At 64.1% G+C, this 54,971-nt stretch carries 57 protein-coding genes and 2 pseudogenes (2 of these 59 only partly in view); 23 read left to right on the top strand and 36 right to left on the bottom strand.

Annotated features, from left to right (window positions below; genetic code table 11):
* From nhaR to ACP7BZ_RS08440, 3 genes are all read left to right on the top strand, one after another.
* Positions 1-720, top strand: partial view of a transcriptional activator NhaR gene (nhaR, locus tag ACP7BZ_RS08450; RefSeq protein ID WP_426112013.1) — the 3' portion only. It extends 189 nt beyond the left edge of the window; 720 of the gene's 909 nt are visible here — the last part of the coding sequence; the start codon falls outside the window, past its left edge; it ends in the stop codon at positions 718-720.
* Positions 721-799: 79 nt separating this feature from the next.
* Entirely contained in the window at positions 800-2,140 is a 1,341-nt protein-coding gene (locus ACP7BZ_RS08445; protein ID WP_426112011.1) for a hemolysin family protein, read from the top strand.
* Positions 2,141-2,223: 83 nt separating this feature from the next.
* Positions 2,224-2,547 (top strand): hypothetical protein, encoded by a 324-nt coding sequence (locus ACP7BZ_RS08440; protein WP_426112009.1) that lies wholly within the window; start codon positions 2,224-2,226, stop codon positions 2,545-2,547.
* 88 nt (positions 2,548-2,635) lie between these two features.
* Here ACP7BZ_RS08440 and ACP7BZ_RS08435 read toward each other — a convergent pair whose 3' ends face one another.
* The 12 genes from ACP7BZ_RS08435 to ACP7BZ_RS08380 all read right to left on the bottom strand — a co-directional run bounded on the left by ACP7BZ_RS08435 (position 2,636) and on the right by ACP7BZ_RS08380 (position 13,243).
* Entirely contained in the window at positions 2,636-3,436 is an 801-nt protein-coding gene (locus tag ACP7BZ_RS08435) for a c-type cytochrome (protein WP_426112007.1), read from the bottom strand.
* Positions 3,436-5,055: a cbb3-type cytochrome c oxidase subunit I gene (locus ACP7BZ_RS08430; protein ID WP_426112005.1), complete on the bottom strand. Its 1,620-nt coding sequence runs from the start codon at positions 5,053-5,055 to the stop codon at positions 3,436-3,438. Before ACP7BZ_RS08430 ends, ACP7BZ_RS08435 begins: the two co-directional genes overlap by 1 nt.
* On the bottom strand, positions 5,042-5,620 hold the full coding sequence (locus ACP7BZ_RS08425) for a cytochrome C oxidase subunit II (protein WP_426112003.1): 579 nt from the start codon (positions 5,618-5,620) through the stop codon (positions 5,042-5,044). The genes ACP7BZ_RS08430 and ACP7BZ_RS08425 overlap by 14 nt, the downstream gene beginning before the upstream one ends.
* The gene (locus ACP7BZ_RS08420) at positions 5,617-5,793 is read right to left on the bottom strand and encodes a hypothetical protein (RefSeq protein WP_426112001.1); all 177 of its coding nucleotides are present in this window, start codon (positions 5,791-5,793) and stop codon (positions 5,617-5,619) included. The genes ACP7BZ_RS08425 and ACP7BZ_RS08420 overlap by 4 nt, the downstream gene beginning before the upstream one ends.
* A 6-nt stretch (positions 5,794-5,799) precedes the next feature.
* Positions 5,800-7,089, bottom strand: coding sequence for a c-type cytochrome (locus ACP7BZ_RS08415; RefSeq protein ID WP_426111999.1), 1,290 nt, complete (start codon positions 7,087-7,089; stop codon positions 5,800-5,802).
* 5 nt (positions 7,090-7,094) lie between these two features.
* Entirely contained in the window at positions 7,095-7,889 is a 795-nt protein-coding gene (locus tag ACP7BZ_RS08410; protein WP_426111997.1) for a c-type cytochrome, read from the bottom strand.
* 288 nt (positions 7,890-8,177) lie between these two features.
* The gene (locus ACP7BZ_RS08405; RefSeq protein WP_426111995.1) at positions 8,178-9,284 is read right to left on the bottom strand and encodes an AI-2E family transporter; all 1,107 of its coding nucleotides are present in this window, start codon (positions 9,282-9,284) and stop codon (positions 8,178-8,180) included.
* On the bottom strand, positions 9,284-9,862 hold the full coding sequence (locus tag ACP7BZ_RS08400; RefSeq protein ID WP_426111993.1) for an SCO family protein: 579 nt from the start codon (positions 9,860-9,862) through the stop codon (positions 9,284-9,286). Before ACP7BZ_RS08400 ends, ACP7BZ_RS08405 begins: the two co-directional genes overlap by 1 nt.
* A gap of 12 nt (positions 9,863-9,874) precedes the next feature.
* Positions 9,875-10,786, bottom strand: a complete 912-nt coding sequence (cyoE, locus tag ACP7BZ_RS08395; RefSeq protein ID WP_426111991.1) for a heme o synthase — start codon at positions 10,784-10,786, stop codon at positions 9,875-9,877.
* Positions 10,783-11,886: a COX15/CtaA family protein gene (locus ACP7BZ_RS08390; RefSeq protein WP_426111989.1), complete on the bottom strand. Its 1,104-nt coding sequence runs from the start codon at positions 11,884-11,886 to the stop codon at positions 10,783-10,785. The genes cyoE and ACP7BZ_RS08390 overlap by 4 nt, the downstream gene beginning before the upstream one ends.
* A gap of 6 nt (positions 11,887-11,892) precedes the next feature.
* Positions 11,893-12,537: an SCO family protein gene (locus ACP7BZ_RS08385; protein WP_426111987.1), complete on the bottom strand. Its 645-nt coding sequence runs from the start codon at positions 12,535-12,537 to the stop codon at positions 11,893-11,895.
* Complete coding sequence (locus tag ACP7BZ_RS08380; protein ID WP_426111985.1) at positions 12,521-13,243, bottom strand: SURF1 family protein; 723 nt, start codon at positions 13,241-13,243, stop codon at positions 12,521-12,523. The genes ACP7BZ_RS08385 and ACP7BZ_RS08380 overlap by 17 nt, the downstream gene beginning before the upstream one ends.
* Positions 13,244-13,317: 74 nt before the next feature.
* Between ACP7BZ_RS08380 and ACP7BZ_RS08375 the strand changes: the two genes are divergently transcribed.
* Entirely contained in the window at positions 13,318-13,518 is a 201-nt protein-coding gene (locus tag ACP7BZ_RS08375; protein ID WP_426111983.1) for a twin transmembrane helix small protein, read from the top strand.
* A gap of 111 nt (positions 13,519-13,629) precedes the next feature.
* Here the strand turns inward: ACP7BZ_RS08375 and ACP7BZ_RS08370 are convergent, their stop codons facing one another.
* The 3 genes from ACP7BZ_RS08370 to ACP7BZ_RS08360 are packed head-to-tail and all read right to left on the bottom strand — an operon-like array spanning position 13,630 to position 15,322.
* Complete coding sequence (locus tag ACP7BZ_RS08370; RefSeq protein WP_426111981.1) at positions 13,630-14,490, bottom strand: cytochrome c oxidase subunit 3; 861 nt, start codon at positions 14,488-14,490, stop codon at positions 13,630-13,632.
* Positions 14,491-14,537: 47 nt separating this feature from the next.
* Positions 14,538-14,750: a DUF2970 domain-containing protein gene (locus tag ACP7BZ_RS08365; protein ID WP_426111979.1), complete on the bottom strand. Its 213-nt coding sequence runs from the start codon at positions 14,748-14,750 to the stop codon at positions 14,538-14,540.
* On the bottom strand, positions 14,747-15,322 hold the full coding sequence (locus tag ACP7BZ_RS08360; RefSeq protein ID WP_426111977.1) for a cytochrome c oxidase assembly protein: 576 nt from the start codon (positions 15,320-15,322) through the stop codon (positions 14,747-14,749). Before ACP7BZ_RS08360 ends, ACP7BZ_RS08365 begins: the two co-directional genes overlap by 4 nt.
* A 17-nt stretch (positions 15,323-15,339) precedes the next feature.
* Here ACP7BZ_RS08360 and ACP7BZ_RS08355 point away from each other — a divergent pair, with 17 nt between their 5' ends.
* Entirely contained in the window at positions 15,340-15,498 is a 159-nt protein-coding gene (locus ACP7BZ_RS08355) for a hypothetical protein (protein ID WP_426111975.1), read from the top strand.
* Here the strand turns inward: ACP7BZ_RS08355 and ctaD are convergent.
* The 3 genes from ctaD to ACP7BZ_RS08340 all read right to left on the bottom strand — a co-directional run bounded on the left by ctaD (position 15,491) and on the right by ACP7BZ_RS08340 (position 19,495).
* Positions 15,491-17,092 (bottom strand): cytochrome c oxidase subunit I, encoded by a 1,602-nt coding sequence (gene ctaD, locus ACP7BZ_RS08350; RefSeq protein ID WP_426111973.1) that lies wholly within the window; start codon positions 17,090-17,092, stop codon positions 15,491-15,493. The genes ACP7BZ_RS08355 and ctaD overlap by 8 nt on opposite strands.
* Positions 17,093-17,105: 13 nt before the next feature.
* Positions 17,106-18,302 carry a cytochrome c oxidase subunit II gene (coxB, locus tag ACP7BZ_RS08345; protein ID WP_426111971.1) on the bottom strand — a complete coding sequence of 399 codons (1,197 nt, stop codon included), beginning with the start codon at positions 18,300-18,302 and terminating at the stop codon, positions 17,106-17,108.
* Positions 18,303-18,604: 302 nt separating this feature from the next.
* Positions 18,605-19,495, bottom strand: a complete 891-nt coding sequence (locus ACP7BZ_RS08340) for a methyltransferase domain-containing protein (protein WP_426111969.1) — start codon at positions 19,493-19,495, stop codon at positions 18,605-18,607.
* Positions 19,496-19,623: 128 nt separating this feature from the next.
* Between ACP7BZ_RS08340 and ACP7BZ_RS08335 the strand changes: the two genes are divergently transcribed.
* Together ACP7BZ_RS08335 and trmL are read left to right on the top strand one after the other, a co-directional pair.
* Positions 19,624-20,325: a phosphoribosyltransferase family protein gene (locus tag ACP7BZ_RS08335; RefSeq protein WP_426111967.1), complete on the top strand. Its 702-nt coding sequence runs from the start codon at positions 19,624-19,626 to the stop codon at positions 20,323-20,325.
* A 44-nt stretch (positions 20,326-20,369) separates the two neighbouring features.
* Entirely contained in the window at positions 20,370-20,840 is a 471-nt protein-coding gene (gene trmL, locus ACP7BZ_RS08330) for a tRNA (uridine(34)/cytosine(34)/5-carboxymethylaminomethyluridine(34)-2'-O)-methyltransferase TrmL (protein WP_426111965.1), read from the top strand.
* 12 nt (positions 20,841-20,852) lie between these two features.
* On the opposite strand, the gene ACP7BZ_RS08325 is transcribed toward trmL, so the two are convergent.
* Together ACP7BZ_RS08325 and ACP7BZ_RS08320 are read right to left on the bottom strand one after the other, a co-directional pair.
* Positions 20,853-21,338, bottom strand: a complete 486-nt coding sequence (locus ACP7BZ_RS08325) for an adenylyltransferase/cytidyltransferase family protein (protein WP_426111963.1) — start codon at positions 21,336-21,338, stop codon at positions 20,853-20,855.
* Positions 21,339-21,398: 60 nt separating this feature from the next.
* Complete coding sequence (locus ACP7BZ_RS08320) at positions 21,399-22,571, bottom strand: PilT/PilU family type 4a pilus ATPase (RefSeq protein ID WP_426111961.1); 1,173 nt, start codon at positions 22,569-22,571, stop codon at positions 21,399-21,401.
* 168 nt (positions 22,572-22,739) lie between these two features.
* Between ACP7BZ_RS08320 and ACP7BZ_RS08315 the strand changes: the two are divergent.
* Together ACP7BZ_RS08315 and ACP7BZ_RS08310 are read left to right on the top strand one after the other, a co-directional pair.
* Positions 22,740-23,669 (top strand): annotated as a pseudogene (locus ACP7BZ_RS08315) (hydrogen peroxide-inducible genes activator); the annotation flags it as partial.
* 34 nt (positions 23,670-23,703) lie between these two features.
* Positions 23,704-23,893 (top strand): annotated as a pseudogene (locus tag ACP7BZ_RS08310) (transposase); the annotation flags it as partial.
* Positions 23,894-23,980: 87 nt separating this feature from the next.
* On the opposite strand, the gene ACP7BZ_RS08305 reads toward ACP7BZ_RS08310, so the two are convergent.
* Both ACP7BZ_RS08305 and ACP7BZ_RS08300 read right to left on the bottom strand, forming a co-directional pair.
* A complete protein-coding gene (locus tag ACP7BZ_RS08305) occupies positions 23,981-24,373 on the bottom strand; it encodes a cupin domain-containing protein (RefSeq protein ID WP_426111959.1) in 393 nt (130 codons plus the stop codon).
* A 151-nt stretch (positions 24,374-24,524) separates the two neighbouring features.
* On the bottom strand, positions 24,525-24,962 hold the full coding sequence (locus tag ACP7BZ_RS08300; protein WP_426111957.1) for a hypothetical protein: 438 nt from the start codon (positions 24,960-24,962) through the stop codon (positions 24,525-24,527).
* Positions 24,963-25,104: 142 nt separating this feature from the next.
* Here ACP7BZ_RS08300 and ubiA point away from each other — a divergent pair, with 142 nt between their 5' ends.
* Positions 25,105-25,959 carry a 4-hydroxybenzoate octaprenyltransferase gene (gene ubiA / locus ACP7BZ_RS08295; protein WP_426111955.1) on the top strand — a complete coding sequence of 285 codons (855 nt, stop codon included), beginning with the start codon at positions 25,105-25,107 and terminating at the stop codon, positions 25,957-25,959.
* 39 nt (positions 25,960-25,998) lie between these two features.
* Positions 25,999-26,319 (top strand): DUF883 family protein, encoded by a 321-nt coding sequence (locus ACP7BZ_RS08290; protein ID WP_426111953.1) that lies wholly within the window; start codon positions 25,999-26,001, stop codon positions 26,317-26,319.
* Between the two features lie 72 nt (positions 26,320-26,391).
* On the opposite strand, the gene proC is transcribed toward ACP7BZ_RS08290, so the two are convergent.
* Both proC and ACP7BZ_RS08280 read right to left on the bottom strand, forming a co-directional pair.
* Positions 26,392-27,237, bottom strand: a complete 846-nt coding sequence (gene proC / locus ACP7BZ_RS08285; protein ID WP_426111951.1) for a pyrroline-5-carboxylate reductase — start codon at positions 27,235-27,237, stop codon at positions 26,392-26,394.
* The gene (locus ACP7BZ_RS08280; RefSeq protein WP_426111949.1) at positions 27,227-27,928 is read right to left on the bottom strand and encodes a YggS family pyridoxal phosphate-dependent enzyme; all 702 of its coding nucleotides are present in this window, start codon (positions 27,926-27,928) and stop codon (positions 27,227-27,229) included. Before ACP7BZ_RS08280 ends, proC begins: the two co-directional genes overlap by 11 nt.
* Before the next feature lie 92 nt (positions 27,929-28,020).
* Between ACP7BZ_RS08280 and ACP7BZ_RS08275 the strand changes: the two genes are divergently transcribed.
* From ACP7BZ_RS08275 to ACP7BZ_RS08260, 4 genes are all read left to right on the top strand, one after another.
* Positions 28,021-29,064, top strand: a complete 1,044-nt coding sequence (locus ACP7BZ_RS08275) for a type IV pilus twitching motility protein PilT (RefSeq protein ID WP_426111947.1) — start codon at positions 28,021-28,023, stop codon at positions 29,062-29,064.
* A 27-nt stretch (positions 29,065-29,091) separates the two neighbouring features.
* Positions 29,092-30,228 (top strand): PilT/PilU family type 4a pilus ATPase, encoded by a 1,137-nt coding sequence (locus ACP7BZ_RS08270; protein WP_426111945.1) that lies wholly within the window; start codon positions 29,092-29,094, stop codon positions 30,226-30,228.
* Positions 30,228-30,710, top strand: coding sequence for a glutathione peroxidase (locus ACP7BZ_RS08265; RefSeq protein ID WP_426111943.1), 483 nt, complete (start codon positions 30,228-30,230; stop codon positions 30,708-30,710). Before ACP7BZ_RS08270 ends, ACP7BZ_RS08265 begins: the two co-directional genes overlap by 1 nt.
* A 117-nt stretch (positions 30,711-30,827) precedes the next feature.
* On the top strand, positions 30,828-32,771 hold the full coding sequence (locus ACP7BZ_RS08260) for a PAS domain-containing hybrid sensor histidine kinase/response regulator (protein ID WP_426111941.1): 1,944 nt from the start codon (positions 30,828-30,830) through the stop codon (positions 32,769-32,771).
* 7 nt (positions 32,772-32,778) lie between these two features.
* Here the strand turns inward: ACP7BZ_RS08260 and ACP7BZ_RS08255 are convergent, their stop codons facing one another.
* Genes ACP7BZ_RS08255 through ACP7BZ_RS08240 form a run of 4 tightly spaced genes read right to left on the bottom strand, consistent with a single transcriptional unit; the run spans position 32,779 to position 38,340 of the window.
* Positions 32,779-34,500 (bottom strand): response regulator, encoded by a 1,722-nt coding sequence (locus ACP7BZ_RS08255; RefSeq protein WP_426111939.1) that lies wholly within the window; start codon positions 34,498-34,500, stop codon positions 32,779-32,781.
* The gene (gene glcF, locus ACP7BZ_RS08250; RefSeq protein ID WP_426111937.1) at positions 34,497-35,729 is read right to left on the bottom strand and encodes a glycolate oxidase subunit GlcF; all 1,233 of its coding nucleotides are present in this window, start codon (positions 35,727-35,729) and stop codon (positions 34,497-34,499) included. The genes ACP7BZ_RS08255 and glcF overlap by 4 nt, the downstream gene beginning before the upstream one ends.
* A 3-nt stretch (positions 35,730-35,732) precedes the next feature.
* A complete protein-coding gene (glcE, locus tag ACP7BZ_RS08245; RefSeq protein ID WP_426111935.1) occupies positions 35,733-36,845 on the bottom strand; it encodes a glycolate oxidase subunit GlcE in 1,113 nt (370 codons plus the stop codon).
* A 13-nt stretch (positions 36,846-36,858) separates the two neighbouring features.
* Positions 36,859-38,340: an FAD-linked oxidase C-terminal domain-containing protein gene (locus ACP7BZ_RS08240; RefSeq protein WP_426111933.1), complete on the bottom strand. Its 1,482-nt coding sequence runs from the start codon at positions 38,338-38,340 to the stop codon at positions 36,859-36,861.
* 84 nt (positions 38,341-38,424) lie between these two features.
* Here ACP7BZ_RS08240 and ACP7BZ_RS08235 point away from each other — a divergent pair, with 84 nt between their 5' ends.
* Entirely contained in the window at positions 38,425-38,976 is a 552-nt protein-coding gene (locus ACP7BZ_RS08235) for a cob(I)yrinic acid a,c-diamide adenosyltransferase (RefSeq protein WP_426111931.1), read from the top strand.
* A gap of 30 nt (positions 38,977-39,006) precedes the next feature.
* Here ACP7BZ_RS08235 and dxs read toward each other — a convergent pair whose 3' ends face one another.
* Genes dxs through ACP7BZ_RS08220 form a run of 3 tightly spaced genes read right to left on the bottom strand, consistent with a single transcriptional unit; the run spans position 39,007 to position 42,053 of the window.
* The gene (dxs, locus tag ACP7BZ_RS08230) at positions 39,007-40,866 is read right to left on the bottom strand and encodes a 1-deoxy-D-xylulose-5-phosphate synthase (protein ID WP_426111929.1); all 1,860 of its coding nucleotides are present in this window, start codon (positions 40,864-40,866) and stop codon (positions 39,007-39,009) included.
* A complete protein-coding gene (locus ACP7BZ_RS08225; protein ID WP_426111927.1) occupies positions 40,867-41,763 on the bottom strand; it encodes a polyprenyl synthetase family protein in 897 nt (298 codons plus the stop codon). It lies immediately after the preceding gene.
* The gene (locus ACP7BZ_RS08220) at positions 41,760-42,053 is read right to left on the bottom strand and encodes an exodeoxyribonuclease VII small subunit (RefSeq protein ID WP_426111925.1); all 294 of its coding nucleotides are present in this window, start codon (positions 42,051-42,053) and stop codon (positions 41,760-41,762) included. The genes ACP7BZ_RS08225 and ACP7BZ_RS08220 overlap by 4 nt, the downstream gene beginning before the upstream one ends.
* Before the next feature lie 401 nt (positions 42,054-42,454).
* Between ACP7BZ_RS08220 and ACP7BZ_RS08215 the strand changes: the two genes are divergently transcribed.
* From ACP7BZ_RS08215 to ACP7BZ_RS08205, 3 genes are read left to right on the top strand one after another with little or no spacing between them, the layout of a single operon-like run.
* Positions 42,455-43,570 carry an aromatic ring-hydroxylating oxygenase subunit alpha gene (locus ACP7BZ_RS08215; protein ID WP_426111923.1) on the top strand — a complete coding sequence of 372 codons (1,116 nt, stop codon included), beginning with the start codon at positions 42,455-42,457 and terminating at the stop codon, positions 43,568-43,570.
* Entirely contained in the window at positions 43,571-44,494 is a 924-nt protein-coding gene (locus ACP7BZ_RS08210; protein ID WP_426111921.1) for a DMT family transporter, read from the top strand.
* A gap of 10 nt (positions 44,495-44,504) precedes the next feature.
* Complete coding sequence (locus ACP7BZ_RS08205; RefSeq protein WP_426111919.1) at positions 44,505-45,344, top strand: sulfurtransferase; 840 nt, start codon at positions 44,505-44,507, stop codon at positions 45,342-45,344.
* Positions 45,345-45,410: 66 nt separating this feature from the next.
* On the opposite strand, the gene ACP7BZ_RS08200 is transcribed toward ACP7BZ_RS08205, so the two are convergent.
* The 5 genes from ACP7BZ_RS08200 to ACP7BZ_RS08180 form a co-directional block, all read right to left on the bottom strand.
* Positions 45,411-46,703, bottom strand: coding sequence for a nitrate/sulfonate/bicarbonate ABC transporter ATP-binding protein (locus tag ACP7BZ_RS08200; RefSeq protein WP_426111917.1), 1,293 nt, complete (start codon positions 46,701-46,703; stop codon positions 45,411-45,413).
* A gap of 25 nt (positions 46,704-46,728) precedes the next feature.
* The gene (locus ACP7BZ_RS08195) at positions 46,729-48,459 is read right to left on the bottom strand and encodes an ABC transporter permease (protein WP_426111915.1); all 1,731 of its coding nucleotides are present in this window, start codon (positions 48,457-48,459) and stop codon (positions 46,729-46,731) included.
* A gap of 9 nt (positions 48,460-48,468) precedes the next feature.
* Entirely contained in the window at positions 48,469-49,797 is a 1,329-nt protein-coding gene (locus ACP7BZ_RS08190) for a carbohydrate porin (protein ID WP_426111913.1), read from the bottom strand.
* Between the two features lie 448 nt (positions 49,798-50,245).
* Positions 50,246-51,664, bottom strand: coding sequence for a sensor histidine kinase (locus ACP7BZ_RS08185; RefSeq protein WP_426111911.1), 1,419 nt, complete (start codon positions 51,662-51,664; stop codon positions 50,246-50,248).
* On the bottom strand, positions 51,651-52,325 hold the full coding sequence (locus ACP7BZ_RS08180) for a response regulator transcription factor (RefSeq protein WP_426111909.1): 675 nt from the start codon (positions 52,323-52,325) through the stop codon (positions 51,651-51,653). Before ACP7BZ_RS08180 ends, ACP7BZ_RS08185 begins: the two co-directional genes overlap by 14 nt.
* A 208-nt stretch (positions 52,326-52,533) precedes the next feature.
* Between ACP7BZ_RS08180 and ACP7BZ_RS08175 the strand changes: the two genes are divergently transcribed.
* The 4 genes in view from ACP7BZ_RS08175 to ACP7BZ_RS08160 are tightly spaced (at most 5 nt apart) and all read left to right on the top strand, a layout consistent with a single transcriptional unit that may run on beyond the window.
* Positions 52,534-53,382 (top strand): alpha/beta hydrolase, encoded by an 849-nt coding sequence (locus ACP7BZ_RS08175; protein ID WP_426111907.1) that lies wholly within the window; start codon positions 52,534-52,536, stop codon positions 53,380-53,382.
* A gap of 1 nt (position 53,383) precedes the next feature.
* Positions 53,384-53,632 (top strand): phosphopantetheine-binding protein, encoded by a 249-nt coding sequence (locus ACP7BZ_RS08170; RefSeq protein WP_426111905.1) that lies wholly within the window; start codon positions 53,384-53,386, stop codon positions 53,630-53,632.
* Positions 53,629-54,873 carry a beta-ketoacyl-[acyl-carrier-protein] synthase family protein gene (locus ACP7BZ_RS08165; RefSeq protein WP_426111903.1) on the top strand — a complete coding sequence of 415 codons (1,245 nt, stop codon included), beginning with the start codon at positions 53,629-53,631 and terminating at the stop codon, positions 54,871-54,873. Before ACP7BZ_RS08170 ends, ACP7BZ_RS08165 begins: the two co-directional genes overlap by 4 nt.
* Before the next feature lie 5 nt (positions 54,874-54,878).
* A protein-coding gene (locus ACP7BZ_RS08160) for a DUF4337 domain-containing protein (RefSeq protein WP_426111902.1) crosses the window boundary here: on the top strand, positions 54,879-54,971 show its 5' portion. It continues 477 nt past the right edge of the window; only the first 93 of its 570 coding nucleotides appear in the window; it begins with the start codon at positions 54,879-54,881; its stop codon lies off the right edge, out of view.

Genomic DNA, 54,971 nt, shown 5'->3' with positions numbered 1-54,971 from the left:
GAATCGGGGCGCACCGCCTTGCGCTATGCCGACCAGATTTTTCTGTTGGGCGAGCAGATGCAGGACGCCCTCACCGAGGTGGACACCAAAAAAATCCGCCTGACGGTGGGCATTTCCGATTCGCTGCCCAAGCTGGCGGCCTACCGCATGCTCGAGCCGACCATGCAACTCGAACGCAAGGTGCGGCTGGCCTGCTATGAAGACCAGTTCGACGCCCTGCTGGCCGATCTGGCCCTGCATAAACTCGACGTGGTGCTGACCGACCGCCCGGTGCGCGGCGGCAGCACCCTGAAAGTGTTCAGCCATTTGCTGTTCGACAGCGCCACCATGGTGGTGGGCACGCCGGCGCTGGCGGCGGCGCACAGCGGCGATTTTCCGCGCAGCCTGAATGGCGCACCGTTCCTGCTGCCAACCCGCAACAATGCACTGCGGGCCAAGATCGACGACTGGTTCGGCCTGCACGCGGTGCGCCCCGACATCGTCGGCGAATTCGAAGACAATGCGCTGCTCAATACCTTTGGCCGGCGCGGTCTCGGCCTGTTCTTTGCCACCTCGCTGCTGGCGGGCGATATGGAAGCGCAGTTCGGCGCGGTGACGGTGGGCCAGGTCGATGCCGTGCGTGAACAGTTTTTTGCCATCTCGAACGAGCGAAAAATCCAGCATCCCGGCGTCGAGGCGATTATCGGCGCCGCGCAGACAAGCGGACTGGACGCCGGCTGAACGGTACAATGCTTTTTGAAAATGCGAGCGCTGCCGCCTTTGTTGCAGCCGCGCCCGTTCCCCAACCTCAACCACTCTTATGCACAACCTCCTGTTAGTCTTGCTGGCCCTCCTGCTGGTCGTCCTCAATGGTTTTTTCGTGGCGGCCGAATTCGGCATCGTCACCCTGCGCAAAACCCGTATCCGTGCCATCGCCCGTAGTCAGGGTCTGAAAGGGCGCATCCTGGCCAAGGTCCATGGCAAGCTCGACGCCTACCTGTCGGCCTGCCAGCTCGGCATCACCCTGGCGTCGCTGGGCCTGGGCTGGGTCGGCGAGCCGGCCTTTGCCAGTCTGCTCGAACCGCTGTTCGCCATGCTGGGCGTGACCTCGCCCGAGGTGGTGCATGGGGTGTCGATCGTGTTCGCCTTCAGCGTTATTTCTTTCCTGCACATCGTGGTGGGCGAATTGGCGCCGAAGTCGCTGGCCATCCGCAATCCGGAAGTCATCGGCCTGTACAGCGCCCTGCCCCTGTATGCCTTTTACTGGGCCATGTACCCGGCCATCTGGCTGCTCAACGGCAGCGCCAACCTGGTGCTGCGCATGGCCGGCCTCGACGGCAAGGGCGGTCACGACGCCCATTATTCGACCGAAGAATTGAAGTTGATTTTGCGCACCAGCCAGCCGGGCGAAAAACACACGCGCGACGAGCGCCACATCCTGGCGCAGTCGCTCGATTTTTCCCAGCTGACGGTGGCCGATCTGATGCGCCCGATCAATGAAGTGATTGCCCTGCACGCCACCAAGCCGCTGGAAACCAACCTGGAGACCATGCGCCGCAACCGTTTCAGTCGCTACCCGTATTTCGACAGGAATGGCGAAGACGTGCTGGGCGTGATTCACATGAAAGACCTGTTTTTTGCCCAGCAGTCGGGCCGTCCCCTGCTCGACCTGGCTCAATACCTGCGGCCGGTCGAAACCATGTCGGCGCGCACCAAGGCGCAAGACATGTTCCGCCGTTTCCGGGAAGGGGCACCGCACTTCGCCCTGATTGGTGAAAAAGGCAAGCGCCCGGTCGGTTTTATTACGCTCGACAATTTATTGGGCGCCATGGTTGGCGAAATCCATGACGAATTCCGCCTCAACGAAAACGACTGGCTCAGGCAGGAAGACGGCACCCTGATCGGCAAGGCCAGCCTGCCGATTTTCTCGCTCGAACGGGCGCTCGGCATCGACATTGAAAATGAAGAAATGGGCCTCGATGAAGTCGAATCGGTCGGCGGCCTGCTGATGGTCAAGCTGGGCGACATCCCCAAGCAGGGTCAGCGCATCGAGTTTTCAAAGTTCGATATCGTGGTAAAAAAAATGAATGGACCGCGCATCGTGCTGGTCAAAGTGATCCCGCAGCTGCAGCGCGACAGCGATATGGATGACATGGACTGAGTGCCGCGTATGGCCGCACGGCAACACCAGGCCGTGTTTGCGTGAATCTCGTTATGATCGACTGATCAACTCAGGAGTCCATCATGACCATCAACAAAGATCTCGAACTGCCAGGCCAGCAAGCCATGCCGGCCCATCCGGCGAGCGCGCACGCGCGCAGCGATGCCGACCGCGTGGCCGGTGAAGAAGTGCTACAGACCCCCGACTACAACGCGCCACCATCGTCGGGGGCGATCAAATCGACCGGTGCCGCGCTCGACCCGGGAGTGGGCGGCGCACTCGGCATGCCGCCGCCGGCAGCGCGCACGACGCCGGCTGGCAGCACCGATAATAGTGACGCCGAGCTCGGCGAAAATCAGGGTGGGGGCGACCAGATTGCCGATGAAGTGAAGGCGCACCAGGAATAAAAACTGCGGCGCGCCGGTAGCGTTCAGGCGACGAAAAACGGGACAGGCACCGAAATGACTGTCCCATTTTCGAACTGAGCAGACTTGCTTACTGCGTTGCCACCGTCTTGCGCGCATAAAACAGCGCCACCTGATCGATCTCGGCCGTCGTCATATTTCGCGCCATATTGCGCATCTGCTGCTCGCCATCGTTGGCGCGCGCACCGCTCTTGAACGCTTGCAGTTGCAGCGTCAGATACGCGTTCGGCATGCCTTCAAGCCACGGCGCCCCCAGCTTCTGGTCGACGCCGCCATGGCAGGAAATGCAGGGGGCGATATTGCGCATCGGGTCGCCCACCCGCACCAGTGCCGGCAAGCTCTCGCCGTAGACGGTGGGCGCCGTGCGCGCTTTCGGCAGGCTGGCGTAATAGGCTGCCAGCTCGGCGATATTGTCGTCGCTCAGGCCGGCTGACAGGGCGTTCATCAGCGCATGGCTGCGCTTGCCTGTTTTGTAATCATGCAGCTGCTTGGCGATCACTTCCGGATACTGGCCGGCCAGGTTGGGCGCGTTCGAGCGGCTGTTGCCCAGCGCGCCATGGCACATGGTGCAGTTCAGTGCGAGGGTGGCGCCACGGCCCAGCACGGCGGAGTCGGCCGTGCGCGCCATCGCTGGCAGCAAGATCACATTGGTGGCCACTTGCGGCGTCTGCACGCCGCCACTGGCACCACCCCAGCTGCGCGGGGCGCCGGCGGCGCGGCAGATCGAGTCCCACACGCCGCGGGCGTTAAAGTCCGCTTTCACCGACGGCAGCCAGAGGAAACCGACGGCGGCCGACAGCGCGGTGACGACGATCAGGGCGATGATGCACAGGCGAGCCAGACTGCTGCCCTTGTTGAGATCAGCTTGCATTAACGGGCTCCAATCGGAATGACCGGCACATAGGCCTGGGGTGTCATCGCCAGTTGCACCACCGGATAACCGTAATTGACCACGGTCAGGGCGATCATCATGGCGATCCACAGGCGGAATTCATTGAGCACCTTCGGCGTTTTGGCGTCCGGGTGCACGGCGCGGCTGAACACGTAAGCCGGCACCGGCGCGCTGGCCTTTTTCGCCGTCGCCAGGATGTAGATGAACAGCGCCGCCGACACCACCAGGATCAGCCCGCCAATGACGGACAGAATCACGCCCAGCGCCTGCGACTGCAGGGCCGGATGGGTGTAGTCGTAATACGCCATGCGGCGCGGCGCGCCCATCAGGCCGACCAGGTGCCACGGCATGGTGAGAATGAGCATGCCGGCAAACCACAGGCTCAGCTGCGTCTTGATCAGGCGCGCCGACAGCGGCAGGCAATTGCGCAGGTTCGGCCACAATTCATAGGCGATCATGAAGTACATGATGACGATGGCGCCACCGAAAATCAGGTGGAAGTGCGCCGTCACCCACTGGGTATTGTGGATGGTCTCGTTCATCTGGTAGCTCATGTTGATGATGCCACCGGCACCACCGAAGCCCAGCATGACAAACGCGAAGGTGACGGCGAGCATCATCGGATTGCCCCACGGCAGCGCCCGCACCCAGCCAAACACACCGCGTCCGCCGCGCAGGCGGCCGACGATCTCGGCCGAGGCGACGATGGTAAACACCGTCAGCAGGGTGGGAATCGACACCATCGCCGTCATCGCCGCGTGCATGAACTTGAAGCCGGCGCCCACCTGCGGGTCGCCAAACAGGTGGTGGATACCGATCGGCATGGAGAACACCAGGAACAGGGCAAACGCGACGCGGCCCATGGTATCGCTATACAGACGGCCGCCTATGGCAGACGGAAACATGGTGTAGAACACGATGTAGGCCGGCATCAGCCAGAAGTAGACGATGGCGTGCAGGGTCCACGAAAACAGCACCCGCGCCAGACCGGCGTTGATGGTGTCGGTCAAGCCCAGCGAGGCCGGCAAGATCAGCACCAGGATTTCGACGGCGGCGCCGATCGAGGTCCAGGCCCACAGGTAGGCGCCGGCCAGGTTGCCGTACATGGCCAGCGGCACGGTGCCACCCTTGTTGGCCTGGCGCCATCGGTACAGATTGATCGACATCAGGGCCACCCAGATCCACGAACCGACCACCACCAGCACCACGCCGAGGTAATAGAAGGGATTGGCCAGCATCGGTGGATAGAAGGTGTAGAGCACCGACGCGTTGCCGGTGGCCATGGTGACAGCCGCCATCAAGGTGCCGGCAATCACCAGGCCGAAGGCGGCCCAGGCCCAGCGCAGCCCGGTCAACGGGCGCTTGAGGGTAATTTCGGTAATCGCATAACCGAAGCCCATCGCCACCAGGGTCGGCAGCACATACGCCATCACGGTGCCATGGGCAGTGACGGAGCGGTAGTAATGCTCGGGATTGTTGACCCAGGTGGCCAGCGGACTGCGCACGTACATTTGCCATTCGCCCAGCACGATGGCGGCGAAGAAGGCAACGAAGGCGACCCAGAAGTGGGCCAGGACGAGGCGCTTAGCGTGAAACACAGCTCATCCTTTCGGTGCTGGCGGCGCGCGCCAGAAATTCTTCGCGGGGGATCACTTGCACGCGGGCCCACATGGCCTCGTGGCCGGTACCGCAGTATTCGTGGCAAGGCATGAGCTGTTCACCTGTTTTCGTAAATGTCGTCGTGAAGGTGGAAACAAAACCGGGGATCAACATGGTATTGGCGTTGGTGCGCCCCACCACGAAGCCGTGGATGGCGTCGCTGCTGGTGCCGCGGAAAGTGACCGGGCTGCCGGCCGGAACGACGATGCACTGGGGCGTGAACGAGTATTGCTGCGCAACCAGCCGCACCACCACACGGCCGTCCGCTTCGACTGCCGTGCCCAGATTATTCTCGACAAATTCGCCGCGCAGGTGCAGCGTCTTGACGTCCACCGTTTCGACCCGCGACGGCGGCATGGCGGCGTAGTGCAGTCCCGTAAAAATCATCATGCCCAGGATGACCACGGTGATGGCGCCGACCACAAACGCCCAGCGGCGCTCGGCGGCGTTGGCGACGTCAGCCGATAGCTGGTGCTTGTCGGTATTGCCTGGTGACGGCGTCATTGGACGGCCCCGCGCGGCAGATAAACCAGCAGATAGAACAGCACGAACATGCCGATCACGATTACGGTGGCAACACCGGCGACAGCGAAAGCGCCGCCGGGTCCCTGGGCGACAATATCGTCGATCTTGCGCTGGGCGTCGACCGAAACGGGGTCATCGTCTGGATGGGTCATGCTTGCTTACTCCGGTAAAAGCGGACGCAGGTTGTTGACCTGTTTGCCCGTGACGGGCGTGCCGTTGTTGCCCCACGACACACGAATATAAGTGACCGTGGCGGCCACTTCGTCATCGCTGAGAATGTGGGCGAACGGCGGCATGCCGTGCGGACGGGGATTCTTGGCGGTGCCCGGCGCATAGCCGCCGTACAGCACCATGCGCACGGCATTGACGGGCGAGGCCATGGTGATCGAGTTGTTGCCAGCCAGCGGGGGATAGGCTGGCGTCTGACCGCGCCCTTCGGCGCCATGGCAGACGGTGCACTGCGCCACATAGGTCTTGCGGCCGACTTCCATCACGTTCGGGCTGACCAGCGCTGCCTGCGAGGCCAGCGGCGCCGCCGCGTCTTTTTGCGGCAGTGCTTTCAGGTACACCGCCATCGCCTTGACGTCGGCATCGGTCATGTACTGCAGGCTGTCGTAGACCACTTCGGCCATCGGCCCGTAGACGGTGCCACGGTGCGACGCTCCCACCTGCAGCAGGTCGGTAATATCCTTGATGTCCCAGTCACCCAGTCCGGCTTCGCGGCTCGAAGTGAGCGAGGGCGCGTACCAGTTTTGGTTCGGAATCATGCCGCCTTCAAAGGCCTTCGATTCGGACGAGCCGCCCAGCGCATTGATGGCTGTGTGGCACATCGAGCAATGGCCGAGTCCCTTGACCAGGTAGGCGCCGCGGTTCCACTCGACGCTCTGGGAGGCGACCGCCTCGTACTCGCCTTCACGGAAATACAGGCTGCGCCAGCCGATCAGCAGATCGCGGTTATTAAACGGAAAGCGCAATTCGTGCTCACGGTTCTTTTGCTTGACGGGCGGATTCGACATCAAGTACGCATACATGGCATCGGAATCGGCGCGCGTGACCTGGGTGTAGGAGGCGAACGGCATGGCCGGGTACAGCAGCTTGCCGTCGCGCGAGACACCGGTGTGCAGCATGCGGTAGAACTCGTCGGCGTTCCAGTGACCGATGCCAGTGTCGTCGTCCGGGGTGATATTCGGCACATACAAGTTGCCGAACGGGGTGGCCATGGCGCGGCCACCGGCAAACATGGCGCCGTTTGGCACCGTGTGGCAAGCGACGCAGTCACCGGCGCGCGCCAGATATTCGCCGCGGTTGATCAACTGGGTCGACGGGCTGACCGCCAGCGGCGCGCCCGCCGGCTGCGGCAACATGCCCGGTCGCAGTAGATACAGGGCAGCGACTGCCACCAGCGCCAGGCCGGCAAGTGCGCCGGCAACTACAACAATCTTACGCATGGGCTTCACCTTTGGCTGCCGCAAGCGAGCGGCATGCGGACGAGATTGGACGGTTCTGGCGCCGCCACCGAGGACGGCACCTGCTGCGACAGCCAGGCCGAGACGGCTGCCACATCGCTGTCGGTCAGGCGGGTGGCAATCCGCTTCATGCAATCGGGCTCGGCGGCGCGACGCTCGCCCACGCGCCAGCGCGTGAGCTGGCCGGCAATGTACGCCGTGTGCAGACCGGCCAGGCCAGGGATGCCCGGCTCCATGCCGGACAGCTTGCTTCCATGGCAGGCGATGCAGGCAGGGATGCCCTTGGCCGCGTCACCGACGGTAGCAAGTTGCTGACCACGCGTCAGTGAAGCCGCACTGGCGGTGACCGCTTCGCGCACCCCATAGGGCGGGCGCTGCGCAGAAAAATAGGCGGCGATTTCCTTCAGATAGGGGTCAGGCATGTACGCCACCAGGTAATTCATCGATGGATAGCTGCGGGTACCGTCGCGGAAGGCGACCAGTTGGTTGTACAGGTAACCGGCCGGCTTGCCGGCAATGCGGGGAAAATAGCCGCTGGTGGTGCCCTGCCCGTTCTGCCCGTGGCAGGTGACGCAGCCCTGCATGCGCGCCTCGATCGAATCGAGGGTTTTGAAAGCGGGAATGGCATTGGCATGCACGACGATCTGCGCCGCCGTCGGCGGCGCTGGCGTGGCGACATCCTGGCCATGGGCCAGGTGGGCGGCGACGCACAGCGTGGCCGCCAGCGGCACGCAGCGCAGCAGGGACAGCAATCGCCGGAGTTCGGACCAGGGTGAGTTCATGGGGGTCGCCTGAAGAGTTGCTACGATTTCTACGAGCCAGCGGAGGGCGCTTGACCGAGACTAGCTATGTAAGAATAGACCTACAGTCAGTGGGGTCATCGTAACACATCAATTGTTAAATTAAGCAGTGTTTTCGAGTTAACGAATAAAAACGTGCAATTCACAGCAAATTGCAGTTTTTTAATGAAAGTAATGAAAAAATTTGATGTGCATCAAGTCAGATTGATGCGAATGAGATAGTAAAAAATCGGCGCGCAGGGGCGCGCCAGCGCATCGCAAAAAAGCCGATCAGAGCGGCGCTGGAGGTGTTGCGACGGCGCCGTTGGCGTCGCCAATGTGATCGCTTTCGGCGGCAATCTCGGCATTACTGCCAGTCCACTCATTGATCAGGGAATACGCAATCGCCAGCAAGGTGGGACCAATGAACAGGCCGACAAAGCCGAACGCCACCACCCCACCGAGCACACCCAGAAACGTCAGCAAAAACGGCAGGGTGGTACCGCGTGAAATGAGCATGGGACGCACCACATTGTCGACGCCGGAAATGAGCAGCACGCCCCACACCAGCATGAAGATGCCCCAGCCACTCTGATCGTGGACGAACAGCCAGAGGGCGGCGCCGCCCCACACCAGCGGCGGTCCCACCGGCACCAGTGACAGCACGAAGGTCAGCACCGCCAGCAGCGGCACCGCAGGCACGCCGGCAATGGCAAAGCCGATGGCCGCCACGATCGCTTGCGCCAGCGCGGTGCCGATCAGACCGAGCATGACCCCGCGCACGGTCAGGCTGATGGTGATCGAGACGCGCGCGGCGTGCTCGCCAAACATGCGGGCAGCGCCGACGCCGATCACCCGCATGGCGCCAGCGCCGTCGCGGTACAGAAAAAAGCTGACGAAGGTGGCCATCGTCAATTGCACCACGCCGCCGCCGAGCAGCAAGCCGCCGCTGGTGACGAGGTAACGGGTCGGTTCGATCAGGCGCCTGGCCAGCAGGGTCAGTTCTTCGCGGTTCCCCAGCAGATTGTTCAGATAGCCGTCGAGCATCGGCCCGACCAGCGGCAAGCCGGCCAGCCAGCGCGGCGAGCGCAGGTTGGCGCCGTCGATGGCGGCGCGCAGCAAGTCGATGACACGCTTGACGTCGTCGGCCATATTCCAGGCAACCAGGCTGAGAGGGACAATCACCAGCAGGGTCAGGCACAGCGTCATGGTCAGGGCGGCCAGATTGCGGCGCCCGCGCAGGCGCGCCAGCAGGCGCTGGTGCAGCGGCCACGACGACACCACCACCACGCCGGCAAACAGAATCGCCGAAATAAACGGCCGCAGCACCAGGGTGCAGCCGACGATCAGCAATACGATGGCGCCCAGGCGGGCGGCACGCTTGCCGAAGCCGTCCATCAGCGCAGTAATTGCTGCAGATCGTGGACCAGCGGCGCCGTGCCCTGGCCGTGGCGCACGAATAGCCGCACCTTGCCGTTTTTATCAAACACATAACTGCCGGCGGTGTGGTCCATCGAATAGCTGCCGGGCTGCTTGCCCGGCACCTTGGCGTAGAACACCTTGAATTCCTTGGCCACCTTGGCGGTGGCGGCGGCGTCGCCGCGCAGGCCGAGGAAGCGGGGATCGAAGGCGGGGACGTATTCGGCCAGTAACTGCTGGGTGTCACGCTCGGGATCGACGGTAATGAACAGCACTTGTAGCTGGTCGGCCAGCGGCCCCAGCTCTTTCATCACCCCGGCGAGCTCGACCATCGTGGTGGGGCAGACGTCGGGGCACTGGGTATAACCAAAAAACACCAGCACCACCTTGCCCTTGAAACTGGCCAGATTGCGCGGCTGGCCGTGGTGATCGGTGAGGGCAAAATCCTCGGCGTAGCGCAGGCCGGTGACGTCGGTATTGTCGAAACTGGCCGGCTTGCTGCAAGCGGCCAGTACCAGGGTCAGCAGCATGGCCAGAACGGCACACAGTTTTTTCATGGGGCAGTCTGATTAAAACGGCAGGTAATGGTCGACCAGCAGCGCAGCGAACAGCAGGCCCAGGTACATGATCGACCAGGCAAACGCCTTGCGGGCGACCTGGTCGGAATAATGGCGGTGCACTTTCCAGCCGTGCATCAAGAACACGGCATTGAGGATGACCGCAGCGACCAGGTAAATCAGGCCGCTCATTTGCACGGCGAACGGCAGCAGCGTGGTGGCAGCGAGCGCAATCGAGTACAGCCAGACGTGGTAGCCGGTAAATTGCATGCCGTGAGTAATCGGCAGCATGGGCAGGCCGGAGCGGGCGTAATCGTCGCGGCGGTACATCGCCAGCGCCCAGAAGTGCGGCGGCGTCCACACAAAAATGATCAGCACCAGCAGCCACGCCTGCATCGGCACATCGTTGGCGATGGCCGCCCAGCCCAGCGCCGGCGGCATGGCGCCCGACAGGCCACCGATGACGATGTTTTGCGGCGTCGCCGGCTTTAAGATCATCGTATAAATGATGGCGTAACCGACGAAGGTGACGAAGGTGAGCCACATGGTGAGTGGATTGACCAGCCAATACAGCACCGCCATGCCGAGCCCGCCCACCACGCTGGAGAACAGCAGCGTCTGGTTACGGGTCAGTTCGCCGCTGGCGGTGGCGCGCCGCGCCGTGCGGGCCATGCGCGCATCGATCGACGCTTCGATCAGGCAATTGAAGGCAAAGGCGGCGCTGGTGAGCAGCCAGATGCCGACGGTGGCCGCCAGCACCGTGCGCCACGGCGGCAAGCCGTCGGTGGCGAGAAACATGCCGATGATGGCGCAGAATACCGCCAGCTGCGTCACCCGCGGCTTGGTCAGCGCCCAGTACTGGGCGATCCGACTGGCCGGCTTGGGTGCTTGCGGGGATTCGTGCGTTGCTGTGTGGCTGGTCATGGAAGCTTGGAGAGGTACTTTGCCTTGTAGTTTAACATGGTCACCACCAGCACCATCAGGGCCGCCCCGGCGTTGTGCAATACAGCAATGGCCAGCGGAAAGCTCAGATAGATGGTGGCCAGCCCGCTCGCCGCCTGCAGCACCAGCAGCGCCAAGAGCGCCCGCGCGGTCGGCCGCAGGGCGGCATGGCGCCACGACAGCGCCGCCGTCGCCCCTGCCACCAGCACCAGCACCAGCGCAAAATTGCGGTGCACCCAGTGGATGGCGGTCAGCGCGGCAAACGGCAAATAATGGCCGGCAGCGGTTTTGCCCAGCTCGCGCCACAGGGTAAAGCCATGCTCGACATCCATCGGCGGGATCCACACGCCGCCGCACAGCGGGTATTCGCTGCAGGCCAGGGTGGCGTAATTGGTGCTGACCCAGCCACCGAGGGCAATTTGCAGCGCCAGCACCATGGCGGTGAGCAGCGCCATCACGCGCACGGCTTGCAAGCCGGCGACGGGACTGTCCGCCCTGCCCTTGCCGGCCAGATAATCCTGGCGACCACCGAGCCACACCAGCAGCGCCAGTAAACCCATGCCCAGCAGCAGGTGGATGGTGACGATAACGGGTTGCAGCTTGAGCGTCACGGTCCAGGCGCCGAACGCGCCCTGCAGGCAGACGAATAAAAACAGCGCGGTCGGCAGGCCGGGCGCAAATTCCGGCCGTGGATTGCGCCGCCATTGCAGGTAGCTGCTGGCCATCAGGGCGACGATCAGGATGCCGATCGACATCGCCAGGTAGCGGTGGATCATCTCGATCCAGGCCTTGAGCACGGTGACCGGGCCGCTTGGCAGCAGCGCCTCGGCGGCGGTGATCTGTGCATGCGCCTGGAACGGGTTGGCCAAACCATAGCAGCCGGGCCAGTCGGGGCAGCCCAGGCCCGAATCGGTCAGGCGGGTAAACGCGCCAAAGACGATCAGATCAAAGGTGAGAAAGGCGGCCAGCCAGACCAGCTTGCGATATTTGTTGGGATCGGAGGACAGCCACACCATCGAGAGGGGCAGGCTGGCCACCAGTAAACCAGTCACGGCCAGTTGGGCCAATGTTGCAATTTGCATAGATCCTTATCCGATCGCCGAGGCTTTGAGCAGCTTGGCGATATCTTTCTTGATTTTGGCGTAGTGCTCGACTGTCTGCGCCTCGGTGGCGCCGGCCGGCGGTGGCGGGAAGCGCATCATCAGGTTGCCCAGCGGATCGACCAGGTAGATCGAACTGGCCAGCGGGGCATCGGCCGCCGGCGGCAGCCAGGCGGTCACGGCGGCGGCCGGCGCGCGCAACATGCGCATGCCGTCGAGCTCGCGGATCAGCATGGTATCGAGCGGCGCCGGATCGAGGATCAGCCAGACGCGCTCGATGCGCTCCATGTCCTTGCCCTGCATGGCACGCACCTGGCGCATGGCAAACAGCTGGTCCATGCAGCTTTTCGGGCAGCTCGACGGTCCCGCCTTGAGCATCAGCCACTTGCCCTGGTAGGCCGACAGTTCGGTCGGTTTGCCATCCAGGCTGCTGGCCTGCAGCACGGGCATGGGGTGTTCCCGCGGGTCGATCAGCGCGCCGTAATTGGTGCGCCCGCCCGGCTTGATGACGTAATAGGTCAGATAGGAAAAAATCAGCGGCGCCGCGCACACGGCCAGCACGGCCAGCAGTTTCCAGCGGCCGCGCGCGCGTTGCTGCTCGCTGATGGGGAGGGGTTTAGCGGGTGCTTGCACGTCGAAATCCTGTCATGACAAAAAACAGCGCAGCCATCACGGCCAGCGCGTACCACTGAAAAGCGTAACCCTGGTGCTTCTCGACGCCCAGCGAAGGCGCCGGCCAGTCGCGCACCAGGCCGTCAGCCAGTTGCCCCGTTTGCTCGAGCAGCACGGGCGCCGTGCTCAAGCCGCTGGCGCTGGCAAACTGCGCCGGCGTCAGGTTTTGCACGATGGCGCCCCGCTTGAGCGCGCCAGCGCCGCCCAGTTCCATGATGTGGCCCAGCGTGGTCTTGACGACGCCATCGATGGTGACGATGCCAGCCGGGGTCTGGTACGGCGGCAAGCTGGAGGGATCGGCTCGATTGCGCGGCAACCAGCCGCGCGCCACCAGCACATGGGTGGTCGAATTTTCCAGTTGAAACGGCATCACCAGATAAAAGCCCGCCTGGCCGTGGTACGGGCGGTTGTTCAGCGCCAGCGGCCAGTCAATAAAATGGCCGCGCAGGCGCACCTTGCGAAACTCCAGACCACCGCCGGCCAGGTCCGCCGCCTGCACCGGCATGGGCACCAGTGTAGCGGCATCGCTGAGTTTTTGTTGGAGCGCCAGTTTTTCGGTGGCGCGACCGGCTTGCCAGTTGCCCAGCACGATGCCCAGCGTCACCAGCACGATGGTGGCGGCCAGCGCCACCGGACGCCATGCGAAACGTGCGATCCTGCTACGCATACGCATTACAATCAAGGTTCCTGATCACTTCCGCCGCCACCCGCGCTCTCACTCGTGCATCCACATTCATTCCCATGAAATCCCTGATCGCCATCGCGTTTATCCTGATCCTGTCGAGCCTGGGCATCGCCCTGTTTTTTCTCATGCGCGACAAGGGCAAGAGCAACCGTACCGTGCAGGCGCTGGCCATGCGCGTGGCGCTGTCGATCACCCTGTTCCTGATTTTGCTGGGGTCGTACCACATGGGCTGGATCGCGCCGACCGGCTTGCACTGAGCGTTGCACAACCCCTGACAACTTAACAGAAAAAAGCCGCACCGGTGGTCCCACCCGGTGCGGCTTCGTGCTGGCCATCGACGGCGGACCGCAGCCCGCCCTAGTCGCCCCTTACAGCCAGTAGATGACGACGTACAGGCCCAGCCAGACGACGTCGACAAAGTGCCAGTACCAGGCCGCGCCCTCGAAGCCGAAATGGTGGTCGGGCGTGAAGTGGCCCTTGAGCACGCGGTACAGCATCACCGACAGCATGATGGCGCCGACGGTGACGTGAAAGCCGTGGAAACCGGTGAGCAAAAAGAAGGTCGAGCCGTAAATGCCGGACGTCAGTTTAAGGTTCAGTTCGCTATAAGCGTGCATGTATTCATAGGCCTGGAAGCCCATGAAGGTAGCGCCCAGCAAGATGGTGGCGAACAGCCACACGGCCGTCTTGCTGCGCTGGCCGGCGAGCAGCGCGTGATGGGCAATCGTCAGCGTCACGCCGGAAGTGAGCAGCAGCGCCGTGTTGATGGTGGGGATCGGAAACGGCCCCATGGTCTGGAACGATTCGACCAGCGCCGCCGGTCCCGTATTGCCCCAGTGGGCAGCAAAATCGGGCCAGATCACTTTGTGGTCGAGGTCACCCAGCCACGGCATGCTGATGGTGCGGGCATAGAACAGCGCGCCAAAAAAGGCACCGAAGAACATGATTTCGGAGAAGATAAACCAGCTCATCGACCAGCGATACGACAGGTCGACACTGGCGCCGTACTGGCCACTTTCCGATTCGCCGATGGCGTCACCGAACCAGAAGTACAACACGATCAATACGGCGGCGATGCCGGCCAGGTTGACGCCCGGCCCCCAGGCCTGGCCGTTGACCCAGCCGGAGGCGCCGATCATCGTCACCAGCAGGGACAGCCCGGCCAGCATGGGCCAGCGCGAAGGGCCTGGGACGAAATAATGGGGCGCGACGCCGTGTGGTGCACTCATCTTGATCTCCTGTCTGCTCTATTATTAAATTTCAAGCTATGTACAATTTATTTCGCCACCACGAAGTGGACGATGGTCACCAGGACCCCGATGAACAGGGCCGCCCCCAGAATGCCGGCAATGACCAGGTGCACCGGATTGAGGTTGGCTGCATCACTTTCGTAATCACTTTTTTTGCGAATGCCGAAAAACGACCAGAGCACCGCCTTGATGGTGGCGCCCAGGTGGGCTTTGCGCTTGACCTCATTTTCCTTGCTCACCTTGCCGCCACCGTTCTCAGGGGATTGCCGGTAGTACCGCCCACTTCAAAAAACGTGTACGACAGCGTGATGGTTTTCACTTCACGGGGCAGCGCCGGGTCGATAAAAAACACCACCGGCATTTGCCGCGCTTCATGGGCTTGCATGGTTTGCTGCCTGAAACAAAAACACTCGACCTTCTTGAAATGCGGTGTGGCCGACTGCGGCGCATAACTGGGAATGGCCTGCGCCTGCACCGTGCGATCCTGGGTATTGACCACTTCATACATCACGGTGGCCAGCTCGCCCGGATGGACCTCGATGCTGCGGGTGGTGGGACGAAAGCGCCACGGGCCCTGGGCATTGCCATCGAGTTCAACCGTAATCGTGCGGCTGGCGTCGACCTGGGTGTTGGCGGGACGCGTGACCGTGCCATCTTTTTGCGTCAGCACATTAATGCCCAGCAGCTCGCACATCTGCCGGTAGACCGGCACCAGCGCATAGCCAAAGCCAAACATCACCACCGTCACCACCAGCAGCTTGCCCAGCATGGCGCGGTTGAGCCGCAATACCCGGGTGGGGGTGCCGCTCATGTCACAGCCAGATCCGCTTGACGAACACCATCGCGAAGAAAAACAGCGCGACCCCGGCCAACATGAGCGCCAGCCGCGAATTGTTTGGTTTCTTACCTTCAGACATAGCCGTTACTCCCAGGCGGCAAGCTGATCCGCTTGCCGATGCTGCAACATCAAACCAGTGGCTTACTTGACCGTGGGCGGCACCTCGAAGGTGTGGAACGGCGCCGGGCTCGGCACGGTCCATTCAAGGCCCTCGGCACCATCCCATGGCTTGGCTGCGGCCTTGGCACCGCCACGGATGGTCGGCAGAATCACGAAGAACAGGAAGTACACCTGCGACAGGCCAAAGCCGAAGGCGCCGATGGTGGCGATGGCGTTGAAGTCGGTGAACTGCGCCGAATAGTCGGCGTAGCGGCGCGGCATGCCGGCCAGGCCCAGGAAGTGCATGGGGAAGAAGGTAATATTAAACGTGATCAGCGACGCCCAGAAGTGGAATTTGCCACGCCCTTCCTTGTACATATGGCCGGTCCATTTGGGCGACCAGTAGTAAAAGCCGGCGAACAGGGCAAACAGCGAGCCGGCCACCAGCACATAGTGGAAGTGGGCGACGACGTAATAGGTGTCCTGCAGCTGGATATCGATGGGGGTGACCGCCAGGATCAGGCCGGTAAACCCGCCCATGGTGAACACGAAGATGAAGCCAACCGCAAACAGCATCGGCGTCTCGAAGGTCATCGAGCCCTTCCACATGGTGGCGACCCAGTTGAACACTTTGACGCCGGTCGGCACGGCGATGAGCATGGTGGCGTACATGAAGAACAGCTGCGAAGTCACCGGCATGCCGGTGGTGAACATGTGGTGGGCCCAGACGATAAACGACAGGATGGCGATCGAGGCGGTGGCGTACACCATCGAGGCATAGCCAAACAGGGGTTTGCGGGCGAACGCCGGCAGGATCTGCGAGACGATGCCGAACGCCGGCAAGATCATGATATAGACCTCGGGGTGACCGAAGAACCAGAAGATGTGCTGGTACATGACGGGGTCACCACCGGCGGCGGCGTTAAAGAACGAGGTGCCGAAGTGGCGGTCGGTCAGGGTCATGGTGATGGCACCGGCCAGCACCGGCATCACGGCAATGAGCAAATAGGCAGTGATCAGCCAGGTCCAGCAAAACATCGGCATTTTCATCAGGGTCATGCCGGGCGCGCGCATGTTGAGGATGGTGACGATGATGTTGATCGAACCCATGATCGACGACGCCCCCATCAGGTGCATGGCAAAAATGGCCATGTCCATGCCCGGACCCATCTGCGTCGACAGCGGTGCGTACAGGGTCCAGCCGGCGGCGGTGGCGCCACCGGGGGCGAAGAAGGAACCGCCCAGCAGCAGCGCCGCCGGTGGCAGCAGCCAGAACGAGAAATTGTTCATGCGGGCGAACGCCATGTCGGCGCAACCCACCTGCAGGGGAATCATCCAGTTGGCGAAGCCGACGAAGGCCGGCATGATGGCGCCGAACACCATCACCAGGCCATGCATGGTGGTGAGCTGGTTAAAAAACTCGGGCTGGAAAAACTGCAGACCGGGCTGGAACAGTTCGCTGCGGATCATCAGGGCCAGCACGCCGCCCGACATCAGCATGATCAGCGAAAACCACAGGTACAGGGTGCCGATATCCTTGTGGTTGGTGGCGAACAGCCAGCGCTGGTAGCCATGCGGGTGGTCGTGCGAATGGTCGTGTGCGCCGTGGCCGACGGTGTGATCGATGGTGGTGCTTGTGCTCATCTTCTACTCCCGATTACTTGCGTGCGGCCAAAACTTCGGCCGGTTGAACGATGTTTTCCGCAGCCTTGTTCGACCAGCTGTTGCGCGTGTAAGTGATCAGCGCAGCGATGTCGGAATCGGACAACTGCTTCCAGGACGCCATTTCGGATGGGTACTTGCCGCTCTTCTTACCATTGAGTAATACGTTGATCTGTTCCGCCTTCGGCCCATTCACCACCGGCGAACCGTCGAGGGCGGCGAAGGCACCCGGCACCCCCTTGCCGGTGGCCTGGTGGCACACCACGCAATTGCTGGTGTAGAGTTTTTCGCCCTTGGTTTTCAGTTCGTCGATGGTCCAGACCTTGGCCGGATCGTCGGCCAGCGCCGCCATTTCTTTTTGTTTAACCGCCACCCAGGCCGAGTAATCGGCATCCGATACCACCTTGACGACGATCGGCATGAAGGCGTGCTCCTTGCCGCACAGCTCGGAGCAATAACCGCGGTAAGTGCCAAGCGCATCGGCGCGAAACCAGGTATCGCGCACGAAACCGGGAATGGCGTCCTGCTTGACGCCAAAGGCGGGAATCGACCACGAGTGGATAACGTCGTTGGCGGTGAGAACCAGGCGGATTTTCTTGTTGACCGGGACGACTACCTCGTTGTCAGTCTCCATCAAATAAAACTCGCCGCGCGCGGCGGTGGGAGCGACGCCGGGCGCGCCGATTTGCGAGCGCGGTGTGGCCAGGTTAGCGAGGAAGGAAATGCCCTCGCCCTCGCCTTTCAGATAATCGTAGCCCCACTTCCACTGCATGCCGGTGACCTTGATGGTCAGGTCGGCATTCGAGGTGTCCTTCATGGCCACCACGGTCTTGGTGGCCGGCAAGGCCATGACGATCACGATCAGGAAGGGAACAATGGTCCAGGCCAGCTCGACGGCGGTCGACTCGTGGAACGTGGCGGCCTTGTGGCCGACCGAGCGGCGGTGCTTGATGATGGAGTAAAACATGACGCCGAACACGGCCACGAAGATGGCCAGGCACACCACCATCATCCAGGTGTGCAGGTTGTTGATTTCAGCGGCGATGCGGGTGACCGGCGGCTGCAGGTTGAGCTGGCGGACGGTGGCGTGGCCAGCGGTTTCTTGTGCGGCAAGGGCCGTCGTGCTTACTGCAAGACTGGCCGCAATCGCCAGCCCGAACAACAAGGCCTGAAGTCGCTTCACATAAGTCATGTTTTCCCCAACCAACAAAAAAATACGTATTTTTATAGTCAGCGAGCCAAACACAGTTCGCCGCGTCTCCCTGCCGTCCAGCCACCACGCCTGCATCGGCGCCGGGTCCCCGGTCAAGGATGAGCAAAGCACACCGATGAACGACGACTTGCTGTTGCGGCTGTCAACTCAGTACTGCCATGATGTTTTTTTACATGCATGCGTAAGTCGACAAAATTCCTCTTCGATTATACTCATTGCTTAGCAAAAGCATCAAGAAACTTGCGGCGGCGCGCGCTGCAGGGCCTCAGGGCAGGACGGCCTCAGGGCCGCCGCGGCTGAAAGCGCACGATCGCCTCGCCGGCGGCGGTGGCGCGCGGCGCTGGTCGAAAGGCGTGGCCATAAATGACTTCGAAGCTGAGCACCAGTTTGCCGCTGGCGTCGCGCCCGCGCTCGAGCGCGGCCAGCAGGCGCGCCTGCGCCGCCCGGCCGCGCAAGCCGCGCGCGCGCGTCGCCAGCGGGTTGCCGCCCAGGGCGCGCACATCGGCCAGCAAAGCGGCGGCCGTGTCGTAAGTCACCTTGATCACTTCCATATCCATCACCGGTGTACTGAAACCGGCGGCGACCAGCTGGTCGCCAAAATCGTGCATGTCGACGAAGGGCAACACATGCGGATGCTCGTCCACCTCGGCATAGGCACTGCGCAGCTCGCGCAGGCTGTCGGGGCCGAAAATGGAAAACATCAGCAAGCCATCGACGCCCAGCACCCGCCGCCATTCGGCAAACACGCGGTCGGGCTGCGGATGCCAGTGCAGCGCCAGGTTCGACCACACCAGGTCGACCGAGTTCGGCGGCAACGGCAAATTGCCGAAGTCGCCCGCCAGCACATCGACGCCCGCCTTGGCCGGCAACAGCCGGCTGAGCATCTGGTTGAGGGCGCGCAGGGCGGGCGCCGGCGCGCGCGCGGCGGCGGCCATGGCGGCGGCACCATCGATGCCGATCACTTGCGCGGCCGGATAGTCTTTTTGCAGCACGGCGAGGTCGGCGCCGGCGCCGCAGCCGGCGTCGAGCACGCGGCGGGGGGCAATTTTGACCAGTTCAAGGCGCTCATGCATGCGGCTGGCGATTTCGCGCCGCAAAAAATCGGCGTCCGCCACGCGCGCCGGATCGGCGAACAGGCGGCGGACCTGGCGGCCATCAATGGGCGCACTCATTCTGGACGGGGCTTGGGGTGTGGCCATGGCAGAGATCACAAAAATACGATAATGGCGGCAGTGTACAACGTGCCGTCTTTTCGAATGGGACAGGGATGGTTTCGCGACGGTTTTCGCTGCGGTTTTCAATGCGTTCGCTGGCAACGCTGTTGCCGTCGTCGTGCGCGCTGTGCGGCCAGCGCTGCGCCGGCGTGGTGTGCGAGGGTTGCCGCTTCGATGCGGTGGCGGCCGGCCCGCGCTGCCAGATCTGCGCCAATCCGCTCCCCTGCGAAGATGCCGACGCCGGCCGCCACTGCGGCCTGTGCCTGGCCAGACCGCCCGCCTTCGACGCCACCATCGCCGCTGGCGACTACGCCGCGCCGCTCGATCAACTGCTGCTGCAACTGAAATTTGCAGCACGCCTGCAGCTGGCGCCATGGTGTGCGGCGCAGCTGCGCGACCAGGTGCTGCGCCAGACGGCCATTGGTGCGCGCCTGCCCGATGTCATCGCGCCCGTACCGCTGGGCCGCGCCCGCCTGGCCGAACGGGGCTTTAATCAGGCGCTCGAGGTGGCGCGGCCCCTCTCGCGCATGCTGGGAGTGCCGCTGGCGCCGCGCCTGCTCACGCGGGTGCGCGAAACGGCGCCGCAGTCGGCCGTAGCGGCGGCGGCGCGGCTGGCCAATGTGCGCGCCGCATTTGCCGCCAGCGACGCTGCCGCCGGCCTGCACGTGGCCGTGGTCGACGACGTCATGACCAGCGGGCGCACCCTCGACGCGCTGGCGGCCGCCCTCAAGGGGGCCGGCGCCGTCCGCGTCACCAATTATGTGGTGGCGCGCACGCCGCCCAAATAGCCCGGTGCTGTACCATGGCGGCTAGCCACTTTCGAGGAGTCCGCTTGTTTCACGTTGTCCTTGTCGAACCAGAAATTCCGCCCAATACGGGCAACATCATCCGCCTGTGCGCCAACACGGGGGCCCAGCTGCACCTGATCGAGCCGCTCGGCTTTCCCCTCGATGACAGCAAGATGAAGCGCGCCGGTCTCGATTACCACGATTACGCCACCATGCAGGTGCACCGCAACTGGGATGCCTTCATGGCGGCCACCCAGCCTGATCCGGCGCGCATGTTCGCCCTGACCACGCATGGATCCGCACCGTTCGCCGAGACGACCTTTCAGCCCGGCGATGTGTTCGTGTTCGGTTCGGAAACGCGCGGCCTGGCGCCCGCGCTGCGCGACAGTTTTCCAGTGAGCCAGCGCATTCGCCTGCCCATGCGGCCTGACAATCGCAGCCTGAATTTATCGAACACGGTGGCGGTGGTGGTCTACGAGGCGTGGCGCCAGCATGGTTACGCCGGCGGCGCCTGAGGCGCTTACCTTTTAAGGCCGCGCCTGCTGGCGCACCTTGGTGAGCAGCTTGGTGGTCGAACGGTCATGCGCAAAATCGATGGCGATGGCCTGGCCGCCATAAGCGAGCACCGCCTGCCCCTCGGGGATGGCAGTCATGTCGTAATCGCCGCCCTTGGCATAAATCGCGGGACGCGCTTCGAGCACCACCTCGAGCGCCGTATCTTCGTCAAATGCCACCACCAGGCTGACCGCTTCGAGCGCCGCCAGCACCGCCATGCGGTCGGCCGCCGTGTTGAGGGGACGGTCGTCGCCCTTGCCCAGCCGCTTGACGGAGGCATCGGTATTGGCTGCCACCACCAGCGAGGCGCCCAGCGCGCGCGCCTGCGCCAGGTAAGTGACGTGACCGCGGTGCAGGATGTCGAAGACGCCATTGGTCAGCACCACCGGTTGCGGCAGTTGCGCGACCCGTGCGGCCAGGTCGGCGCGGCTGCAGATTTTTTGTTCGAAAGTGGGCATGGTGGCAGGGCTGAGGTAAAAGCTAAAGGCTAAAAGGTAAACAGGTAAAAACCGAAAAATCTATTCGTCCGGGGGGGCGTCAGCCAGCATCGACAAGTCGTTGCTGCGGGCCCCGGCGCTGCCGCCGGGCTCCTTGCGCTCGCCGCGCAGCTTGATCTGCAGGCGCAGGCCGTTGGCCGAATCGGCGTTGCGGATGGCCTCGTCGTAATCGATGAAGCCCTTGTTATACAACTCGTAGAGCGCCTGGTCGAAGGTGCACATGCCCAGTTCGCGCGACTTGTGCATGATTTCCTTGATCGAGTTGAAATTGCCTTTCAAGATCATCTCGGCGATGGTGGGGGTGTTCAGCAAAATCTCGATGGCCGCCTTGCGGCCCTTGCCATCGCCCGTGCGCACCAGCCGTTGCGAGACGATGGCGCGCAAATTCGACGACAGGTCCATCAGCAACTGGTTGCGCCGCTCTTCCGGGAAGAAGTTGATGATGCGGTCCATGGTTTGGTTCGAATTGTTCGCGTGCAAAGTGCCGAGGCACAGGTGGCCCGTCTCGGCAAAGGCGATCGCGTGTTCCATCGTTTCGGTGTCGCGGATCTCGCCGATCAGGATGACGTCGGGCGCCTGGCGCAGGGTGTTTTTCAGGGCGCTGTGCCACGACAGGGTATCGACTCCCACTTCGCGGTGGGTCACCAGGCACGCCTTGTTCTTGTGAACGTATTCGACCGGATCTTCGACGGTGATGATGTGGCCGGCCGAATGGGTGTTGCGGTAATCGATCATGGCCGCCAGCGTGGTCGACTTGCCCGAACCGGTGCCGCCCACCACCAGCACCAGCCCCCGTTTGCTCATGATGACATCCTTGAGCACCTCGGGCAGGTCGAGTTTGTCGAAATTCGGAATTTCCGACGCAATCGTGCGCACCACCATGCTGACCGATTGTTGCTGGACGAAGACATTGACGCGAAAGCGGCACACATTCGGCAGCGAAATGGCGAAATTGCATTCCATCTCCGCCTCGAATTCGCGCTTTTGCTTGTCATTCATGATCGACAGGGCCAGTGCGCGCGTCACCTCGCCGGTCAGCTTTTGCTGGCTCAAGGGCTTCATGGCGCCCTGCTGCTTCATGCTGGGCGGGAAGTCGGCAGAGATAAACAGGTCGGAGCCACCCTGGTGCTGCATGACGGTGAGCAGCTTGTGGATATACGCTTGCGCTTCGACGGGACCAAACTGGGTGGACATGAGTTCTCTCGGAAATGAATCGACAAAAATCGCCGGCCCGGCAATTATATCGACTGGGCTTCCGGTAAAATACAAAAACTTTGCTGGAAATATTGCAAGTGTTTTCCACGCAGCGCGCTGCCGTCTGCGCGCCAGTCCCACTTCGCCGGCCTCGCTGGTTCAATCACCATGACCCTCACCGAACTCAAATACATCGTCGCTGTTGCCCGCGCGCGCCACTTTGGCCACGCCGCCGAGGCCTGTTTCGTGGCCCAACCGACACTGTCGGTGGCGATCAAGAAACTTGAAGATGAGCTGGGGGTGGTGCTGTTCGAACGGGGCGGCGCCGAAGTATCGGTGACGCCGCTGGGCCAGCAAATCGTCGCCCAGGCCGAACGGGTGCTGGAACAGACCGCCGCCATCAAGGAACTGGCCAAGCAAAACAAGGACCCGCTGGCCGGCCCCCTGCGCCTTGGCGTGATTTACACCATCGGCCCCTACCTGCTGCCGCCACTGGTGAAAAACATCATCGACAACGTGCCGCAGATGCCGCTCATTTTGCAGGAAAATTTTACCGTGCGCCTGCTCGAACTGCTGCGCCAGGGCGAGCTCGACGCCGCCATCATGGCCTTGCCGCTCCCCGACCATGGCATGTCGATGCAAACCCTGTACGACGAGCCGTTCGTGGTTGCCATGCCAAAAAGCCACCCCTGGGCCAACCGCGCCGCCATCACCGCGGAAGACTTGAAGACAGAAACCATGCTGCTGCTCGGCAATGGCCACTGCTTTCGCGACCAGGTGCTGGAAGTGTGCCCGGAAATGGCGCGCTTTTCGACGCCCGGCAATGGCATGCAGCGCACTTTCGAAGGCTCATCGCTGGAAACCATCCGCCACATGGTCGCCAGCGGCATCGGCCTGACCGTGCTGCCGCGCGCCTCGGTGCCTGACATGGACAGCGACAAGCAGGACAGCCGCGCCCTGCTGCGTTTCGTGCCGTTCAGTGCGCCAGTGCCGTCGCGCCGCGTGGTGCTGGTGTGGCGCAAGAGTTTTACCCGCCGCGCCGCCATCGACGCCATCTGCGCAGCCGTGGCCGCCTGCGATTTGCCCGGTGTGCAGATGGCCGATGAAGACGATGGCGTCGTCATCGGCGCACCGGCGCGGGCGGCCTGATCAGATTGGCGCGCATGCTGCGCATGTACGGGGCCCGGCAATGCTTGGGTTGGTCTGACGAAGGCGTCGCGGAGGCGATCTACGACAGCCGGTCTATTCGCGCTTTTGCTGGCACCGGTCTTGGAACGCAATCGGCACCGGACGCGACAACGCTGCTCAAGTTTCGTCACCTGCGCGCGCCCGTGCCGGAAGACGGTGTGGCCGCAATCCATCGGCGGTCTGTTCGAGTTCGACGGCACCGTGGATGAGAGTGCTGGCGATCATGCCGGTGCTCGGTGTTCAAAAAGCGGGCGCAGCTGGTCGTCGATGGAACGCGACTTGTCGGTGATCTCGCTGCCTGTGTGGAGCGTGCTCTTGCGCTCGATCAGCATGATGTGACACTCTTCTTCGGCGACCGGGTTGTGTCGCACACCTCGAGGCACCACAAAGGTTTGCCCCTCGCTCAATTCCACCACGGCGGCGTCCATTTCGATCCTCAGGCGCCCTTTGAGAATGAAGAACAGCTCATCCTCATGGTCATGGCTGTGCCAGGCAAGCGAGCCGTGTACCTTGGCCACCTTGACATAGGAATCATCGAACTCGGCGACGACGCGGGGCGACCAGGTTTCGGTGAGCGATTGCGCAATTGCAGCGGGCGAGACGGCAGGTTTCATGGCACCTCAGCTTGTTGAAACGATAGCCACCATTTTAGCGCAGAGTGAGGCACCGGGGTGTCGACGTCAGCGTGCGGTATGGCGTGCCAGGCGCCAAATGCTGTCCAACTTTAGGGATGCAGTTCACCTGCGGTACCAGTCCCATTTTTCCTCAATCGAGCAGCAAGGCTGCGCGCTGCAGGCCCGCCGGCTGGCCCTCGGCCAGCAATTCCTGCAGATTTTTGGGAAACGGCAGGGCATTGCGCCGCTCCGATTTGACCCAGGCGTCGCCCTGGCGGCGCCATTCGAGCGTGCGCGAATACAGGGCGATACCGCCCACCTCGATGGCCACCACGACGACGTCGCTGGACACCGCCCCCAGCAGGAAGCGCTTGCGCGGCACGCCGCTGCCGCCGACGCAGCCGCCATTGAAACGCTCGCCGCTGTCGGCGATGGCGTCGTCGCCGTTGCCGACGCCGAGCTGCTGCTGCACGGCCAGCGGCAGCTGGCGCAGCGAGTTGGCCTGCACGAAAGTGGCCTGGGGTGCGGCGGCGGCACCGGTCGAGGCTGCAAAAAACGCCGCACACACAGTAAAATGCTTGGGTTGCATGATGTCGATCCGTATATAAAAGGCACACAAGTATAGGCCGCCGACGGCGCCCGGGCTGGCGCCATGTCAAACAACAATCACACGGCGCGCCCCCCTGTTGCTGGCTTCGACCAGGCGGCGGCGCCACTGCTCGAAAGCGATCATGACCCGACTGGCCCTGTATTTCAAACTGATTCGCGCCGACAAGCCGATCGGCATCCTGCTGCTGCTGTGGCCCACCCTGATCGCCCTGTGGCTGGCCTCGGATGGCACACCCGACCCGCTGCTGCTGCTCATTTTTACGGTGGGCACCGCGCTGATGCGCTCGGCCGGCTGCGCCATCAACGACTACGCCGACCGCAACTTCGACAAGCACGTCAAGCGCACCGCCGAGCGTCCCCTCACCAGCGGCAAGATTGCAGGATGGGAAGCGCTGGCCGTGGCCGGCGTGCTGGCCGCGCTGGCCTTCCTGCTGGTCTTGCCATTAAATACCCTGACCAAACAGCTGTCGGTGGCAGCATTGCTCATTGCCGCCAGCTACCCGTATTTCAAGCGCTTCTTCGCCATTCCCCAGGCCTATCTGGGGATCGCCTTCGGTTTCGGCATACCGATGGCCTTCGCCGCCGTGCAGCAGCAAGTGCCGGCGCTGGCCTGGGCGCTGCTGCTGGCCAATGTGTTCTGGGCAGTGGCCTACGACACCGAATATGCCATGGTCGACCGCGACGATGACCTCAAGATCGGTATGCGCACCTCGGCCATCACCTTCGGCCGCTTCGACGTTGCCGCCGTCATGCTGTGCTACGGGGCGGCGCTGGCGATCGACCTGGTGTGCGGCTGGCTGCTGGGCCTGCGCTGGTGCTTCGTCGGCGGCGTTGCCGTGGCTGCCGCCATCGCCCTCTACCATTACACCCTGATCGCCGGCCGCGACCGGCTGCGCTGTTTCGCCGCCTTTCGTCACAACAATTGGTTGGGTGCGGCCCTTTTTGGCGGAGTGGCGTTAGACTATGCGTTCAGATAATGTTGTAGTCATTTTCAACGAACAACCACGAGGCTTTTTATGATGGAAAAAATCCCCACCCAGTCCGGTACCCGCGATCAATTGATGAGCGATTTGAAGTCAGTCATCGCCGATGCCGAAGGCTGGCTGCGCAACAGCTCGCTGACCGGCGAGGATCTGCGCGCTGCCAAAGAAAAATTCGAACGCACCCTGTCCAGTGCCAAGGACAACGTGCTGTACTACCAGGGCGCCGTGGTGGAAAAAACCAGGGAAGCGGCCAAGGCCACCGACCAGTACGTGCACGAAAACCCTTGGCGCTCGGTGGCCATCGGCGCCACCATCGGCCTGCTGCTGGGCGTGGCGATTTCGCGCAAGGACTAATCTCGCTCGCTTAAAAAAAGGGCTGGCCCGCGTTCGCGTGCCAGCCCTTTTTTATCTGCATCCGAGGGGAATCTAATCGCGCCCCAGTTCCACACCGAGTTCGCGTCCGCGCGCGGCGGCCGCCTTGACGGCGTCGATGATTGCCTGCTTGACGCCAGACGCTTCCATGCTCTGCAAGGCGGCGTAGGTGGTGCCGCCTTTGGACGTCACCTTGTCGCGCAGCACGGCGACTTCGTCGGCCGACTGCGCCGCCAGTTGCGCCGCGCCGGTAAATGTTGCCAGCGCCAGCTGCTTGCCCTGCTCGGCCGTCAGCCCCAGTTCGACGGCCGCCTGCGCCATTGCCTCGATAAAATAAAACACGTAGGCCGGCCCGCTGCCCGACACCGCCGTCACCGGATCGATCAGCGCTTCGTCAGCCAGCCACACGGTCTGACCGACCGCTTGCAGGATGCCATCGGCCAGCGCCCGCTGCGCCGCCGACACGGCGATCGTTGCCACCATGCCGGTAATGCCCTGGCCGATCAGCGCCGGCGTGTTGGGCATGCAGCGCACGATGGCGCCGTAGCCGCCCAGCCAGCGCGCCAGGTCGGCGCTGCCGATGCCGGCGGCGATCGACAGCAGCAGCGGGCCGCCAGAGAGCACAGGCGCGAGCAACGGCGCCAGCGCCGCCGCCACCGCGCGCATCTGCTGTGGCTTGACGGCCAGCACGATGACCTTGCTGGCGAGGACGCGCGCATCGATGGCGCTGGCGGTGCTGACGCCAAAACTGTCGGCCAGCCGCGCCAGCTGCGCGTCGTTCGGATCGACCACGTGGATATGGGCACCGGCAGTGAGGCGACCGGCCAGGCCGGCAATCAGGGCGCCGGCCATATTGCCACCGCCTATGAAGGTCAGTGAAAGCGCAGCGTCAGGCGCCATGGCGTGCTCCAAAAATGGCGCTGCCGACGCGCACGATGGTGGCGCCTTCGGCAATCGCGGCGCCGAGGTCGGCGGACATGCCCATCGACAAAGTGTCGAGGCCAAAACCGTCGGCATTGAGTTGATCGAACAGCGCGCGCACCGCCGCAAACGCTTGCCGTTGTTTTGAAACGTCAGTTTCCGGCTCGGGAATGGCCATCAATCCCCGCAATTTGAGCTGCGGCAACAGGGCGACTTGCTGCGCCAGCGCCACCAGATCGGCCGGCGCCACGCCACTTTTGGTCGCTTCGCCGCTGATATTCACTTGCAAACAAACATTTAAAGGCGGCAACGTCGGCGGCCGCTGTTCAGACAGGCGCTGGGCGATTTTCAAACGCTCGACCGTGTGCACCCAATCGAAGTGGGTCGCCAGCGGGCGCGTCTTGTTACTCTGAATGGGGCCAATAAAATGCCATTCGACGGCCGCATCGGGGCGCGCCGCCGCCACCGCTACCTGTTTGTCGAGCGCTTCCTGCAAATAATTTTCGCCGAAGGCGGACTGGCCGGCGGCGAACGCTTCGAGCACGGCATCGGCGCCAAATGTTTTGGAAACGGCAAGCAAATGGACGTCCGCGCGCGGACGTTGGGAGGCCGTACAGGCGGCCTGTATGGTTGAATCGACAGCTTGCAGTTTGGAGAGGATTGTGGACATAATCTTGTCAGCGGGCAATTAAAAGCGAAACGAGGTGATGCACACGCGCATGCTTCCCGAACGCGCCCTTTTTTACGGCTCAGGGATTATAAATGGACATCTCCGAATTACTCGCTTTTTCCGTCAAGAACAAAGCTTCCGACCTGCACCTGTCCTCTGGCCTGCCGCCGATGATCCGCGTGCACGGCGACGTGCGCCGCATCAACTTGCCGCCGCTCGAGCACAAAGACGTCCACGGCATGATCTATGACATCATGAACGACGGCCAGCGCAAGCAGTACGAAGAAGTGCTCGAATGTGACTTTTCGTTTGCCATTCCGGGCCTGGCGCGCTTTCGCGTCAATGCCTTCAACCAGGAACGCGGCGCCGCCGCCGTGCTGCGCACCATTCCCTCGAAAATCCTGTCGCTCGAAGACCTCAATGCGCCGCGTATTTTCGCCGACCTGGCGATGCGCCCGCGCGGCCTGGTGCTGGTGACGGGGCCAACCGGCTCGGGCAAATCGACCACGCTCGCTGCCATGGTCAACCACCTCAACGAAAACGAATACGGCCATATTTTGACCGTCGAAGACCCCATCGAGTTCGTCCACGACTCCAAAAAATGCCTGATCAATCAGCGCGAAGTGGGCCCGCACACGCTGTCGTTCAATAACGCCCTGCGCTCGGCGCTGCGCGAAGATCCCGACTGCATCCTGGTGGGCGAATTGCGCGACCTCGAAACGATCCGCCTGGCGCTGACGGCGGCCGAAACCGGTCACCTGGTATTTGGTACCCTGCACACCTCGTCGGCGGCCAAGACCATCGACCGTATCGTCGACGTCTTCCCCTCCGACGAAAAAGAAATGGTGCGCGCGATGCTGTCCGAATCGCTGCAAGCGGTGATTTCGCAAACCCTGTTGAAAACCAAGGATGGCAACGGCCGCGTGGCAGCCCATGAAATCATGATCGGCACGCCGGCGATCCGCAACCTGATCCGCGAATCGAAGATCGCCCAGATGTATTCGGCAATCCAGACCGGCTCGAACGTTGGCATGCAAACGCTCGACCAGAACCTGACGGAACTGGTCCGCCGCAACGTCATTTCGAATGCCGCTGCGCGGTCGGCGGCGAAAACGGCTGAAAATTTCCCGGGCTAAAACGAGTCAACCAGAAGCGAGCACATTATGGAACGCGATCAAGCCTCAAAATTCATGTTCGACCTGCTGCGCCTGATGACCAGCAAGGGTGGCTCGGACTTGTTCATCACTGCCGGCTTTCCGCCTGCCATCAAAATCGACGGCAAGATGACACCCGTGTCGAGCCAGCCGCTCACCGCCGCCCACACGGCCGACCTGGCCCGCGCGATCATGAACGACAAGCAGACGGCCGGTTTTGAATTATCGAAAGAAGCCAACTTCGCCATCAGCCCCGGCGAGCTGGGGCGCTTTCGCGTGTCCGCCTTCGTGCAGATGAGCTGCGTGGGCATGGTCTTGCGCACCATCACCAGCACGATCCCGAAACTGGAAGAGCTCGAACTGCCGGCCATCCTGGCCGACGTCATCATGACCAAGCGCGGCCTGGTGATCATGGTGGGTGCCACCGGCTCGGGCAAATCGACGACCATGGCGGCGATGGTCGGCTACCGCAATGAACACAGCTACGGCCACATCATCACCATCGAAGACCCGGTCGAATACGTGCACCCGCACAAGAACTGCGTGATCACCCAGCGTGAAGTGGGGGTCGATACCGACAGCTTCGAAGCGGCCCTGAAAAACTCGCTGCGCCAGGCGCCCGACGTCATCCAGATCGGCGAAATCCGCGACCGCGAAACGATGGAACATGCGATCGCCTTCGCCGAGACGGGTCACCTGTGCCTGGCGACCTTGCACGCCAACAGTTCCAACCAGGCCATCGACCGCATCATCAACTTCTTCCCCGAAGAGCGGCGCGCGCAGCTGCTGATGGACCTGTCGCTGAACCTGAAGGGCATGGTGTCGCAGCGCCTGATTCCCCGCAAGGAGTCGAAAGGCCGCGTGGTGGCGATCGAGATCATGCTCAATTCACCGCTGATTTCCGACTTGATCTTCAAGGGCAATGTCCACGAGATCAAGGAGATCATGAAAAAGTCGCGCGAGCTGGGCATGCAGACCTTCGACCAGGCCCTGTTCGACTTGCACGAGGCCGACAAGATCAGTTACGAAGATGCGCTGAGAAATGCCGACTCGGTCAACGATTTACGCCTGGCCATCAAGTTGCACGGCAAGGATGCCAAGAACCGCGACCTGGCCGCCGGCACCCACCACCTGGGCATCGTCTGATGGACATTTACGGCCACCAGGCGCTATCGCTGGCAGGCGAGCCGGTCGAGCTGGCGCGCTACCGGGGCAAGGTGCTGTTGATCGTCAACACCGCCAGCGCCTGCGGTTTTACGCCGCAATACCAGGGCCTGGAAGCGCTGTATCAACAGTTTCAGGCGCAGGGCGTGGCAGTGCTGGGTTTTCCGTGCAACCAGTTCGGCGCCCAGGAAAAGGGCAGCGCGGCCGAGATCGGCGCTTTTTGCGAAAAAAATTTCGGCGTCACCTTTCCCCTGTTCGCCAAGATCGAAGTCAACGGCGCGCACACCCATCCCCTGTTCAAGCAGCTCAAGCAGGACGCCCGCGGTGTGCTGGGCACGCAGGCGATCAAGTGGAACTTCACCAAGTTCCTGGTCGACCGCAACGGCCGCGTGGTCAAGCGCTACGCCCCGGCCACCATGCCGGCCGCCCTGCTGGACGACATCGCTGCCCTCGCTGCAAGCTGACAATTACCATCGGTAACGTGCTGTCAAGTACACTTAATGGCGAAACACCTCTGGCAAGCGGGCGCGGGGGGTGCCTCGCGTATGATCGGTGCATCGCATCCCCGCAAAGCGCTGTACATGAACGCTCCCCACCCGCCCGAGCACCCTGATTTCTCCTGCGCCGCCCCGAATAATCTGGAATGGGCGTTCGAGCAAAGTCCCGACTGCGTCAAGCTGATGGCGCCGTGCGGCAGCTTGCTGGCGATGAACCGCAATGGCCAGCTGGCCCTCGAAATCGACAACATCAGCAGCTACTACGGTACCAGCTGGGACAGCCTGTGGCCGGCAGCGTCGCGTCCCGCCGTGCTGGCCGCGATCGCCACTGCGCTCGGTGGCACGGCGGCGCGCTTCGATGCGCTATGCCCGACCAGCCGCGGCACCCCCAAGTGGTGGGATGTGGTGGTCACACCGATTTACGGTGCCGACGGCACCGTGGTGCGCCTGCTGGCCGTCTCGCGCGACATTTCGGCGGTGCGCCAGGCGATCGACAAGGAACTCGAAACTTCCGCGCGCCTGCAATTTACACTGGCGGCAACCAGTCTTGGCGAATGGGGGCTCGACCTCGCCAACGGCAGCTGGGAGCGCAACCTGCGCCATGACCAGTGCTTTGGCCACCCGCAGGGAGCGCCGGCGTGGACCCTGGCGATCCTGCTGGCGCACATCCATGGCGACGACCGCGCGCGCGTAACCGCCCTGTTCGATGGCGCCATCGTCAGCCATGCGGCGCTGCAGTTCGACGCCCGCGTGTGCTGGCCCGATGGCAGCGTGCACTGGATCAATATGCAGGGCAGCTGCTACCGCAACACCCACTGGCCCGAGCGCAATGACCGCCTGATCGGCATCGTCGCCGACATCACCGAGCGCATGCTGCTAAGCGAAGCGCTGCACGACGCCGGCCGCAAGAAGGATGAATTTCTGGCCATGCTGGCGCACGAGTTGCGCAATCCGCTGGCGCCGATCAGCGCCGCCGCCCAGCTGCTCGCACTCGGGCGCGGCGACGCCCGCATGATGCAAAAGGCCGGCGCCGTCATCGACCGCCAGGCGCGCCACATGAACCACCTGCTCGACGACCTGCTCGATACCGCCCGCGTCACCCAGGGCCTGGTCACCCTCGACATGCAGCGCGTCGACCTCAAGCACATCATCGCCGACGCCGTCGAACAGGCGCGCCCGCTGATCGAGCAGCTGCACCATCATCTGAGCGTGCAGCTCGACCCCTGCAATGCCGAGGTCAGTGGCGATGCCAAGCGGCTGGTGCAGGTGCTGGTCAATTTGCTCAACAACGCCGCCCGCTACAGCCCTGCCGGCGGCACCATCAACGTGCGCCTCGAATGCATCGGCGCGCAGGCCCGCATCACCGTCAGCGACAACGGGGTCGGCATGGATGCCCTGACCCTGGCCAGTGCCTTTACCCTGTTCAGCCAGGCCGCGCGCTCGTCCGACCGCACCGCCGGCGGTCTCGGTCTCGGTCTGGCGCTGGTCAAAACGCTGGTCGAGCGGCATGGCGGCAGCGTCACCGCGCACAGCGCCGGCAAGGGGCGCGGCAGCGCCCTGGTGGTGATGCTGGACTTAGTGGGCGCCAGTGGCGGCGCGCGCGCGCCGCAGGCGCTGGCAGCGCTGGCGCCGCCGCTGGCGGCCGAGGCACTGCGCGTATTGATCGTCGACGACAACCGCGATGCCGCCGAAATGCTGGGCATGGTACTGGCCACCGGCGGCCACCATATCGACCTGGTGTTCAATGCCGGCGACGCCATCGCCCAGGCGCTGCGCGTGCGGCCCGACGTCTACTTGCTCGATGTCGGTTTGCCCGACATGAGCGGCTACGAACTGGCGCGCCGCCTGCGCCGCCTGCCCGGCGGCGCCGATGCCACCATCATCGCCATCACCGGCTACGGCAGCGCGGCCGACCGCGCCAGCAGCAGCGCGGCCGGCATCGATCATCACCTGACCAAGCCGGTCGACGCCGGCCAGCTGGCGCGCCTGCTCGACCAGGTGCTGCCGCAGGCGGCGCCGTCATCGTAGAACGCGGTCAGGCGGGCCAGAGCATCGCCTCGATGCGCGCCAGCATATCGGCCACCTGGAACGGCTTGGCGATCAGTTGCATGCCAGTGGCCAGCGCACCACCGGCCGCTGTCGTCATTTCGGCATACCCCGTCATGAACAGCACCGGCAGCTGTGGGCGCAAGGCGCGCCCCGCCTCGGCCATCTGCCGGCCATTGATGCCGGGCAGGCCGATATCGGTCACCAGGAGGTCGATGACGGCGTCCGATTCGAGCGTGGCCAGGCCGGCAAACCCTTCACTGGCACCGAGCACCCGATAACCGGCCGCCTGCAACAGCTCGCGCAGCAGCTGCAGGACCGCCGCATCGTCTTCCACCACCAGCACGGTTTTGCCGACGCCGGCGCTGCTACCGTGCAGGCGCGGCGCCGCCGCGGTCAGCGGCGCCAGCGACGTCAATGCGGCGCTATGCTTGTGCTGCGGCAGCCACAGGCGAATGGTGGTGCCGACCCCGGCCTGGCTGTCGATATGGGCAAAGCCGCCCGACTGACCGGCAAAGCCGTACACCATCGACAGTCCCAGCCCGGTGCCCTGGCCCAGCGGCTTGGTGGTAAAGAACGGTTCGAAGGCCTGCTCCAGTACGGCCGCCGGCATGCCGACGCCGGTATCGGCCACCCCGATGCAAATATAATCGCCGGCAGCGGCGGCGCTGCTGCCGCCGAACGCACGCACCTGGCGCTCGTCGAGGCACGCGCGGGCGGTGGCGATGGTCAAAACACCGCCGCCCGGCATGGCGTCGCGGGCATTGATCGCCAGGTTCAGTAGCGCGCTTTCGAGCTGGTTGGCGTCGCAGCGGGTGATGCATGACGCCGCATCGAGTTGCAGCAGCAGGGCAATCTGCGCGCCGGTGGTGCGGCGCAGCAGCTCGGCCATCGAGCGCACCAGTTCATTGGCGTCGAGCAGGCTGGGAGCGAGGGTCTGCCGCCGTGAAAAGGCCAGCAGCCGGTGCGTCAACGTGGCGGCGCGGCCGGTCGAGCCCAGCGCCATGTCGATGAAGCGGCCCATGCGGGTACTGTCGGCCGGCGTCATCAGGTGGCGCACCATCTCCAACGGCCCCATGATCCCCTGCAGCATATTATTGAAGTCGTGCGCCAGGCCGCCCGTCAGCTGGCCCACCGCTTCCATCTTTTGCGCCTGGCGCAGCTGCTGCGCCATCTCGCGCGTGGCCGTCATGTCGATGCCGACGCCAGTGCGGCGCACCGGTTTGCCGGCAGCGTCGACATAGGTGTGGGCGCGCGAGAGCACCCAGCGGGTGCTGCCGTCTGGGTGGCAGATGCGGTATTCGGCTTCGACATCACCACTGTGGATCATGCCGGCGGCCATGGTCTGGCGCAGCACTGCCAGGTCGTCGGGGTGGATGTTGGCCATGAAGCGCTGGCGGGTGACGCCAGCGGCGCCGTCGGCCGGGTCGATGCCGTACAGCGCAGCGATCGCGCTGTCGCAGCTGAAGCGGTCAGTGGCCACTTCATAGGTCCAGACGCCAACGCCACTGACGGCGTCGAGCGCCAGGCTGGCAAAATCGATCGAGTCGCGCAACTGCTGGCGCAGTTCGTGCGAGCGCGACACGCGGTCGTCGGTGGCGATGGCGGCGGCGGCATGGCGCTGCAGCGCCAGCTCCGCCTCGAGCCGCTCGATGCGCGCCAGCAGCGCCGCCTCGCGGGCGCTGGCGGCGCTGCTCACCCCGGTGTTCATGCCAGCAGGCGATCGATCAGCTCGATCCAGTGGGTCACCGGGGTGCTGGTGCCTGACTGCAGGTGAATCAGGCAGCCGATATTGGCCGAGACGATTTCGTCGGCGCCGGTGGCGGCCAGGCTGGCCAGCTTGCGCTCGCGCAGCTGGTGCGACAGTTCCGGCTGCAGCACCGAGTAGGTGCCGGCCGAGCCGCAGCACAAATGGCTGTCGGCGCAGAGGGTGACGTCGACGCCGGCCGCGCGCAGCACGGCTTCGACCTTGCCGCGAATTTGCTGGCCGTGCTGCAGCGTGCACGGCGGATGCCAGGCCACGCGCCCACTGGCTTTGCTGCGCGCCAGGCCGGCCAGCTCCGCTTCAAACTCGGGCATGATTTCGGCAAGGTCGCGCGTGAGCTGCGACACCCGCGCCGCCTTCGCCGCGTAGGCCGGGTCGTGCGCCAGCAGGTGGCCGTATTCCTTGACCGTGACGCCGCAGCCGGAGGCGGTCATGACGATTGCCTCGACCGTGGAATCGTCGTGCCCGATCAGCGGCCACCAGGCATCGATATTGCGGCGCATGTCGTCAAGCGCCGCGTCCTGGTCGTTGAGGTGGTGGCGCAGTGCGCCGCAGCAGCCGGCCCTGGGCGCCACCAGCAACTGCACGCCAAAGGCGTCGAGCACGCGGGCGGTGGCGGCGTTGATATTCGGCGCCATCGCAGGCTGCACGCAGCCGGCCAGCACCAGCATCTTACGCGCGTGGCTGCGCTGCGGCCAGTGGCCGGCCGGCGCCGTGCGCGGCAATTTGTCCTGCAGTGCGGGCGAGAGCAGGGGGCGCGCCAGCTGGCCCATTTTGAAGGCCGGCTTGAAAATCCAGGCGCGCGGCAGGGTTGCCTTGAGCGCTGCGCGGGTGAGCCGCTCGGCCGCCGGGCGCGGCACCTGCTGTTCCACCACGCGGCGGCCAATGTCGATCAGGCGGCCATACTGGACCCCCGACGGACAGGTGCTTTCGCAGTTACGGCAGGTCAGGCAGCGATCGAGGTGCAGCTGGGTCTTGCGGGTTGCGGTGGCGCCTTCGAGCACCTGCTTGATCAGGTAGATGCGCCCGCGCGGGCCATCGAGTTCGTCACCGAGAATCTGGTATGTGGGACAGGTGGCCGTGCAAAAGCCGCAATGGACACAGGCGCGCAGGATGGCTTCGGCTTCGATGCCGTCGGCGCTGCCCTTGATGAAATCGGCGAGATTGGTTTGCATGGATCAGAACAGTCGTCCGGGATTGAAGATGTGGGCGGGATCGAAAGCCTGCTGGAGGCGCTCGTGGACGCGGGCGATGGCAGGGGCGAGCGGCTCGAATACGGGCACGCCGGCGCGGCCTGCCGCGCCCTGGCGGAACAGGGTGGCGTGACCACCGGCGGCGCGCACGCTGGCGCGGATGCGCGCGGCGCGCGCCAGCGCGTTGTCAGTGGTATCGGCGCTATCGATGGCGGGTAACTTCAACCAGCGCTGGGCACCGCCCCACTCGATCAGCTGCTCGCCGTCGAGCACCAGGGCACCGGCGGCCGGCGGCACCGACAAACGCCACAGCTGGCTGGCGTCCTTAAAATAAGGATCGCTGTGCTCGCGCAGGGCGGTCCAGAAGGCGTCGGCCCCATCGGCTGACAGGCGCTCGCCGCCGAACGAAGCAATGGCGGCATCGACGGCAGCGGCAGCGCCCTCCAGGCGCACCGTCAGCACGCCATCGTGCCAGCAGCTGGCCGACACCGGCAGCGGCTGGCCGGCCCAGGTATTCAAACGCGCGAGCGCATCGATTTCGCTCATGGCAAAGCGCAGGGTCGCTGTCGCCACCGGCCGTGGCAGCACCTTGATCGAATGCTGCAGCATGACGCCGAGCGTGCCCATGGAGCCAGCCAGCAGGCGGGACACATCGTAACCGGCGACGTTTTTCATCACCTGGCCACCGAAATTGAGCACCTCGCCGCGACCATCCATCAGCACCGCGCCCAGCACGAAGTCGCGCACGGCGCCACTGCTGGCGCGGCGCGGGCCGGACAGGCCGGCCGCCACCACCCCTCCCAGCGTCGCGCCGGCGCCGAAATGGGGCGGCTCGAACGCGAGCATTTGATTGTGTTCACGCAGCGCCGCCTCGATCTCGACCAGCGGGGTGCCGCTGCGGGCGGTGATCACCAGCTCGGTCGGTTCGTAGTCGATGATGCCTGACAGCGAACGCATGTCGAGCAGCGTGTCGGCGGCGGCGGCGGCGGCGCCATACCAGTCCTTGGTACCACCGCCGCGGATGCGCAGGGGGCGCCTGGCGGCGGCGGCGGCGAGCACCTGCTGGCGCAATGAGTCGATGTGCTGCTCGTGGGTCATGGTCAACGCGCTTTTAAAAACGGGGCAGATCGGCAAACGGCAGCAGGCCGGCCGTCACGCGCATCTTGCCGAATTCGGCGCAGCGGTTCAGGGTAGGGATGGCTTTATCGGGGTTGAGCAGGAAGGGCACGTCGAAGGCGCGCTTGACGGCGAAGAAGGCGTCGAGCTCGGCGCGCGTGAACTGCAGGCACATCGAGTTGATTTTTTCCTTGCCGACGCCATGTTCTCCCGTGATGGTGCCGCCGACCGCCACGCACAGCGCCAGGATGGCCTCACCGAATGCTTCGGCGCGCAGAAATTCGCCGCTCTGGTTGGCGTCGAACAGGATCAGCGGATGCAGATTGCCGTCGCCGGCATGGAACACATTGGCGCAGCGCAGGCCGTATTCGGCTTCCATCAGCTCGATCCCGGTGAGCACTTCGGCCAGCCGTTTTCGCGGAATGGTGCCGTCCATGCAGTAGTAGTCGGGCGAAATGCGGCCGGCTGCCGGAAACGCGTTCTTGCGGCCGGACCAGAACTTCATGCGCTCTTGGTCGGACTGCGACACCTCGATGGCGCTGGCGCCGGCCGTTTCCAGCACCGCCGTCATGCGGGCGATTTCTTCTTCCACTTCCTCATGGGTGCCATCGGCTTCGCACAGCAGGATGGCGGCGGCGTCGGTGTCGTAGCCGGCTTTGACAAACGGCTCGACCATGCGCGCGGAAGTACGGTCCATCATTTCCAGACCGGCCGGGATGATGCCGGCAGCGATCACGCTGGCCACGGCATTGCCGCCGGTGACGACGTCAGCAAACGAGGCCATGATCACGCGCGCCGCCGCCGGTTTCGGCACCAGCTTGACGGTCACTTCGGTGACGATGCCGAGCATGCCTTCGGAGCCGATGAATACGGCCAGCAGGTCCAGGCCGGGCGCATCGAGCGCTTCGCTGCCCAGTTCGATGATCTCGCCATCGATGGTGGCCACCCGCACGCGCAGCACGTTGTGCACGGTCAGGCCATATTTGAGGCAGTGCACGCCGCCCGAATTTTCGGCCACATTGCCGCCGATGGTACAGGCGATTTGCGAGGACGGGTCGGGGGCATAATACAGGCCGTGCACGGCGGCCGCTTCTGAGATGGCCAGGTTGCGCACGCCCGGCTGCACCACCGCCGTGCGCGAATACGGTTCCATGCGCACGATGCGGTTCAGGCGCGCGGTCGACAGCACCACGCCGTCGGCCAGCGGCAGCGCGCCGCCCGACAGGCCGGTGCCGGCGCCGCGCGGCACGATCGGCACCTGCAGCTCACGGCAGATGGCCAGAATGGTGAGAATCTGCGCTTCCGAATCGGGCAGGCACACCACCATCGGCAGCTGGCGGTAGGCGGCCAGACCGTCGCACTCATAGGGGCGGGTGTCCTCGGGATCAGACAGGACGACGCGTGCTGGCAGGGCGGCGCGCAGGGCGCTGGCCACCTGCTGGCGGCGGACGGGATCGATGGCGGTGGATTCGGACATGTAACGATTGTACTGGATGTTGGTTTTGCCGTATCCTCGCGCCTTATCACGGACCATTTCAGCTAAAAAAACCACAGGAGCATCATGGGCAACAGGTTATCGAAAATCGCCACCCGCACCGGCGACAACGGCACCACCGGACTGGGCGACGGCAGCCGCACTGACAAGGACAGCGACCGCATCATCTCGCTGGGCGACGTCGACGAATTGAACTGTTTTGTGGGATTGCTGCTGTGCGAAGCGATGCCCGACGACTTGCGCGAAGAACTGGTCACCATCCAGCACGACCTGTTCGATCTGGGCGGCGAATTGTGCATCCCTGGCTACCAGATGATCACCGAGGCCCATGTCGAGCGGCTCGATGCGCTGCTGGCCAAGTACAACGCCACCTTGCCGGTGCTGCAAGAGTTTATTTTGCCGGCCGGTTCAAGGGCGGCGTCGATTGCGCATGTGTGCCGCACCGTGTGCCGGCGCGCCGAACGGGCCATCGTCACGCTGGGCAAACACGAAGCGATCAACGAGCACCCGCGCCAGTATGTCAACCGGCTGTCGGATTTGATGTTCGTGCTGGCGCGGGTGCTGAACCGCTTTGCGGGGGGCAGCGACGTCTTGTGGCAGCACGAGCGGAAAAGATAACAGCCCGCGCTGACGGGGACGGCCACCGCGCTACGCGCGTGCCAGTCCCCGCAGCGGCCCAAAGCGGCGGATGATCGACGCGCCAATCCCACGCGCATCGAGCCCAACCCCGGCTAGCAGCGTGGCCGGATCGCCATGGTCAATAAACGCATCCGGCAAACCGAGCATCAGGATCGGCTTGACGATGCCTTCGGCAGCGAGCGCTTCGGCCACCGCAGCGCCGGCGCCACCCATGATGCAGCCCTCCTCCACCGTCACCAGGTAATCGTGGCTGGCCGCCAGCTGGCGCACCAGGGCGACGTCGAGCGGCTTCACAAAACGCATGTTCGCCACCGTGGCGCCGAGCTCTTCACCGGCCTTGATACTCGGCGCGACCATCGAGCCGAAGGCGAGGATGGCCACTTTGCTGCCCTGCAGGCGCACTTCGCCTTTGCCCATTTCGAGCGAGGTCAGGGTCGTCTCGATGGCCGCGCCGACGCCAGCGCCGCGCGGATAACGCACCGCTGCCGGCCCGGCGTAATGAAACGCCGTGGTGAGCATGCGACGGCATTCGTTTTCGTCCGACGCCGCCATCACCACCATGTTCGGAATGCAGCGCAGATACGCCATATCGTAATTGCCGGCGTGGGTGGCGCCATCGGCGCCGACCAGGCCGGCACGGTCGAGGGCAAAAACGACATCGAGGTTTTGCAGGGCGACGTCGTGGATCAGCTGATCGTAGGCGCGCTGCAGGAAGGTCGAGTAGATCGCCACGACGGGCTTTAAACCTTCGGTGGCGAGGCCACCGGCGAACGTCACCGCGTGCTGCTCGGCGATGCCGACGTCAAAATACCGGTCCGGATACAGGCTCTCGAAACGCACCATGCCCGAGCCTTCGCGCATCGCCGGGGTGATGCCGACCAGGCGCCCATCGCTCGCGGCCATGTCGCACAGCCAGTTGCCAAATACTTCGGTGTAGGTGGTCTTGCCGGCGGCGGCCGGCTTGATGCCTTCGCTGGGATTGAACTTGCCGGTGCCGTGATACAGAATCGGCTCAGCCTCGGCCAGCTTGTAACCCTGGCCCTTCTTGGTGACCACGTGAAGGAACTGCGGCCCCTTCAATTTCTTGATGTTTTCCAGCGTCGGGATCAGCGAATCGAGGTCGTGACCATCGATGGGGCCGATGTAATTGAAACCGAATTCTTCGAACATGGTGGCCGGCACCACCATGCCCTTGGCGTGTTCTTCGAAGCGCTTGGCCAGCTCCAGCACGGGTGGCGGCAGCACCGATTTGCCGACGTTCTTGGCGGCGGCGTAGAACTGCCCCGACATCAGGCGCGCCAGGTAGCGGTTGAGCGCACCGACCGGCGGCGAGATCGACATGTCATTGTCGTTGAGGATGACCAGCAAATTGAGGTCTTCCTGCACGCCGGCGTTATTGAGCGCTTCAAACGCCATCCCGGCGGTCATCGAGCCGTCGCCGATGACGGCGATGGCATGCCGGTGTTCGCCCTTGATTTTGGCTGCCTGCGCCATGCCCAGTGCCGCCGAAATCGAGGTCGACGAGTGCGCCGTGCCGAAGGTGTCGTACTCGCTCTCGTCGCGCTTGGGGAAGCCCGACAGGCCTTCGAACTGGCGCAGCGTGTGCATGCGCTCGCGCCGGCCGGTGAGAATTTTATGCGAGTAGGTCTGGTGGCCGACGTCCCAGACGATGCGGTCATACGGCGTATTAAACACGTAGTGCAGCGCGATCGATAACTCCACCGTGCCCAGGTTCGATGACAGGTGGCCGCCCGTTTTCGACACCGACTCGAGCAGGTACTGGCGCAGTTCAGCGGCCAGCGGGGTCAGTTGGGCCCGCGCCAGCTTGCGCATCTGGGCCGGTTCGTTGATGGTCTCTAGCAGGTTCATTTATGCTTTCCGCTGCACGATCAGGTCGGCCAGCTCGCGCAGCCGCCGTCCCTGTTCGCCAAATGGCACCAGCGCATCATGCGCCGTTTGCCTCAGTGTGTGGGCCAGCGCGCGCGACTCGTCCAGGCCAAGGATCGACACATAGGTCGGCTTGTTGGCGGCGGCGTCCTTGCCGGCGGTTTTGCCCAGCGTGGCCGAATCGGCGGTGGCGTCGAGGATGTCGTCGACCACCTGGAAGGCCAGGCCGATGGCGTTCGAATAGGTCGCCAGCGCGGCGCTTTCGGCCTCGCTGATGGTGCGCCCGGCCAGCGCGCCCAGCATCACGGCCGCTTTTAACAGCGCGCCGGTTTTCAGCTGGTGCATGCGTTCGAGCTGCGCCAGGGTCAGGCTCACGCCGACACTGGCCAGATCGATGGCCTGGCCGCCGCACATGCCGTGCGAACCGGCCGCGCCGGCCAGCACGCGCAGCATCGCCAGCAGCCGCGCCGGCGGCACGCTGGTGTCGCCGGCGAGCACGTCGAAGGCTTGCGCCTGCAGGGCGTCGCCCACCAGCAGGGCGGTCGCTTCATCGTAGGCGATGTGCACGGTGGGCTGGCCGCGCCGCAGGGCGTCGTCGTCCATGCACGGCATGTCGTCGTGCACCAGCGAATAGGCGTGGATCATTTCGACGGCGGCGGCGGCGCGTGCCAGCACATCGAGTTCGGCGCCGCTGACGACGCCGGCGGCAAACACCAGCAAGGGGCGCACGCGCTTGCCACCGCCGAGCACGGTGTAGCGCATCGCTTCGTGCAGGCGCGCCGGCTCGCTGGCAGCCGGCGGCAACAATTGCTCGAGCGCCTCTTCCACGTGCACCTGGACGGTTTGCATCCAGCCTTCGAAGGAAGCGAACAGGCTCATGCGGCGTCGCTGTCGCTATTGACGCCGGCGCCCGCACCGTCGAAGGCGGCGGCAAACGGCTTGAGCATGTCACCTTCGAGCACCTTGACCTGGGCCTCGACTTTTTCCAGCTGGGCGGCACAATACTTGACCAGCTCGGCGCCGCGCGCATAGGCGACCACCGACGCTTCCAGCGCCAGCGCGCCCGATTCCATCTGCGCCACCAGCTGCGCCAGTTCCGCCATTGCTTCTTCAAACGAGACCGGCGCGCCGGGGCCGGCCGTGTCACCCGCTAATAATTTCTTTGCCATAGATGCTTTTCTTGTGTGGCATGGCCGCGGGCGAGGTCTTCCGCACCATGCGAGCAAACACAGTGCGCAACTTCGCCGTCAACGGCCTGTCCAATTCCTTATTCTAGAACAATCCCACGCAGTCGTGACCACGGTTGGCAGTTTGCCATGGCGGCCAAAGGGCCCATTTTATCGCAAGCGCCGCTTGGGTCCATGCATGGCGTGTAAAAAATTGTTGATCAATTAAGCTTTGGGCTGGACCGGCGGCAGCGCCGCAAGACTGCAGGGCCCGTTAGAAGGTATAATCGCCGGTTATGTCCAAAAACCCGTCGTGCGCAGCCCGGCTGACGGCGTCTGGATTTCTTCTTTTTGCTGTGCTCGACGCCGCTGACGGCGCGATGCAACTTTGATTGGGGGTTGGGATGTCCGATCTGGCTACCCACGCCAAGCTGGCGCGACCAAACGCGCAGCTTCCGGTAGATGTGTATTTTGATGAAGCGCTGCTGCAGCGCGAATTGCAGACGCTGTTCAGGGCGGGCCCCCGCTATGTGGGCCACGAACTGATGGTGCCGAATGTGGGCGACTTTGCCACCCTGACGGCCGAGCACGAAGGCCGCATGCTGGTGCGCAATGCCGAGGGCATCGCGTTGCTGTCGAATGTGTGCCGGCACCGCCAGGCGCTGATGTTCAATGGCCGCGGCAACGCCGCCAACATCGTCTGCCCCCTGCACCGCTGGACCTACGACTTGCAGGGCGAGCTGCTGGGCGCGCCCCACTTCGCCGAAACGCCGTGCCTGCACCTGGCGCAGACGCCGCTGCAGAACTGGAACGGCCTGTTGTTCGAGCAAAACGGGTATCACGTGATGGAGCAGCTCAACGAACTGTCGGTGACCAAGGATTTTGATTTTTCCGGCTACCAGCTCGACCACGTCGAAGTGCAGCACTGCAATTACAACTGGAAAACCTTCATCGAAGTCTACCTCGAGGATTACCACGTCGAGCCGTTTCACGCCGGCCTCGGTGGCTTTGTCAGCTGCGCTGACTTGCGCTGGGAATTCGGCCGCGATTACTCGGTGCAAACGGTGGGCGTCAACCGCGGCCTGCAGCAATCCGGTTCGGCCGTCTACCAGCGCTGGCAGCAACAGGTGCTGCAGTTTAACGGCGGCGTGCCACCGGACAAGGGCGCGATCTGGTTCACCCTGTACCCGAACATCATGGTCGAGTGGTATCCGCACGTGCTGATCGTCTCCACCCTGTGGCCGGACGGCCCGCAAAAAACCCGCAACGTCGTCGAGTTTTATTATCCCGAAGAAATCGTGCTGTTCGAGCGCGAGTTCGTCGACGCCGAGCGCGCCGCCTACATGGAAACCTGCGTCGAGGACGATGAAATCGCCCTGCGCATGGATGCCGGCCGGCGCGCCCTGCTGGCGCGCGGGATCAGCGAAAGCGGCCCCTACCAGTCGCCGATGGAAGATGGCATGCAGCATTTTCACGAGTGGTACCGCAGCAAAATTGATCTGACCGGCCGGGAATTTTAAGTGGGTTCACTGTGGATGCTGGTAGCGGCGCTGCTGTTTTCCGTGATGAGCGCCTGCGTCAAGCTCGCCTCCGCCCATTTCTCGATCGCCGAAATCGTCCTGTACCGCGGCTTGACGGGGGTGGTGCTGGTGGCCCTGCTGGTGCGCCAGCAGAGGGGCACGCTGCGCACGCCGCACGTCAAGGACCACCTGTGGCGCGGTGCGGTGGGCGTGCTGTCGCTGTGGCTGTGGTTTTATGGCATTTCCAAGCTGCCGCTGGCCACCGCCGTCACCCTCAACTACATGTCGCCCATCTGGATGGCCGCCTTCCTGTTTTGCGCCGGCTGGTGGCATGCGAAAGACCACGTCGCCTGGCCGCTGGTGGTCGCCATTTTATGCAGTTTTGTCGGCGTCACCCTGGTACTGCAGCCAGCCTTTGAAGCGAAACAGTGGGTCGGCGCGCTGACCACGCTGGGCTCCGGCCTGTTTTCCGCCGCTGCCTACCTGCAGGTACGCAAGCTGTCGCAACTGGGCGAACCGGAATACCGCGTGGTGTTCTTCTTTTCGTGCGTCAACCTGGCGGCCGGCCTGGCCGGCAGCGCCACCACCGTGTTCGATCCGGCCGTCGTCACCTTTCACCCGCTCGACTGGTATAGCGGCGGCTTGCTGCTGCTGATGGGCACCTGCGCCACCCTGGCGCAACTGGCAATGACGCGCGCCTATGCCGTCGGCAACACGCTGGTGGTGGCCAATTTGCAGTACACCGGCATTATTTTCTCCAGCATCTGGAGCATGCTGCTGTGGGGCGACCGCTTCGGCTGGCACGTGTGGCTGGGCATGGCCATCATTTTCGGCTCGGGGCTGGCCGTCACCTATTACAATACCCGCAGCACCGCACGCGGCACCGCGGTCGAAAAAACCGACCCGATCGCCAGCGAAACCTGAGGAGACTGCCATGTTCACCACCCTGATCAGCGCCAGCGAGCTGGCCCGCGCCATGCCCGACGACGACCTCGTGATCGTCGACTGCCGCCATGACTTGCAATTGCTGACGGCCGGCCGCGCCGCCTTCGAGGCCGGCCACATCGCTGGCGCCGTGTTTGCCGACATGGAGCAGGAACTGGCCGGAGCCAAGCGCGACGGCGCCGGCGTGTTCCTTGGCCGCCACCCGCTGCCGGCGCCAGCAGATTTGCTGGACCTGCTGCGCCGCTGGGGCGTCAACGATGGCACCCAGGTGGTGGCGTATGATGCCCACGGCGGCATGTATGCAGCGCGCCTGTGGTGGCTGCTGCGCTGGCTGGGCCACCCGGCGGTGGCGGTGCTCGATGGCGGCTTGCAGGCGTGGAGCGGGCCGTTAAGCACCGCGGCGGCAGCCGACAGAGCGCCCGGCAACATCAGCGCGCGCCCTGCCCTGGCCGGCAGCGTCGATGCGGCCACGCTGGTGGCCAATCTGAGCAGCGAAGAACTGACGGTGGTCGATGCCCGTGCTCCTGACCGCTTTCGGGGCGAGAACGAAACCATTGATGCGGTCGCTGGTCATATTCCGGGGGCAATTAATCGCTTTTTCAAAAATAATCTGGACGCCGATGGCCGCTTTAAAAGCGCCGAACTGCTGCGCGCCGAACTGGCGCCGCTGGGCGACGCCGCCAGCGCGGTGATGCAGTGCGGCTCGGGCGTGACTGCCTGCCACAATCTGCTGGCGTTCGAGATCGCTGGTTTAACCGGGGCGCGTTTGTATCCGGGCTCGTGGAGCGAGTGGAGTGCCGATGCGGCACGGCCGGTGCAGCGGGGCTAGGCGCTGATAGCGTCGGCTGACGGAAAAATGGGACAGGCACCTGGCGGCGCCAGCCCCCCCTGCGTCTTACTTGTCAGGCAGAGTCAGCCGCCCGGTGTGAAAGTCGTACTCGTACGCCTCACCATACCGGCCCCACTCCACCGCCACTTCCAGCATGCGCTGCGCCTCTTCTTTCTCGACGAATTCTTCCAGCAGATCGAGGAAGGGTTGCTCCGGCAAGGAGCCACCGGGCTCGTTGTCGAGATGCTGGCGGATGCGCGCCGCCAGCGGCACCTGACTGAGTAACTGGCGCCCAAAAATTTCCTGCCGCAAGGTCTGCGCCGCCTGCACGTAGCTGTGACCCAGTGCCGTCAGAGAAATGTCGCCATCTTCGATCAGTGCCAGCCCCAGCTGACCGAGCGCTTCATAGGTCGGCAGCAATTCGTCGTCTTGCAGCTCGGCCACTTCGGACAGTTGCGGCAAATCGGCGCGGCCATTAAATGGCGCCTCGGCCAGCAGTTCGAGAATCGCTTCGATGCGGCTGACGTCGGTCTCGGGCAAGCGGTAATCGATCTGTTTGGCTGCGGTCGCCGCCGTGTGCGCTTCGCCTGCCGGGCGCATGGTCATCAGCGCATACACCTGGTCGATCAGCGCGCGCACGGCGGGCGAATCGAGCGAACGGGGACGCGGCAAGTCGATCGCCACCTGCTGGCGGATGCGCCCCGGCCCGCTCGACAGGATGATGATGCGGTCCGCCATCATCACCGCTTCCTCGATATTGTGCGAGACGATCAGGATGCCCTTGGTGGGAATGCGCTGGCTGTCCCACAGCTCTAAAATATCGTTGCGCAGTGTTTCGCCAGTGAGCACGTCGAGGGCGGAAAACGCTTCATCCATCAACAGCACATCGGGATTGGTGACCAGCGCACGGGCGATGCCGACGCGCTGACGCATGCCGCCCGACAGTTCACGCGGCAGCGCGCCGCCAAAGCCGGCCAGGCCCATCAGGTCGAGCATGGCATCGGCGCGCCGTTCGCGTTCGGCCGCGGCGATTCCCTGCGCCTCCAGGCCCAGCTCGACGTTTTGCTGCACCGTCAGCCACGGAAACAGGGCGAACGACTGGAACACCATGGCCACGCCCAGCGCCGGACCGGCGATCGGCCGGCCACGGTAATGCGCCTGGCCGGCATCGGCACCGATCAGGCCGGCCATGATGCGCAGCAGGGTCGATTTGCCGGAACCCGATTTGCCCAGCAGGGCAACAATTTCTCCCTTGTTGAGGGTGAAATTGACGTCGTCGAGAATCAGGCGGGGGGCGCCGTCGGCACTGCGAAAGGATTTTACGACGCCCTGCAGTTCCATCAATACAGCTTCGCTCATGCTCATTCCTTGTCCATTTCTTTTATTACAGGCCGCGCTGTTCGGCACGCGCATACAGTGTGCGCCAGAAAAAGCGGTTCAGCAGCATCACGAACACGCACATCACACCGATGCCCAGCGCAATGCGGTGAAAGTCGCCGGCATCGGTCATGCGCTTGATGTAACTGCCAAGGCCATCGGCGACCAGCGTGGTCTTGCCCCAGGTGACATACTCGGCCACGATGCTGGCATTCCACGAGCCGCCGCTGGCAGTGATGGCGCCCGTCACATAGGCGGGAAACACCGCCGGCAAATACACCCGCTTCCACTTGAGCCAGCCCTTCAGGCCGAGATTGTCGGCGGCCAGCCGTAGCTCGTTGGGAATGGTCGAGGCACCGGCGACGACGTTGAACAGGATGTACCACTGGGTGCCAAATACCATCAGCGGACTGAGCCAGATATTCGGATTGAGCCGCAGCGTCAGCAGCAGATACACCACCACCGGAAACATCAGGTTGACGGGAAAGGCGGCGAAGAACTGCGCCAGCGCCTGCACCCGCTGGGCGTAGCGGGGGCGCAGGCCGATCCAGACGGCAACCGGCACCCACACCAGCGAGGCCAGACCGATCAGCACCATCACGCGGGTCAGGGTGAGCAGGCCCAGCACCACCACGTGACCCGCTTCGGCCCAGCCCACCACGCTGTGGACGAAGCGCACCAGTTCATACACGGCCAGCAGCGAGGCGGCCGGCAGCAGCACGCTCCAGCCGCGCGCGGCGTAACTGGCCAGCGCGTGCGCGCGCGGGCGGGCGACGGCGCGGCCGCCACCATGGCTGAACCAGCCCAGCGCCCGTCCCATCAGGCGCCAGAAGCGCTCGGTGAGGGCGCGGATCCAGCGGCTGCGGCGGCCCCAGTCGAGCAGCCATGAGCCTTGCGCGGTGTCGCCCTGCGATTCTTCGAAGCGGAACTTGTCGGCCCACGCCAGCAGGGGACGGAAGAACAGCTGGTCGTAGATGACGATGCCGGCCAGCATGGCCAAAATCGCCCAGGCAATCGCGGCGCCGTTTTCCGCCTCGATCGCCAGCGCGATATAGGCGCCGATGCCGGGCAGCTTGATGTCCTGGCCACCCACCGAGATCGCTTCGGCCGCCACCAGGAAGAACCAGCCGCCCGACATCGACATCATCATGTTCCACAGCAGGCCGGGAATGGCAAACGGCAAATCGAGGCGCCAGAAGCGCTGCCAGGCCGACTGGCAAAATACCCGCGATGCTTCGCTCAGTTCGACCGGCACGGTGCGCATCGACTGGTACAGGCTGAACGCCATATTCCACGCCTGCGAAGTAAAAATGGCGAAAATGGCGGCGCATTCGACGCCCAGCAGATTGCCGGGAAACAGCGCGATGAAGGGCGCAATGGCGATCGCCTGAAAACCGAGAATCGGCACCGATTGCAGGATGTCGAGCAACGGGATCATCAGCTTTTCGGCAGCCCGGTACTTGGCGGCGACGGCGGCAAACACAAAGCTGAACACCAGTGAAAAGCCGAGCGCTGTGAACATGCGCAACATGGTGCGCAGCAGGTAATACGGCAAATGCACCGGGTCGAGCGAGATCGGCGTCGGCTGCCCCACCGTGAACGGGCGCGTCATTTGCATGGCGCCGTAAGCGAGTGCGGCGAGCAGGGCCAGCACCAGCGGCAGCAGGATCCAGTCCCAGCGATTCGGGCGGCTGCGCAGCGCGCTGACGCTGCGGCGCCCGTGAAACAGTTCGAACATACGATTTCCTTACATCTGCGCGTGCAGGCGGATGGCGCCGACGTTGACGGGACCGCGCGCGCGGTTGTACGCGGGGTTGGCAATGTGCTGGTAGTCGAACGTCAGCCAGGCGTGGCCGCCCAGCGCGACGCTGTAATACGTTTCGGCGATCGCTTCAGGCCGGTAGGCGAGACGGCCGTCGCCGACAAAGGCGCCGTGGCCGCCGGCGGCCAGATAAGCGCGGTGGGCGCCCGAGAGGCCATCGCGCACCAGCGCCACGCCCGCCGTGTCGGCGCTGCGCTGCCACAGTTCGCCCTTGAAGACGGCGCCGGCCGAGAGCGAGCGGTCGATTTCGGCAAAGGCGTAGGTCTCGGTGGCGCCATCGTTGGCGCTGGCGCGGGCGAACACGCCGATAGCGGCGGTCACTTCCTGGTCGACGCTGATGCCGGCGCCGCGCTTGCTTTGCTGGTGGCGCACCAGGGCGACGTCGGGGCTGCCACCGTCGCGCGCGGCAGCGGCGAGGGCATCCTTGAAACTGCCCATGACCGCCTGGTTGTGAAATGCCAGCAGGCGCACGCTGCCGGCGCGGCCGGCGATGGCATGGCTGTGGCTCACTTCGAGCTGGTCGCCAAAGTGATGCCGCAGCTGGCGGTCGAGTGCCAGGCCGTTCGATTGTGCCGGCTGCATGAAGCGGCCGGCGCGCAGCACCCAGGCGTCCCAGTACCATTCGACGGCGGCACCGTTGCTGTAGCCACGGGCATCGGCGGCAAAATCATAGGCGCCGTGCGCCAGCAGGGCCCAGTTCATGAACTGCGTGCGCGGGTCATGCGCCAGCGCGTTGTTGTCGAAAATATCGATGAGCGCCAGATTGCCGGCGGTGACGACGATGCGGCGCTGGTCGACCATGCCAGCGAGCTGGTTGCTGTCAGACTCCACCTGCACGCGCGCGCCACCGAGGGCGATGCTGTGGCGGGCGAACAGGCGCGCGCGATACAGGGTCGGATGGGGGCCGCCGGTCTTTTGCTGCTCGCCATTGCTCATGCCGCCCAGCCCCGTCAGATTGGACAAGGGCACACCCTGCACCAGCTCGGGATTGACGTACAGCTCGCCGCCGGACCAGGCGCGCCAGCCCAGCGCCGCCGTGGCGCTGAACGAATACGAGGTCTCGGCCGCCGTGCTCAAGCTGTTGATGCCACTGTAAGGGGCAGCAAAGGACGCTTTCTTTTGCCAGATATAGGTCGACTGCGCGTGCAGGTTCCACGCTTCCTCGCTGCCTGCCGGCGTCTGCGCCTGAACCGGCAGGGCCGCCAGCAGCGCTGCCGCCAGCACGGCGCCCTGCAGCTCATTCATGTAATGCATTGCTACCTCGTTGAATCGACGATGACGGCCAAAACCGCAATCTTGATGGCGTGCGCGAGCACGGGCCACGGGCCGTAACGGCGGGCGCTTGATGATGACTGCTGCGCATGACCGGGTCGTGACAGCGCACGCCATGTCGGCGGCAGGCCAGTTCAACGCGGTATGTTCGGTATGTTAGAGGAATGCTGACGGACCGGGCGAGCGCCCGGGACATCGGAATACCATCATCGGCCAGCGGCGCGATGACGGCAGGAGGAACCCGCTGCGTTAGCGTGCCGAGGCAGAACCAGAATCACTCTGGCAACAACAATCACTCAGGCAAGTGCCCATGTACGGAATTTCCATGCTATAAAAACAGGCGAAGTGTAAGTGCGCGCTTGCCGGGCCGTCAAGCACCGATGTGGCAATTTTTTTACCCGCTGGCCGAAATACGACAGTCATCCCGGCCTCATGCCGGCAGGGGAAACGCCACCGCGATACGGGCGCCGCGCCGGCCCGGTGCGGCCGCTATGCTCAGGTGCGCGCCATGGCGAGCCGCAATTTCAAAGGCGATCGGCAAACCCAGCCCGCAGCCGCTGGTGCCTTCGCTGGCGCTGCCGCGGAAGAACCGTTCCAGCACCAGGCCGCGCTCGTGTTCGGCAATGCCGGGGCCGTCATCGTCGACCGTCAGGCGCAGCGGATCGGCAGCGATACTCAAGGTGACGGTGCCACCGGCGTCGCTGTAGCGGATTGCATTGTCGAGCAGATTGCTGAGCAGTTCGCGCAGCAGGTGGCTGTCGCCGAGCACCATGACGCCGTGCTCGGCGCCGTCATAACCGAGATCGATGTGTTTTTTCAGGGCGCGGTCAGTCCAGCGCTCGACCTCGTCGCGCGCCAGCACGGCCAGATCGACGCTGCCCAGTGTCAAATGGGGGTGCACCTGCGCTTCCGAGCGCATCAGCGTGAGCAGCTGGTGGGTGACGTGGTGCAGGCGGGTGACGGCGCCATAGACGTCGCCCAGCGCCTGCTGCTGTTTGGCGGGATCCGTCTCGCGCGAGACGCGCGCGGTTTGCACCTGCAGCGTCGCCAGCGGCGTGCGCAACTGGTGGGCGGCATTGGCAATGAAACGCTGTTGCGAATGCTGCTCGTCGCTCAGTTTAGCGAGCAGGCGGTTGATCGCCCCCACCAGCGGCGCAATCTCGGCCGGCATGCGGGCACTGTCGGCCACCGGCGTCAGGCTGCCGGTGTCGTAACTGCCCAGCTGCGCAGCGACGCGGTCGAGCTGGCGCAGGTTGCGGCTGACGGCCAGCCACACGAACATACCCGCGAGAAATAAAACAGCCGCTTGCAGGGGTGCCGACTGCGCCACGATCTTGCCGGCCAGCGCTTCGCGCTTGTGCATGGTTTCGGCCACCATGATGCGCAGGGTATCGGCCGGCGCCGATGCCAGCGCCACTTCGACGGCCACCACGCGCACGGGCGCGCCCTCGATGATGGCATCGAAAAACAGCGGCTTGTCGGCGCGCATGGCCAGCGCCGGCGGCGGCGCGATGCTGGCATTGGCCAGCAGCACGCCATGGCGCGCCGTCGATGCTTGCCAGTAAATGCGGTCGACGCGGTCGTAGCGGAACATGTCGATGGCCACCTGCGGCAGCGCCAGGCTGGCCCGACCGTCCACCAGCCGCACCTGCGAGTTGAGGGTCATGGCCGAGTCGAGCAGCCACTGGTCATGCACCTGGTAGCCGACGTGACGGGCGATGATCATGCCGCCGAAGGCGCCGAACACCAGCACTGCCAGCAGCGGCGCCGACAGGTGCAGCAGCAGCTGACGGCGCAGGCTGCGCGGCGCTGTCGCTGTCGCTACCGCTACCGCTTCAGAGCGGCGCATGCTCTTCGAGCCGGTAACCAAGCCCGCGCAGCGCGCGGATCGACACCTGCGACTGTGCCTGCGCCAGCTTGCGGCGCAGGCGGCTGATGAACACTTCGATCATGGCCGGATTTTTTTGCGCGGCGTGGTCGTACAGCGCGTCGATGAATTGCGATTTGCTCACCACCCGGCCCGGGCGCCGCAGCAGCAGGCCCAGCACGGTCGCCTCGGCCGCGGTCAGCTCGACCGCGCGGCCCAGCACGCTCGCTTGCATGGTGGCCAGCTCGAAGGCGATGTCGCCGTAGTGATGCAAGCCGGTGCCGGCGCTTCTGCGCAGCAGGGCGCGGATGCGCGCTTCCAGCTCGGGCAGATCGAACGGCTTGGCCAGGTAATCGTCGCCGCCCGCATCGAGGCCGGAGACGCGGTCGTCGAGGTCGAAGCGCGCGGTCAGAATCAGCACCGGCGCCGTCAGGCCTCCCAGGCGCAGGCGCCGCAGCACTTCCAGGCCATCCAGATCGGGCAAGCCCAGGTCGAGGATCAGCAGGTCGTAGCTGGTGTGCTTGCAGGCGGCAATCGCCGCCTGGCCGTCGTAGACCACGTCGGTCTGGTAGTGCGATTGCGCCAGCGAACTGGACAGGCCATGGGCCAGTTCACGGTCGTCTTCGACGAGCAACAAAGTCATGTCTCGGTTTCCCGCAGCAAGGTTCAGTCAAGGTTGGGCCAGTATCATGAGAGCACCCACCGGACCGGGGTCGCGCTGGCATTTTAACCGAAGCGGCCAGATCGCCGTGCCGACGCCCTCCCCTGCAGCGGCCTGCGCCAGCAGCACCCGCCATCGATAGCGCAAATGCGCGCCGCTGTACCGGGCACAAGAAAAGGTAACAACTTTGATGAAGACGATGACGCTGCCCGGCGGCGAACACGCGGTCCTGGCATTGCATGGATTGCTGGGCAATCCACTCGAAATGCAATACCTGGGCAAGAAACTGCAAAGCGCCGGCTATACCGTGCACATTCCCCTCATCGAGGGCTATGGTTTTGCCGCTGGTACGGGTAGCGGCGCGTCGTATCGCACCGCTGACTGCGAGAGCTGGTACGCCGAGGTGGTGCGCCAGTTCGAGCAGCTCAAACGCACCCACGTGAGCGTGTCGGTGACGGGCTTGTGCATCGGCGCCGTGCTGGCGCTGCGCCTGGCCATCGACCGCGGCGACGAAGTGGCGGCGCTGTCGCTGCTGGCGACCACCCTCGCCTACGATGGCTGGAGCCTGCCGTGGTACCGCTTTCTTTTGCCGCTGGCCTATTACACGCCGCTGCGCCACCTGTACTCCTACCAGGAACGGGCGCCCTACGGCATCAAGAACAACAACCTGCAGCGCTGGATCGCCCGCGAAATGGCCGTCACCGGCTCGTCGGCGGCGGGCGCGGCGCGGCTGTCGGCCGAAGGCATTTTTCAGGCGCACCGGCTGATCCGCCAGGTCAGGAAACAGCTGGCGCTGGTGCACACGCCGGCCTTGATCATCCATGCGCAGGAAGACGACGTTGCCAGCACGCGCAGCGCCGATTTCGTCGACAGCCACATCAGCTCGGCGATCCGCCGCAAGCTGATCTTACAAGACAGCTATCACATCATCACGCTGGACAACGAGAAAGAGATCGTCGCCAACGAGACCATCGATTTTTTCAACCGCCAGCTGCTGCCGGCCGCCATGCCCTCCCCCTATTCTGAAGCGATTGCCTGATATGAACACATCCCTGCCTACCGTCATTACCCTGCTGGCCAAAAGCCTGAGCATTCCCGCCGACAGCATCAGCGCCAGCACCGTGCTGCTCGACCTGGGCGCCGATTCGCTCACTGTGATTGAATTGATTTTCGATCTCGAAGAAGCGTTCGACATCCAGATCGGCGACGAGCGGCCCAGCCTGGTCGTGGTGCAAGACATTGCCGATCACGTCGACCGTTACCTGGAACAGCGCACCGCCACCGCATGAGCGGCCAGCGGGTCGTCATCACCGGCATCGGCGCCATCTCGGCGCTGGGGACCGGTGCCGACCATAATTTTGCCCAGGTGCTCGGTGGCCGCAGCGCCATCGGCATGCTGGAACTGGCCGGCGCCCTGCAGCGTCCCGGCGTGCCGGCCGCGCAAATCACCTTTCCCCTGCCACCGGTGATCACCGGCGCCGAACTGGCGCAGTTCGACCGTCACGCGGTGCTGGCGTGGATCGCCGCCAGTGAAGCCTTGCAGCAAGCCGGTTTGAGCAGCGCGATGGAACCGAGCATGGACAGCGGCGTGTTCTGGGGCACCGGCATGGGCGGCGCCACCACCGTCGAGGCGGGCTACACCGATCTGTTTATCGATGGTAAAAAACGGGTGCGGCCGATGACCGTGGTGGCCGCGATGAACAACGCCGCCGCCGCCCACATCGCCCTGCGCTGCGGCTTTGGCGGCACCGTCAACAATTACAGCAGCGCCTGCGTATCGTCGGCGCAAGCGATCGGCGAAGCTTACCGTCACATTCACCACGGCTACGGCGCACGGGTGCTGGCGGGCGGCTCGGAAGCCCTGCTCAGTTACGCCGTGGTCAGCGCGTGGGAAGCGCTGCGCGTGCTGGCGCCGGCCGATGGTCAAACCGGCGAACGCTCGTGCCGGCCGTTTGCCGCCAGCCGCAGCGGACTGGTGCTGGGCGAAGGGGCCGCTGCCGTGATGCTCGAGTCGCTGGCATCGGCGCAGGCGCGCGGTGCCACCATTCTTGCCGAGCTGGTCGCTTACGGCAGCAGCAACGACGCCACCCACATCACCCGCCCCGACGCCAGCGGCCAGGCCCGAGCGATGCGCATGGCCTTGCAGCAGTCTGGCCTCGATGGCGCCGCCATCGGCTACATCAATGCGCACGGCGCCGGCACGCCGGCGGGCGACCTGGCCGAATCGCAATCGATCCGGCTGGCGTTTGGCGCGGCAACCGATGCCATTCCCGTCAGTTCGACCAAGTCGATGCACGGCCACACGCTGGGCGCGGCCGGTGCACTCGAATTCGTCATCACCGTGCAAGCCTTGCGCAGCGGCGCGCTGCCGCCGACGGCGTTTCTCGACCGGGCCGACCCGGCCTGCGATCTGCAGCATATTGCCGGGCAGGCGCTGCATGGCCGTACGGTGAAGGCCGCGCTGTCGAACTCGTTTGCTTTTGGCGGCAGCAACGTCGCCCTGATCGTCGCCCAATACGAAGCCCCCTGAGCCAGATGGACGACGACTACGAAGTACCGAGCCCGCACGAACAGCGCATCGAAGAACTGGCCGGGCAGGGCAGCGATGGCCTGGCGCAGCGCATTTCG

The sequence above is a fragment of the Massilia sp. PWRC2 genome (assembly GCF_049896725.1).
GTDB lineage: Bacteria > Pseudomonadota > Gammaproteobacteria > Burkholderiales > Burkholderiaceae_D > JAFCUW01.
Note: the sequence above shows the minus strand (reverse complement) of the source record. Positions and strands in the feature narration are given on the sequence as shown.

Coding starts and splice junctions, on each gene's coding strand:
- ACP7BZ_RS08445 (WP_426112011.1), top strand. CDS start 800: ATGCACAACCTCCTGTTAGTCTTGCTGGCCCTCCTGCTGGTCGTCCTC.
- ACP7BZ_RS08440 (WP_426112009.1), top strand. CDS start 2,224: ATGACCATCAACAAAGATCTCGAACTGCCAGGCCAGCAAGCCATGCCG.
- ACP7BZ_RS08435 (WP_426112007.1), bottom strand. CDS start 3,436: ATGCAAGCTGATCTCAACAAGGGCAGCAGTCTGGCTCGCCTGTGCATC.
- ACP7BZ_RS08425 (WP_426112003.1), bottom strand. CDS start 5,620: ATGACGCCGTCACCAGGCAATACCGACAAGCACCAGCTATCGGCTGAC.
- ACP7BZ_RS08420 (WP_426112001.1), bottom strand. CDS start 5,793: ATGACCCATCCAGACGATGACCCCGTTTCGGTCGACGCCCAGCGCAAG.
- ACP7BZ_RS08415 (WP_426111999.1), bottom strand. CDS start 7,089: ATGCGTAAGATTGTTGTAGTTGCCGGCGCACTTGCCGGCCTGGCGCTG.
- ACP7BZ_RS08410 (WP_426111997.1), bottom strand. CDS start 7,889: ATGAACTCACCCTGGTCCGAACTCCGGCGATTGCTGTCCCTGCTGCGC.
- ACP7BZ_RS08405 (WP_426111995.1), bottom strand. CDS start 9,284: ATGGACGGCTTCGGCAAGCGTGCCGCCCGCCTGGGCGCCATCGTATTG.
- ACP7BZ_RS08400 (WP_426111993.1), bottom strand. CDS start 9,862: ATGAAAAAACTGTGTGCCGTTCTGGCCATGCTGCTGACCCTGGTACTG.
- cyoE (WP_426111991.1), bottom strand. CDS start 10,786: ATGACCAGCCACACAGCAACGCACGAATCCCCGCAAGCACCCAAGCCG.
- ACP7BZ_RS08390 (WP_426111989.1), bottom strand. CDS start 11,886: ATGCAAATTGCAACATTGGCCCAACTGGCCGTGACTGGTTTACTGGTG.
- ACP7BZ_RS08380 (WP_426111985.1), bottom strand. CDS start 13,243: ATGCGTAGCAGGATCGCACGTTTCGCATGGCGTCCGGTGGCGCTGGCC.
- ACP7BZ_RS08375 (WP_426111983.1), top strand. CDS start 13,318: ATGAAATCCCTGATCGCCATCGCGTTTATCCTGATCCTGTCGAGCCTG.
- ACP7BZ_RS08370 (WP_426111981.1), bottom strand. CDS start 14,490: ATGAGTGCACCACACGGCGTCGCGCCCCATTATTTCGTCCCAGGCCCT.
- ACP7BZ_RS08360 (WP_426111977.1), bottom strand. CDS start 15,322: ATGAGCGGCACCCCCACCCGGGTATTGCGGCTCAACCGCGCCATGCTG.
- ctaD (WP_426111973.1), bottom strand. CDS start 17,092: ATGAGCACAAGCACCACCATCGATCACACCGTCGGCCACGGCGCACAC.
- coxB (WP_426111971.1), bottom strand. CDS start 18,302: ATGACTTATGTGAAGCGACTTCAGGCCTTGTTGTTCGGGCTGGCGATT.
- ACP7BZ_RS08340 (WP_426111969.1), bottom strand. CDS start 19,495: ATGAGTGCGCCCATTGATGGCCGCCAGGTCCGCCGCCTGTTCGCCGAT.
- ACP7BZ_RS08335 (WP_426111967.1), top strand. CDS start 19,624: ATGCGTTCGCTGGCAACGCTGTTGCCGTCGTCGTGCGCGCTGTGCGGC.
- ACP7BZ_RS08325 (WP_426111963.1), bottom strand. CDS start 21,338: ATGCCCACTTTCGAACAAAAAATCTGCAGCCGCGCCGACCTGGCCGCA.
- ACP7BZ_RS08320 (WP_426111961.1), bottom strand. CDS start 22,571: ATGTCCACCCAGTTTGGTCCCGTCGAAGCGCAAGCGTATATCCACAAG.
- ACP7BZ_RS08305 (WP_426111959.1), bottom strand. CDS start 24,373: ATGAAACCTGCCGTCTCGCCCGCTGCAATTGCGCAATCGCTCACCGAA.
- ACP7BZ_RS08300 (WP_426111957.1), bottom strand. CDS start 24,962: ATGCAACCCAAGCATTTTACTGTGTGTGCGGCGTTTTTTGCAGCCTCG.
- ubiA (WP_426111955.1), top strand. CDS start 25,105: ATGACCCGACTGGCCCTGTATTTCAAACTGATTCGCGCCGACAAGCCG.
- ACP7BZ_RS08290 (WP_426111953.1), top strand. CDS start 25,999: ATGATGGAAAAAATCCCCACCCAGTCCGGTACCCGCGATCAATTGATG.
- proC (WP_426111951.1), bottom strand. CDS start 27,237: ATGGCGCCTGACGCTGCGCTTTCACTGACCTTCATAGGCGGTGGCAAT.
- ACP7BZ_RS08280 (WP_426111949.1), bottom strand. CDS start 27,928: ATGTCCACAATCCTCTCCAAACTGCAAGCTGTCGATTCAACCATACAG.
- ACP7BZ_RS08275 (WP_426111947.1), top strand. CDS start 28,021: ATGGACATCTCCGAATTACTCGCTTTTTCCGTCAAGAACAAAGCTTCC.
- ACP7BZ_RS08270 (WP_426111945.1), top strand. CDS start 29,092: ATGGAACGCGATCAAGCCTCAAAATTCATGTTCGACCTGCTGCGCCTG.
- ACP7BZ_RS08265 (WP_426111943.1), top strand. CDS start 30,228: ATGGACATTTACGGCCACCAGGCGCTATCGCTGGCAGGCGAGCCGGTC.
- ACP7BZ_RS08260 (WP_426111941.1), top strand. CDS start 30,828: ATGAACGCTCCCCACCCGCCCGAGCACCCTGATTTCTCCTGCGCCGCC.
- ACP7BZ_RS08255 (WP_426111939.1), bottom strand. CDS start 34,500: ATGAACACCGGGGTGAGCAGCGCCGCCAGCGCCCGCGAGGCGGCGCTG.
- glcF (WP_426111937.1), bottom strand. CDS start 35,729: ATGCAAACCAATCTCGCCGATTTCATCAAGGGCAGCGCCGACGGCATC.
- glcE (WP_426111935.1), bottom strand. CDS start 36,845: ATGACCCACGAGCAGCACATCGACTCATTGCGCCAGCAGGTGCTCGCC.
- ACP7BZ_RS08240 (WP_426111933.1), bottom strand. CDS start 38,340: ATGTCCGAATCCACCGCCATCGATCCCGTCCGCCGCCAGCAGGTGGCC.
- ACP7BZ_RS08235 (WP_426111931.1), top strand. CDS start 38,425: ATGGGCAACAGGTTATCGAAAATCGCCACCCGCACCGGCGACAACGGC.
- dxs (WP_426111929.1), bottom strand. CDS start 40,866: ATGAACCTGCTAGAGACCATCAACGAACCGGCCCAGATGCGCAAGCTG.
- ACP7BZ_RS08225 (WP_426111927.1), bottom strand. CDS start 41,763: ATGAGCCTGTTCGCTTCCTTCGAAGGCTGGATGCAAACCGTCCAGGTG.
- ACP7BZ_RS08220 (WP_426111925.1), bottom strand. CDS start 42,053: ATGGCAAAGAAATTATTAGCGGGTGACACGGCCGGCCCCGGCGCGCCG.
- ACP7BZ_RS08215 (WP_426111923.1), top strand. CDS start 42,455: ATGTCCGATCTGGCTACCCACGCCAAGCTGGCGCGACCAAACGCGCAG.
- ACP7BZ_RS08205 (WP_426111919.1), top strand. CDS start 44,505: ATGTTCACCACCCTGATCAGCGCCAGCGAGCTGGCCCGCGCCATGCCC.
- ACP7BZ_RS08200 (WP_426111917.1), bottom strand. CDS start 46,703: ATGAGCGAAGCTGTATTGATGGAACTGCAGGGCGTCGTAAAATCCTTT.
- ACP7BZ_RS08195 (WP_426111915.1), bottom strand. CDS start 48,459: ATGTTCGAACTGTTTCACGGGCGCCGCAGCGTCAGCGCGCTGCGCAGC.
- ACP7BZ_RS08190 (WP_426111913.1), bottom strand. CDS start 49,797: ATGCATTACATGAATGAGCTGCAGGGCGCCGTGCTGGCGGCAGCGCTG.
- ACP7BZ_RS08185 (WP_426111911.1), bottom strand. CDS start 51,664: ATGCGCCGCTCTGAAGCGGTAGCGGTAGCGACAGCGACAGCGCCGCGC.
- ACP7BZ_RS08180 (WP_426111909.1), bottom strand. CDS start 52,325: ATGACTTTGTTGCTCGTCGAAGACGACCGTGAACTGGCCCATGGCCTG.
- ACP7BZ_RS08175 (WP_426111907.1), top strand. CDS start 52,534: ATGAAGACGATGACGCTGCCCGGCGGCGAACACGCGGTCCTGGCATTG.
- ACP7BZ_RS08170 (WP_426111905.1), top strand. CDS start 53,384: ATGAACACATCCCTGCCTACCGTCATTACCCTGCTGGCCAAAAGCCTG.
- ACP7BZ_RS08165 (WP_426111903.1), top strand. CDS start 53,629: ATGAGCGGCCAGCGGGTCGTCATCACCGGCATCGGCGCCATCTCGGCG.